Annotated in this window: 54 protein-coding genes and 1 pseudogene (2 of these 55 cut by a window edge); 21 read left to right on the top strand and 34 right to left on the bottom strand. The window is 73.2% G+C overall.

Annotated elements, in window-relative coordinates:
• A protein-coding gene (locus ACW62_RS00945) for an ABC transporter permease (RefSeq protein ID WP_053202207.1) crosses the window boundary here: on the top strand, window positions 1-1329 show its 3' portion. Its footprint begins 1227 nt before the window's first position; only the last 1329 of its 2556 coding nucleotides appear in the window; its start codon lies off the left edge, out of view; the stop codon is at window positions 1327-1329.
• A 515-nt stretch (window positions 1330-1844) separates the two neighbouring features.
• Here ACW62_RS00945 and ACW62_RS00950 read toward each other — a convergent pair.
• The 6 genes from ACW62_RS00950 to ACW62_RS00975 form a co-directional block, all read right to left on the bottom strand.
• Window positions 1845-2915 carry an ABC transporter ATP-binding protein gene (locus tag ACW62_RS00950; protein ID WP_053202208.1) on the bottom strand — a complete coding sequence of 357 codons (1071 nt, stop codon included), beginning with the start codon at window positions 2913-2915 and terminating at the stop codon, window positions 1845-1847.
• The gene (locus ACW62_RS00955) at window positions 2912-3910 is read right to left on the bottom strand and encodes an ABC transporter ATP-binding protein (RefSeq protein WP_420843535.1); all 999 of its coding nucleotides are present in this window, start codon (window positions 3908-3910) and stop codon (window positions 2912-2914) included. The genes ACW62_RS00950 and ACW62_RS00955 overlap by 4 nt, the downstream gene beginning before the upstream one ends.
• Before the next feature lie 2 nt (window positions 3911-3912).
• Entirely contained in the window at window positions 3913-4824 is a 912-nt protein-coding gene (locus tag ACW62_RS00960; RefSeq protein WP_083458992.1) for an ABC transporter permease, read from the bottom strand.
• Window positions 4825-4827: 3 nt separating this feature from the next.
• Window positions 4828-5832 carry an ABC transporter permease gene (locus tag ACW62_RS00965; protein ID WP_053202209.1) on the bottom strand — a complete coding sequence of 335 codons (1005 nt, stop codon included), beginning with the start codon at window positions 5830-5832 and terminating at the stop codon, window positions 4828-4830.
• 4 nt (window positions 5833-5836) lie between these two features.
• Window positions 5837-7495 carry an ABC transporter substrate-binding protein gene (locus ACW62_RS00970; protein WP_053202210.1) on the bottom strand — a complete coding sequence of 553 codons (1659 nt, stop codon included), beginning with the start codon at window positions 7493-7495 and terminating at the stop codon, window positions 5837-5839.
• A 168-nt stretch (window positions 7496-7663) separates the two neighbouring features.
• The gene (locus tag ACW62_RS00975) at window positions 7664-8341 is read right to left on the bottom strand and encodes an HAD family hydrolase (protein WP_205629062.1); all 678 of its coding nucleotides are present in this window, start codon (window positions 8339-8341) and stop codon (window positions 7664-7666) included.
• 435 nt (window positions 8342-8776) lie between these two features.
• On the opposite strand from ACW62_RS00975, the gene ACW62_RS00980 reads away from it, so the two are divergent.
• Window positions 8777-9085 carry a hypothetical protein gene (locus tag ACW62_RS00980; protein ID WP_053202563.1) on the top strand — a complete coding sequence of 103 codons (309 nt, stop codon included), beginning with the start codon at window positions 8777-8779 and terminating at the stop codon, window positions 9083-9085.
• 12 nt (window positions 9086-9097) lie between these two features.
• Here ACW62_RS00980 and metH read toward each other — a convergent pair whose 3' ends face one another.
• Window positions 9098-12574 (bottom strand): methionine synthase, encoded by a 3477-nt coding sequence (gene metH, locus ACW62_RS00985; RefSeq protein ID WP_053202212.1) that lies wholly within the window; start codon window positions 12572-12574, stop codon window positions 9098-9100.
• Between the two features lie 169 nt (window positions 12575-12743).
• Here metH and ACW62_RS00990 point away from each other — a divergent pair, with 169 nt between their 5' ends.
• Entirely contained in the window at window positions 12744-13583 is an 840-nt protein-coding gene (locus ACW62_RS00990) for a PAC2 family protein (RefSeq protein WP_053202213.1), read from the top strand.
• A 78-nt stretch (window positions 13584-13661) separates the two neighbouring features.
• Here ACW62_RS00990 and ACW62_RS00995 read toward each other — a convergent pair whose 3' ends face one another.
• From ACW62_RS00995 to ACW62_RS01015, 5 genes are read right to left on the bottom strand one after another with little or no spacing between them, the layout of a single operon-like run.
• Window positions 13662-14099, bottom strand: coding sequence for a GNAT family N-acetyltransferase (locus ACW62_RS00995; protein WP_053202214.1), 438 nt, complete (start codon window positions 14097-14099; stop codon window positions 13662-13664).
• A 4-nt stretch (window positions 14100-14103) separates the two neighbouring features.
• Window positions 14104-15306 carry a cysteine--1-D-myo-inosityl 2-amino-2-deoxy-alpha-D-glucopyranoside ligase gene (gene mshC, locus ACW62_RS01000; RefSeq protein WP_053202215.1) on the bottom strand — a complete coding sequence of 401 codons (1203 nt, stop codon included), beginning with the start codon at window positions 15304-15306 and terminating at the stop codon, window positions 14104-14106.
• A 20-nt stretch (window positions 15307-15326) separates the two neighbouring features.
• Entirely contained in the window at window positions 15327-16136 is an 810-nt protein-coding gene (locus ACW62_RS01005) for an SCO1664 family protein (protein ID WP_053202216.1), read from the bottom strand.
• A 4-nt stretch (window positions 16137-16140) separates the two neighbouring features.
• Window positions 16141-16701, bottom strand: coding sequence for a DUF3090 domain-containing protein (locus tag ACW62_RS01010; RefSeq protein WP_053202217.1), 561 nt, complete (start codon window positions 16699-16701; stop codon window positions 16141-16143).
• A 9-nt stretch (window positions 16702-16710) separates the two neighbouring features.
• Window positions 16711-17406, bottom strand: a complete 696-nt coding sequence (locus ACW62_RS01015) for a histidine phosphatase family protein (protein WP_053202218.1) — start codon at window positions 17404-17406, stop codon at window positions 16711-16713.
• 188 nt (window positions 17407-17594) lie between these two features.
• Between ACW62_RS01015 and ACW62_RS01020 the strand changes: the two genes are divergently transcribed.
• Entirely contained in the window at window positions 17595-18935 is a 1341-nt protein-coding gene (locus tag ACW62_RS01020) for a peptidoglycan DD-metalloendopeptidase family protein (protein WP_053202219.1), read from the top strand.
• 173 nt (window positions 18936-19108) lie between these two features.
• On the opposite strand, the gene ACW62_RS01025 is transcribed toward ACW62_RS01020, so the two are convergent.
• Together ACW62_RS01025 and ACW62_RS01030 are read right to left on the bottom strand one after the other, a co-directional pair.
• A complete protein-coding gene (locus ACW62_RS01025; RefSeq protein WP_053202220.1) occupies window positions 19109-19960 on the bottom strand; it encodes an undecaprenyl-diphosphate phosphatase in 852 nt (283 codons plus the stop codon).
• A gap of 25 nt (window positions 19961-19985) precedes the next feature.
• The gene (locus ACW62_RS01030; RefSeq protein ID WP_053202221.1) at window positions 19986-21035 is read right to left on the bottom strand and encodes an LLM class F420-dependent oxidoreductase; all 1050 of its coding nucleotides are present in this window, start codon (window positions 21033-21035) and stop codon (window positions 19986-19988) included.
• An 87-nt stretch (window positions 21036-21122) separates the two neighbouring features.
• Between ACW62_RS01030 and ACW62_RS01035 the strand changes: the two genes are divergently transcribed.
• Window positions 21123-22097, top strand: coding sequence for an aldo/keto reductase (locus ACW62_RS01035; RefSeq protein WP_053202222.1), 975 nt, complete (start codon window positions 21123-21125; stop codon window positions 22095-22097).
• Here the strand turns inward: ACW62_RS01035 and ACW62_RS01040 are convergent.
• The 3 genes from ACW62_RS01040 to ACW62_RS01045 form a co-directional block, all read right to left on the bottom strand.
• Window positions 22094-23557 (bottom strand): MFS transporter, encoded by a 1464-nt coding sequence (locus ACW62_RS01040; RefSeq protein ID WP_053202223.1) that lies wholly within the window; start codon window positions 23555-23557, stop codon window positions 22094-22096. The two genes, ACW62_RS01035 and ACW62_RS01040, sit on opposite strands and share 4 nt — an antisense overlap.
• 82 nt (window positions 23558-23639) lie before the next feature.
• Entirely contained in the window at window positions 23640-23819 is a 180-nt protein-coding gene (locus ACW62_RS33695; RefSeq protein WP_157574265.1) for a hypothetical protein, read from the bottom strand.
• A gap of 106 nt (window positions 23820-23925) precedes the next feature.
• The gene (locus ACW62_RS01045) at window positions 23926-24534 is read right to left on the bottom strand and encodes a hypothetical protein (protein ID WP_157574267.1); all 609 of its coding nucleotides are present in this window, start codon (window positions 24532-24534) and stop codon (window positions 23926-23928) included.
• Window positions 24535-24576: 42 nt separating this feature from the next.
• Between ACW62_RS01045 and ACW62_RS01050 the strand changes: the two genes are divergently transcribed.
• Window positions 24577-24804, top strand: a complete 228-nt coding sequence (locus tag ACW62_RS01050; protein WP_053202225.1) for a DUF5703 family protein — start codon at window positions 24577-24579, stop codon at window positions 24802-24804.
• A gap of 31 nt (window positions 24805-24835) precedes the next feature.
• Here ACW62_RS01050 and ACW62_RS36415 read toward each other — a convergent pair whose 3' ends face one another.
• Genes ACW62_RS36415 through ACW62_RS01070 form a run of 5 tightly spaced genes read right to left on the bottom strand, consistent with a single transcriptional unit; the run spans window position 24836 to window position 28696 of the window.
• Window positions 24836-24946, bottom strand: coding sequence for an LPXTG cell wall anchor domain-containing protein (locus ACW62_RS36415; RefSeq protein WP_083459097.1), 111 nt, complete (start codon window positions 24944-24946; stop codon window positions 24836-24838).
• Between the two features lies 1 nt (window position 24947).
• Window positions 24948-26276: a M20/M25/M40 family metallo-hydrolase gene (locus ACW62_RS01055; protein WP_053202226.1), complete on the bottom strand. Its 1329-nt coding sequence runs from the start codon at window positions 26274-26276 to the stop codon at window positions 24948-24950.
• Window positions 26273-26980, bottom strand: a complete 708-nt coding sequence (locus ACW62_RS01060) for a YqeB family protein (RefSeq protein WP_053202227.1) — start codon at window positions 26978-26980, stop codon at window positions 26273-26275. The genes ACW62_RS01055 and ACW62_RS01060 overlap by 4 nt, the downstream gene beginning before the upstream one ends.
• A gap of 19 nt (window positions 26981-26999) precedes the next feature.
• Entirely contained in the window at window positions 27000-27791 is a 792-nt protein-coding gene (locus tag ACW62_RS01065; RefSeq protein WP_053202228.1) for an ABC-2 transporter permease, read from the bottom strand.
• Window positions 27791-28696: an ABC transporter ATP-binding protein gene (locus ACW62_RS01070; RefSeq protein WP_053202229.1), complete on the bottom strand. Its 906-nt coding sequence runs from the start codon at window positions 28694-28696 to the stop codon at window positions 27791-27793. The genes ACW62_RS01065 and ACW62_RS01070 overlap by 1 nt, the downstream gene beginning before the upstream one ends.
• Before the next feature lie 132 nt (window positions 28697-28828).
• On the opposite strand from ACW62_RS01070, the gene ACW62_RS01075 reads away from it, so the two are divergent.
• The 3 genes from ACW62_RS01075 to ACW62_RS01085 all read left to right on the top strand — a co-directional run bounded on the left by ACW62_RS01075 (window position 28829) and on the right by ACW62_RS01085 (window position 31740).
• Complete coding sequence (locus tag ACW62_RS01075; protein ID WP_053202230.1) at window positions 28829-30097, top strand: sensor histidine kinase; 1269 nt, start codon at window positions 28829-28831, stop codon at window positions 30095-30097.
• On the top strand, window positions 30094-30768 hold the full coding sequence (locus tag ACW62_RS01080; protein WP_053202564.1) for a response regulator: 675 nt from the start codon (window positions 30094-30096) through the stop codon (window positions 30766-30768). Before ACW62_RS01075 ends, ACW62_RS01080 begins: the two co-directional genes overlap by 4 nt.
• Before the next feature lie 378 nt (window positions 30769-31146).
• Window positions 31147-31740, top strand: coding sequence for a dihydrofolate reductase family protein (locus ACW62_RS01085; RefSeq protein WP_053202231.1), 594 nt, complete (start codon window positions 31147-31149; stop codon window positions 31738-31740).
• Between the two features lie 192 nt (window positions 31741-31932).
• Here ACW62_RS01085 and ACW62_RS01090 read toward each other — a convergent pair whose 3' ends face one another.
• Window positions 31933-32496: a GNAT family N-acetyltransferase gene (locus ACW62_RS01090; RefSeq protein ID WP_169791960.1), complete on the bottom strand. Its 564-nt coding sequence runs from the start codon at window positions 32494-32496 to the stop codon at window positions 31933-31935.
• A 77-nt stretch (window positions 32497-32573) separates the two neighbouring features.
• Here ACW62_RS01090 and ACW62_RS01095 point away from each other — a divergent pair, with 77 nt between their 5' ends.
• Both ACW62_RS01095 and ACW62_RS01100 read left to right on the top strand, forming a co-directional pair.
• The gene (locus ACW62_RS01095; RefSeq protein WP_053202232.1) at window positions 32574-33074 is read left to right on the top strand and encodes a DUF1203 domain-containing protein; all 501 of its coding nucleotides are present in this window, start codon (window positions 32574-32576) and stop codon (window positions 33072-33074) included.
• Window positions 33075-33115: 41 nt separating this feature from the next.
• Window positions 33116-33439, top strand: coding sequence for a DUF2171 domain-containing protein (locus tag ACW62_RS01100; protein WP_053202233.1), 324 nt, complete (start codon window positions 33116-33118; stop codon window positions 33437-33439).
• Here ACW62_RS01100 and ACW62_RS01105 read toward each other — a convergent pair.
• The 3 genes from ACW62_RS01105 to ACW62_RS01115 are packed head-to-tail and all read right to left on the bottom strand — an operon-like array spanning window position 33421 to window position 37515.
• The gene (locus tag ACW62_RS01105; RefSeq protein ID WP_053202234.1) at window positions 33421-34203 is read right to left on the bottom strand and encodes a cytochrome d ubiquinol oxidase subunit II; all 783 of its coding nucleotides are present in this window, start codon (window positions 34201-34203) and stop codon (window positions 33421-33423) included. The two genes, ACW62_RS01100 and ACW62_RS01105, sit on opposite strands and share 19 nt — an antisense overlap.
• Window positions 34200-35366: a cytochrome ubiquinol oxidase subunit I gene (locus ACW62_RS01110; RefSeq protein WP_053202566.1), complete on the bottom strand. Its 1167-nt coding sequence runs from the start codon at window positions 35364-35366 to the stop codon at window positions 34200-34202. Before ACW62_RS01110 ends, ACW62_RS01105 begins: the two co-directional genes overlap by 4 nt.
• A 4-nt stretch (window positions 35367-35370) precedes the next feature.
• The gene (locus ACW62_RS01115) at window positions 35371-37515 is read right to left on the bottom strand and encodes an MMPL family transporter (protein WP_053202235.1); all 2145 of its coding nucleotides are present in this window, start codon (window positions 37513-37515) and stop codon (window positions 35371-35373) included.
• Between the two features lie 160 nt (window positions 37516-37675).
• Between ACW62_RS01115 and ACW62_RS33700 the strand changes: the two genes are divergently transcribed.
• Together ACW62_RS33700 and ACW62_RS01125 are read left to right on the top strand one after the other, a co-directional pair.
• Window positions 37676-38452, top strand: coding sequence for a hypothetical protein (locus tag ACW62_RS33700; RefSeq protein ID WP_157574271.1), 777 nt, complete (start codon window positions 37676-37678; stop codon window positions 38450-38452).
• Window positions 38452-39597: a hypothetical protein gene (locus tag ACW62_RS01125; RefSeq protein ID WP_053202237.1), complete on the top strand. Its 1146-nt coding sequence runs from the start codon at window positions 38452-38454 to the stop codon at window positions 39595-39597. Before ACW62_RS33700 ends, ACW62_RS01125 begins: the two co-directional genes overlap by 1 nt.
• Here the strand turns inward: ACW62_RS01125 and ACW62_RS01130 are convergent.
• Both ACW62_RS01130 and ACW62_RS01135 read right to left on the bottom strand, forming a co-directional pair.
• Window positions 39558-40223 carry a response regulator gene (locus tag ACW62_RS01130; RefSeq protein WP_053202238.1) on the bottom strand — a complete coding sequence of 222 codons (666 nt, stop codon included), beginning with the start codon at window positions 40221-40223 and terminating at the stop codon, window positions 39558-39560. The genes ACW62_RS01125 and ACW62_RS01130 overlap by 40 nt on opposite strands.
• On the bottom strand, window positions 40220-41338 hold the full coding sequence (locus tag ACW62_RS01135; protein ID WP_053202239.1) for a sensor histidine kinase: 1119 nt from the start codon (window positions 41336-41338) through the stop codon (window positions 40220-40222). Before ACW62_RS01135 ends, ACW62_RS01130 begins: the two co-directional genes overlap by 4 nt.
• A 60-nt stretch (window positions 41339-41398) precedes the next feature.
• On the opposite strand from ACW62_RS01135, the gene ACW62_RS01140 reads away from it, so the two are divergent.
• Window positions 41399-42808 (top strand): GH1 family beta-glucosidase, encoded by a 1410-nt coding sequence (locus ACW62_RS01140; RefSeq protein WP_053202240.1) that lies wholly within the window; start codon window positions 41399-41401, stop codon window positions 42806-42808.
• Here ACW62_RS01140 and ACW62_RS01145 read toward each other — a convergent pair.
• The 3 genes from ACW62_RS01145 to ACW62_RS01155 form a co-directional block, all read right to left on the bottom strand.
• Entirely contained in the window at window positions 42805-43407 is a 603-nt protein-coding gene (locus ACW62_RS01145; RefSeq protein WP_053202241.1) for a hypothetical protein, read from the bottom strand. The genes ACW62_RS01140 and ACW62_RS01145 overlap by 4 nt on opposite strands.
• A 68-nt stretch (window positions 43408-43475) precedes the next feature.
• The gene (locus ACW62_RS01150) at window positions 43476-45329 is read right to left on the bottom strand and encodes an alpha/beta hydrolase (RefSeq protein ID WP_157574273.1); all 1854 of its coding nucleotides are present in this window, start codon (window positions 45327-45329) and stop codon (window positions 43476-43478) included.
• 10 nt (window positions 45330-45339) lie between these two features.
• On the bottom strand, window positions 45340-46371 hold the full coding sequence (locus tag ACW62_RS01155) for an ArsR/SmtB family transcription factor (protein WP_053202243.1): 1032 nt from the start codon (window positions 46369-46371) through the stop codon (window positions 45340-45342).
• A 58-nt stretch (window positions 46372-46429) separates the two neighbouring features.
• Between ACW62_RS01155 and ACW62_RS01160 the strand changes: the two genes are divergently transcribed.
• On the top strand, window positions 46430-47095 hold the full coding sequence (locus ACW62_RS01160; RefSeq protein ID WP_205629063.1) for a twin-arginine translocation signal domain-containing protein: 666 nt from the start codon (window positions 46430-46432) through the stop codon (window positions 47093-47095).
• Between the two features lie 89 nt (window positions 47096-47184).
• The gene (locus ACW62_RS01165; protein ID WP_053202244.1) at window positions 47185-49668 is read left to right on the top strand and encodes an ATP-binding protein; all 2484 of its coding nucleotides are present in this window, start codon (window positions 47185-47187) and stop codon (window positions 49666-49668) included.
• Window positions 49669-49911: 243 nt separating this feature from the next.
• Here the strand turns inward: ACW62_RS01165 and ACW62_RS01170 are convergent, their stop codons facing one another.
• Both ACW62_RS01170 and ACW62_RS34980 read right to left on the bottom strand, forming a co-directional pair.
• Window positions 49912-51120, bottom strand: coding sequence for an endonuclease/exonuclease/phosphatase family protein (locus ACW62_RS01170; protein ID WP_053202245.1), 1209 nt, complete (start codon window positions 51118-51120; stop codon window positions 49912-49914).
• Between the two features lie 38 nt (window positions 51121-51158).
• Window positions 51159-51416 (bottom strand): sugar-binding transcriptional regulator, encoded by a 258-nt coding sequence (locus ACW62_RS34980; RefSeq protein ID WP_053202246.1) that lies wholly within the window; start codon window positions 51414-51416, stop codon window positions 51159-51161.
• Here ACW62_RS34980 and ACW62_RS34985 point away from each other — a divergent pair.
• From ACW62_RS34985 to ACW62_RS01195, 4 genes and pseudogenes are all read left to right on the top strand, one after another.
• Window positions 51346-51597 (top strand): annotated as a pseudogene (locus ACW62_RS34985) (carbohydrate ABC transporter permease); the annotation flags it as partial. The gene ACW62_RS34980 and the pseudogene ACW62_RS34985 overlap by 71 nt on opposite strands.
• Before the next feature lie 227 nt (window positions 51598-51824).
• Window positions 51825-52310 carry a cysteine dioxygenase gene (locus ACW62_RS01185; protein ID WP_053202248.1) on the top strand — a complete coding sequence of 162 codons (486 nt, stop codon included), beginning with the start codon at window positions 51825-51827 and terminating at the stop codon, window positions 52308-52310.
• Window positions 52307-52705, top strand: coding sequence for a rhodanese-like domain-containing protein (locus tag ACW62_RS01190; protein WP_083458996.1), 399 nt, complete (start codon window positions 52307-52309; stop codon window positions 52703-52705). The genes ACW62_RS01185 and ACW62_RS01190 overlap by 4 nt, the downstream gene beginning before the upstream one ends.
• A 9-nt stretch (window positions 52706-52714) precedes the next feature.
• Window positions 52715-54124, top strand: a complete 1410-nt coding sequence (locus ACW62_RS01195; RefSeq protein WP_053202250.1) for an HAD-IG family 5'-nucleotidase — start codon at window positions 52715-52717, stop codon at window positions 54122-54124.
• A gap of 150 nt (window positions 54125-54274) precedes the next feature.
• On the opposite strand, the gene ACW62_RS36095 is transcribed toward ACW62_RS01195, so the two are convergent.
• Complete coding sequence (locus ACW62_RS36095) at window positions 54275-54406, bottom strand: hypothetical protein (RefSeq protein ID WP_276202921.1); 132 nt, start codon at window positions 54404-54406, stop codon at window positions 54275-54277.
• Window positions 54407-54770: 364 nt separating this feature from the next.
• Between ACW62_RS36095 and ACW62_RS01200 the strand changes: the two genes are divergently transcribed.
• Window positions 54771-55731, top strand: the 5' portion of a protein-coding gene (locus tag ACW62_RS01200; protein WP_053202251.1) for a methionine--tRNA ligase. 515 nt of this gene lie beyond the right edge of the window; only the first 961 of its 1476 coding nucleotides appear in the window; it begins with the start codon at window positions 54771-54773; its stop codon lies off the right edge, out of view.

Raw genomic sequence — 55731 nt, forward strand, 5'->3', positions numbered from 1 at the left:
ACCGAGTCGTCGCGCCGGGTGCACCTGTGGGTCGGCGGCGGCCTGACGCTGCTCGGCGCGGCGGCCATGGCCACCGGCCTGTTCGCCGACGTGAACGACGCGGCGCTGATGGTGGGCGCCGGCATCTTCGCGGTGTTCATCGGCGTGGCGCTGCTGGCGCCGGTGCTGGCGACGCCGGTGCTGCGGGTCGTGGCCGGCTGGTACCCGAAGGCATTCGGCACCGTCGGCCGGCTGGCGCGTGAGAACGCCCTGCGCAACCCGCGCCGCACGGCGGCCACGGCGTCGGCGCTGATGATCGGCATGGCGCTGGTCACGGCCATCTCCATCGTCGGCGCGTCGGCCAACGCGACGGTCGACAAGGCCCTCGACGACGGCGTCCGCGCCCAGTTCGTCGTCTCCAACGCGGTCGGGCAGCCGTTCTCCCCCGGCATCGCCGAGCAGGTCGGCCAGGTCGACGGCGTCGACGAGGTGGTGTCGGTGCGGATGTCCGGCGGCCTCGTCGACGGCGACCAGACGTTCCTGCAGTCGTTCGACCCGGTCGCGTACAGCCGGGCGGCCGACCTCGAGCTGGTCGCGGGCACCGACGAGCTCGGCCCCGGCCAGTTCCTCATCGGCGAGGACCAGGCCGAGTCGAAGGGGCTGTCCGTCGGCGACACCGTCCGGCTGCAGCTGCCCGGCTCCGACGAGGACATCGAGCTGGCCGGCATCTACGCGCAGTCGCCGCTGCTGGCCGGCGGCGTGGTGGTCAGCCAGCAGACGCTGGCCGACGGCGCGGTGCCGTCGCTCGACTCCATGCTCTACGTCATCGCCGACGACGGCGCCGACCTCGCCACCGTCCAGGACGGCCTGAAGGCGGCCACCGCGGACGTCCCGACGGTCACCGTCCAGGACCAGGACGAGTACAAGCAGCAGTCCCGCGACCAGGTCAACCAGCTGCTGTTCCTGGTATACGCGCTGCTCGGGCTGGCGGTGCTGATCGCCGTGCTCGGCATCGTCAACACGCTGGCGCTGTCGGTCATGGAGCGCACCCGCGAGGTCGGGCTGCTGCGGGCGGTCGGCCTGAGCCGGCGCCAGCTGCGGCGCACCATCCGGCTCGAGTCCATCGCCATCGCCGTTCTCGGCGCCGTCCTCGGCGTCGCGCTCGGCCTGCTGTTCGGGGTATCGCTGCAACGCGCCATCGCCGACGACGGGCTCGAGGTGCTCTCGGTCCCGGGCGGTCAGCTGATCGTGTTCGTCGTGCTCGCCGCGGTGGTCGGCGTGCTGGCCGCCGTCTGGCCGGCCCGCCGCGCCGCCAAGCTCGACGTGCTGCGCGCCATCACGACGGAGTGACGCACCGGTGACGGGGGTTGCCACGGCCTCGGGTCGTGGCAACCCCCGCCAACCATGATCATCATCAACCGATGGCGACACCATGACGTCGCTGACCGTTGATGATCACGTCGCTGCCTGGCAACGCCACCGCCTGAAGTGACGCAGGTCGGGCGGTCCGTGGTGCCGAGTCTGCCGTGGCACCCCTCCGCCGAGTCGCCGGGGTAGGGCGGGCACTTCACGCGGGGCGGGTACACCTCACTCGCGTCAGCACCGCATGGCCGGCGATGACGAGGCCCATCCGGCGCCGTGGCGGGTGAAGTGCCCACCACGCGAGTGACGTCAACGATCTGGGCCGTCGAACGGCCACCGGACACCGGCCAAGGCCGGCCCGCCGCGCCGCCAAGCTCGACGTGCTGCGCGCCATCACGACGGAGTAGCGGGCCGGCCGTCGGCAAACGATCAGGTGACGTACCGCCCCGTTCCCGCGCGGCGACGTCACCTGATCGTTTGTAGCGGGTCGGCGGGCCTCGGCGTCAGGCCGCGGGGTCCGACGCGTGCTGCGGGTTCGGCGCGACGACGGCGGCGGCGTCGGGGCGGATGCGCCCGGCCTCGATCTCCTCGGCCCAGTGACAGGCCACCGTGTGCGCCTCCGGATGCCCGGGAACCGTCCGCAGCGCCGGCCGCTCGTCGGCGCAGCGGGTCGGCTGCCGGAACGGGCAGCGGGTGTGGAAGCGGCAGCCGGCCGGCGGGTCGGCCGGCGACGGCAGGTCGCCCTGCAGCAGGATCCGCTGCCGGGTGTCCTCGACCTCGGGGTCCGGGATCGGCACCGCCGACATCAGCGCCTTCGTGTACGGGTGCAGCGGCGTCGCGTACAGGTCGTCCGACGGCGCCTGCTCGACCAGCCCGCCCAGGTACATGACGGCGACGACGTCGGCGATGTGCCGGACGACGGCGAGGTCGTGCGCGATGACGAGGTAGGTCAGCCCGAGGCGGTCCTGCAGCTCCTCCAGCAGGTTCACCACCTGCGCCTGGATCGACACGTCCAGTGCGGACACCGGCTCGTCGGCGACGATCAGCTGCGGCTCCAGCGCGATGGCCCGGGCGATGCCGATGCGCTGGCGCTGGCCGCCGGAGAACTCGTGCGGGTACCGGTTCGCCGCCGACGCCGGGAGGCCGACGACGTCGAGCAGTTCGCGCACCCGGGCGGCGTGGTCGCCGCCGATGCCGTGGGCGCGCAGCGGCTCGCTCAGCACCGACTGGACGTTCTGCCGCGGGTTGAGGCTGGCCATGGGGTCCTGGAAGACCATCTGGAGCTGCCGGCGCATCCGGCGCAGGTCCTCGCCGGCCAGGTTGTGCAGGTCGGTGCCGTCGAAGGTGACGGTGCCGGCGGTCGGCTCGACCAGCCGCAGGATGGCCCGGCCGAGGGTGGACTTGCCGCAGCCGGACTCGCCCACCAGGCCGACGGTCGCGCCGCGCGGGATGTCGAGGTCGACGCCGTCGACGGCCTTCACCGAGCCGATCTGCCGTTCGATGAGGATGCCGGACCTGATCGGGAAGTGGACCTCGAGCCCGCGGACGGAGAGGAGGACGTCGTCGTCACTCATGCGGACACCTCCTCGGACTCGGTGAGCGGGTTCAGGCAGCGCAGCGACCGGCCGGCGTACGACTCCAGCGGCGGCGGCCCTTCGGTGCAGGCGTCGACCCGGTTCTGGCAGCGCGGCGCGAACGCGCAGCCGCGGTCCCAGCGCAGCACGTCCGTCGGCGAGCCCGGGATCGGGTGCAGCGGGGCGCCGCGCGGCGCGTCGAGCCGGGGCACCGACCCCAGCAGCCCGCCGGTGTACGGGTGCCGCGGCCGCGCGAACAGCTCGCGCCGGCCGGCCGACTCGACCACCCGGCCGGAGTACATGACGTGGACGGTGTCGCACAGCCCGGCGACGATGCCGAGATCGTGCGTGATCAGCACCAGCGCGGCGCCGGTGTCCTGCACCAGTTCCTTGAGCAGCTCGATGATCTGTGCCTGGATGGTGACGTCGAGCGCCGTCGTCGGCTCGTCGGCGATCAGCAGCCGCGGCTGGCAGGCCAGCGCCATCGCGATCAGCGCGCGCTGGCGCATGCCGCCGGAGAGCTGGTGCGGGTACTCCTTCAGCCGCCGGGTGGGGTCCGGGATGCCGACGCGGGCCAGCAGGTCCGCGGCCGCCGCCCGCGCCTTCTCGCCGTGCAGGTCCTGGTGCCGTTCCAGCACCTCGGTGACCTGCACGCCGATCGGCACCACCGGGTTGAGCGACGACATCGGGTCCTGGAACACCATGGCGATGTCGCGGCCGCGGATGTCGCGCAGGCGGTCGCGCGGCAGCGTCAGCAGGTCGTCGCCGTCGAACAGCACCTGGCCGCCGACCTGCACGCCGCGGCGCGGCAGCAGCCCCATGACCGCCAGCGACGTCACCGACTTGCCGCTGCCCGACTCGCCCACCAGGCTGACGGTCTCGCCCGGCCGGACGGTGAACGAGACGCCGTCGACGGCGCGCACCGTCGGCCCGCCCTTCCGGGTGAACGTGACGGACAGGTCGCGGACGTCGAGCAGGGGTTCGGTACTGGTCACGCTCACCGCCGGTACTTGGGGTCGATGGCCTCGCGAAGCCGCTCGCCGAGCATGGTGAAGCCCAGCGCGGCGATGACGATGGCGATGCCGGGGAAGAACGCCAGGTGTGGCGCGGAGGCCAGGTAGCGCTGGGTGTCGGCCAGCATGCGGCCCCACTCCGGGACGCGCGGGTCGGCGCTGCCCAGGCCCAGGAACGACAGCCCGGCCGCCTCGATGATCGCCGTCGCCAGTGTCAGCGTCGCCTGGACGATGACCGGCGAGATCGAGTTCGGCAGGATGTGCCCGAACACGATCGGCCGGCGCCGGACCCCGACCGACACCGCCGCCAGCACGTAGTCGGACCCGCGCTGGGACAGCATCTGCCCGCGCAGCAGCCGCGCGAAGACCGGGATGTTGATGATGGCGATGGCGATCATCACCGACCACAGGCTGGCGCCGAGCAGCGCGGCGATCGCGATCGCCATCAGCAGCCCGGGGATCGACAGCATGACGTCGACGATGCGCATGACGACGGCGTCGACCTTGCCGCCGAACGCGCCGGCGAGGACGCCGAGCAGCAGGCCGCCGGCCATGCCGACCAGCGTCGCCACGACGCCGACCAGCAGCGACTGCCGGGCGCCGTACACGACCCGGCTGAACTCGTCGCGACCGGACGCGTCCAACCCGAACCAGTGCTCCGCGGACGGGCCGGGGATGTTCGTCGGCGTGATGATGCCGCGGCCGGGCTGGGCGTCCGGCGCGTACGGCGCGATCAGCGGCGCGAAGACCGCGACCAGCACGAAGAACGCGATCAGGCCGAACCCGACCAGCGCGACCGGGTCGCGGCGCAGCCGCTTCCAGGCCTCCTTGCGCAGGTTGCCGGCCGGCTGTTCGACCTGCTCGGACTCGGTCGCCTCGATCTCGGACAGGCTCATGTGTCACCTCACCCGCACTCGTGGGTCGATCAACCCGTAGGAGACGTCGACCAGCAGGTTCACGATGACGTATATCGCGGCGATCACCAGGATGAACCCCTGCAGGACGGCGTAGTCGCGGTTGCTGATCGCCTCCGCGATGAACCGCCCGACGCCGTCGAAGGCGAACACCGTCTCGGTGAGGATGGCGCCGGAGAACAGCAGCCCGGCCTGCAGCCCGATGACGGTGACCACCGGCAGCAGCGCGTTGCGCAGCACGTGCCGGCGGGTGATGGTGCGCTCCCACAGCCCCTTGGCCTCGGCCGTGCGCACGTAGTCCTCGTGGACGACGTCGAGCACGCTGGCCCGGGTGATGCGGACGATGACGGCCAGCGGGATGGCGCCCAGCGCTATGGCCGGCAGCACCAGGTGCATGATCGCGTCCCAGCTGGCCTCCGGATTGCCCGTGATCAACCCGTCCAGCACGTACAACCCGGTCGGATGGTCCGCGTCCATGCGCGGGTCCTGCCGCCCCTGGGTCGGGAACCAGCCCAGCTGGACGCTGAACACGTACTTGAGGATGTAGGCCAGGAAGAAGACCGGCACCGCGACGCCCAGCAGCGAGCCGGACACCGAGAGGTTGTCCAGCCAGCTGCCGTACTTCCGCGCCGCGAAGTAGCCGAGCGGGATGCCGATGCCGATCGCGAAGATCAGCGCCGCGACCGCCAGCTCGAACGTGGCCGGGAAGGTCCGGGCCATCTCCTCGGCGACCGGCCGGTTGGTCCGGGCACTGTTGCCGAAGTCGAGCTGCACCGCGGCGCTGACGAACTTCCAGTACTGGACGTACCAGGCATCGTTGAGCCCGTAGAGCGACTCGATGCGGGCGACGGACTCGGCGGTCGCGCGCTCCCCCAGGAGGGCCTGGGCCGGCCCTCCCGGGAGCGCACGCAACCACACGAACAGCAGCACCGACAGCCCGAACAGGATCGGGACGAGCAGCAGCAACCGCCGTACGACGAACTTGAGCATCTGGTCAGTCGACCGTGATGGTCGCGAAGCTCTCGTTCGACAACGGGTCGGGCACGAAGCCGGTGACGCCCTCGCGGAAGGCGATGGCCGGCTCACTGTGGACGTACGGGATGCCCGGCAGGAAGTCCATGATCATCCGGTTGGCCTCCTGGTACAGCGCGGTGCGGGCGTCCTGGTCGGTCTCCGCCTCGGCCTCGTCGAGCTTGGCGAAGATCTCCGGGTTGTCGAAGCTGCCGAACTGCGGGTTGACGTCCTGGAAGAACGTGCCGACGAAGTTGTCCGGGTCACCGAAGTCGCCGTTCCAGCCGAGCAGGAACATCGGCGTCCCGCCGGTCTGGGTGGCGTCCAGGTAGTCCGGGTTCCACGGCGCGGTGTGCGGCTCGATGGTGAAGCCGACCGCCTCCAGGTCCGCCGCCATCAGCTCCCAGTTGGCCTGGGCGTTGGGCATGTACGGCCGCGAGACGTCGGTCGGGTACCAGAACGGCAGCGTCAGGTTGGTGACGCCGGACTGCGCGATCAGCTCGCGCGCCTTGTCCGGGTCGTACTCGTAGGTCGTGACGTCGTCGGCCCAGCCGAACAGCTCCGGCGGCACGAACTGGGTGGCGCGGACCGCACCCTCGGGGTAGTTGGTCTGGATGACGTTGTCGAAGTCGATCGCGTGCGCGATGGCCTGCCGGATCTGCAGGTTGTCGAACGGCGGGACGTTCTGCTGGAAGCCGAGGTAGGCGACGTTGAACGCCGGGCGGCGCAGGATCTGGAAGCCGCTGGACTCCAGCAGGTCGACGTCGGCCGGGTCGACCAGGTCGTAGCCGTCGACCTCGCCGCTCTCCAGCGCCTGCCGCCGGGCCGGGCCGTCCGGGATGACGGTGAAGATCAGCTCGTCGACCTTCGCCGGCTCCTCCCAGTAGTCGTCGTACTTGGTCAGCCGCACCTCGGAGCCGCGCTCCCAGGACTCGAACTGGAACGGGCCGGTGCCGACCGGGTGCTCGTAGCCGAACGTGCCGTCGAAGGACGGGGCCTCGCCGGTGCCGCTGACGGCGTCGGCCTCGAACTCCTGCAGCGCGGCCGGGCTGGCGATGGTGAACGCCGGCATGGCCAGGGCGGACAGGAACGCCGACGACGGCCGCGACAGCGTGATGACCGCGGTCTGTTCGTCCTGGGCAGTGCAGCCGGTGTAGAGGCTCTGGCCCATGGCCGGGTCCTCGTTGGCGGCGAACCCGCCCATCACGGTGCCCCAGTAGTAGGAGACCGCGGGGCTCTGCAGGACGCCGGCGAAGTTGTACCAGCGCTCGAAGTTGAAGCAGACGGCTTCGGCGTCCAGCGCCTCGCCGTCGTGGAAGGTCACGCCCTCACGCAGAGTGAAGGTCCAGGTCAGGCCGTCTTCGCTGGCTTCCCACGACTCGGCCAGGGCGGGCTCGATCTCGGTGCCGCCCTCCTCGCTGCGGACCAGGCCCTCGAAGATCTGGTTGATCACACGGGCGGACTCGCCGTCGCTGATCAGTGAGCCGTCCAGGATCACCGGATCGGCCGAACCGGCGAACACGAGTGTGCCGCCACTGTCACCCGAGGCGGAGCCCTCGTCGTCGTCTCCGCCACACGCCGTGAGCGCCAGGGCCAGTGCACCGGCCGCCGCTCCCGCGGCCAGCCTGTGGTTCAGGCTCATGCCACGCATGTCACACCTCACACAGTCGACTGCCGGGCGGTGTTTCCGACCGGTTGGCCTGTGACAGTACTTCGTGTGGGTGTGATGGACAGTCACCGAGTTGTCAGGAAGACATCGCGATTTCGCAACATTCCTTCGAAATAAACCATGCGAAATGACAGTGTGACATTACACCGGATCGAGCCTCGACTCCTCGAACAAGGCGAGCAGGTCAGCGGCCCGGACACCGTCGAGCGAGTCGATGACGACGAGGCCCGGCTCGGGCACCGCCGCGACGGCGTTCGGCACCGACAGCACCAGCGCCCCGGCGGCCAGTCCGGCGGCCGCGCCACGCGGCGAGTCCTCGACGACGACGCACCCGGCCGGGTCGACGCCGAGCTCGCGCGCCGCCGTCAGGTACGGCTCGGGGTGCGGCTTGCCGTTGGTGACCTCGTCGCCGGTGACGACGGAGCCGAACAGCCCGCCGGGCAACTGGGCGACGACGGCCTCGGTCAGGCTCCGGTACGACATGGTCACCAGCGCCTGCGGCACGCCGAGCGCCCGCAACTCGGTGAGCAGTTCGAACCCGCCCGGCCGCCAGGTGACGCCGTCGGCGATGCCGGCCAGCACCTCGCCCACCATGTGCTCGACGATCTGCGCCGGCGTCATCGGGATGTTGCCGGCCGCGCGGATGTAGGCGGCCGCCTCCAGCAGGTCGCTGCCGACCAGGGCCAGGCTGTCGGCGTGGGTCCAGGTGCCGCCGTGGCGCCGCACGAGCGCCTCCTCGGCGCCCATCCACAGCGGTTCGGTATCGACGATGGTGCCGTCCATGTCCCACAGGACGGCGGCAGGCAGAGGCGAAGTCACGTACTCCATGGTCCCATGCCGCCGCCGCGGCGCCCGAACGCCTTGGCCGGCAGCCGCTCTCGAGCAGCTCCACGCCGGCAGCCGCGGTCGTCCTCGATGGCCGGGGCCGTCTTCGACACCTGCAGACCACGGCTCCCGACATCGACGACCGCCACCATCGACGACGACCCGCACGCTCGACGCCACCCGGCTCCGGCGGCGATCCCACCCTCGAATTCCACGCGGCGCTTGACGGATGCTCGGTCAGCGGGAACCGTGGGTGGTGCGAGCGGCTCGTCAACCGGCGTGTGTCGGCCGGGAGAGGATCGATAACCCCGCCGTACGATCGCGGTCCGGCCAGCGGCCCGCCGTCTCCAGGCATCGGCGTCGATGCCGATCCCCATTTCACCGAAGAGCGGGTGCGCTGGTGCGCGCCCTGCGGAGGTGCGTTTCACCATGCTCACACTCACCCAGAACGCCGCTGCGGTCATCCGCAACATCGAGGCGCGTGACGACATGCCCACCGGCACCGGCATGCGCATCGCGGCCAATCCCGACGGCGGCCTCGACCTCGAGCTGCGGCCCGCGCCGGAGCTGGGCGACCAGGTCCTCGACGACGCCGGCGCGCGGCTGTTCCTCGACCAGGACGCGGCCGCCATCCTCGACGACAAGGCGCTCGACGCCTCGGTCGACCCGGAGGGCTCGGTGCGGTTCGCCGTCACCGAGCAGGCCGGCCGGCCCGAGGGCAACGGCATGCCGCACTGACGGCGTCCGCCGTCAGGTCGCGTTGAAGTACTTCGCCTCGGGGTGATGCACGACCAGCGCGTCGGTCGACTGCTCGGGGTGCAGCTGCAGTTCCTCGGAGAGGTTCACCCCGATCCGCTCGGGCCGCAGCAGCCGGACCAGCTTGACGCGGTCGGCGAGGTCCGGGCAGGCCGGGTAGCCGAAGGAGTAGCGCGAGCCGCGGTACTCCTGCTTGAGGATGCCGCCCAGCTCGTGGTCGTCCTCGGCGCCGAAGCCCAGCTCGCCCCGCACCCGCGCGTGCCAGTACTCCGCCAGCCCCTCGGTGAGCTGCACAGACAGCCCGTGCAGTTCCAGGTAGTCGCGGTAGGAGTTGGCGGCGAACAGCTTCGCCGTCGCCTCGGCCACGCCTGAGCCCATGGTCACCAGCTGGAACGCGACGACGTCGATGTCGCCGGACTCGCGCGGCCGGAAGAAGTCGGCCAGGCAGAGGCGGCGGTCGCGGCGCTGGCGCGGGAACGAGAACCGCTCCAGCTCCTTGCGGTGGTCCTCGGGGTCCAGGACGACGAGGTCGCGGCCCTCGGAGACGGCCGGGAAGTAGCCGTAGACGACGGCCGCCTCCAGGATGCTCTCGGTGTGCAGGCGGTCCAGCCACATGCGCAGCCGCGGCCGTCCCTCGGTCTCGACCAGCTCCTCGTAGGAGGCGCCGTCGCGGCTGCCCTTGAGCCCCCACTGGCCCATGAACGTCGCCCGCTCGTCCAGGTAGGCGGCGTAGTCGGCGAGGTGCAGGCCGCGCACCACCCGGGTGCCCCAGAACGGCGGCGCCGGCACGGCGTTGTCGGTGGCGACGTCGGAGCGGACGTCGTCGCCGTCGTCCTCCTCGCGGACGACGGTGGTGCGGGCGACGCGGCGCTTGCGCAGCGCGGGCAGCACGTCGGCCAGTTGCTTGTCCGGGTCGGTGCGGACGCTGGCGACCGCGTCCATCAGCCGCAGCCCTTCGAACGCGTCGCGGGCGTAACGGACCTCCCCCGCGTACAGCTCGGCGAGGTCGTCCTCGACGAAGGCCCGGGTCAGCGCCGCGCCGCCGAGGATGACCGGCCAGCGCGCCGACAGCCCGCGCTGGTTGATCTCCTCCAGGTTCTCCTTCATCACGACCGTGCTCTTCACCAGCAGGCCGGACATGCCGATGACGTCGGCGTCGTGCTCCTCGGCGGCGTCGATGATCGCGTTGATCGGCTGCTTGATGCCGAGGTTCACGACGCTGTAGCCGTTGTTGGACAGGATGATGTCGACGAGGTTCTTGCCGATGTCGTGGACGTCGCCCTTGACGGTGGCCAGCACGATGGTGCCCTTGCTGCCGTCGTCGCCCTCGACCCGCTCCATGTGCGGCTCGAGGTGTGCCACGGCGGCCTTCATGACCTCCGCGCTCTGCAGCACGAACGGCAGCTGCATCTGGCCGCTGCCGAACAGCTCGCCGACGGTGCGCATGCCGTTGAGTAGCGTGTCGTTGACGATCGCCAGCGCCGGCTTCTCGGTCAGCGCCTCGTCGAGGTCGCCCTCCAGGCCCTTGCGCTCGCCGTCGATGATGCGCTGCTCCAGCCGCTCGAACAGCGGCAGGCTCAGCAGCGCGGCCGCCCGGTCCTCCGTCGTGGACGTGACGCCCTCGAACAGCTCCAGGTAGCGGGTGAGCGGGTCGTACTCGGGGGTGCGCCGGTCGTACACGAGGTCGAGCGCGACCTGGTACTGCTCCTCCGGGATGCGCGACACCGGCAGGATGCGGGCGGAGTGGACGATCGCGGAATCCAGGCCGGCGGCGACGCACTCGGCGAGGAAGACGGAGTTCAGGACGGTGCGCGCGGCCGGGTTGAGGCCGAACGAGACGTTCGAGACGCCGAGCGTCGTCTGCACCGCCGGGTGCCGCCGCTTCAGCTCGCGGATCGCCTCGATGGTCTCGACGCCGTCGCGGCGGGTCTCCTCCTGGCCGGTGGCGATCGGGAAGGTCAGCGTGTCGACGATGATGTCCTCGACGCGCATGCCCCACTCGCCGGTGAGCTGGCCGATCAGCCGCTCGGCGACGCGGACCTTCCACTCCGCCGTCCGGGCCTGGCCCTCCTCGTCGATGGTCAGCGCGACGACGGCGGCGCCGTGCTCCTGGACGATCGGCATCAGCTTGCGCAGCCGCGACGTGGGGCCGTCGCCGTCCTCGTAGTTGACCGAGTTGACGACGCTGCGCCCGCCCAGGCACTCCAGGCCGGCCTCGATGACGGCCGGCTCGGTGGAGTCGAGCACCAGCGGCAGCGTGCTCGCCGTCGCCAGCCGGGCGGCCAGTGTGCGCATGTCGGCGGCGCCGTCGCGGCCCACGTAGTCGATGCAGAGGTCGAGCAGGTGCGAGCCGTCGCGGGTCTGCGCGCGGGCGATCTCGACGCAGTCGTCCAGGCGGCCCTCCAGCATCGCCTCACGGAACGCCTTGGAGCCGTTGGCGTTGGTGCGCTCGCCGATGGCGAGGTACGAGGTGTCCTGGCGGAACGGGACGTGCTGGTAGAGGCTGGCGGCGCCGGCCTCGTCGCTGGGCGTGCGCGGGGTGAGCTCGCGGCCGCCGACCCGCTCGACCACCTGGCGCAGGTGTTCCGGCGTCGTGCCGCAACAGCCGCCGACCAGCGACAGCCCGTACTCGGCGGTGAACAGGTCATGCGCGTCGGCCAGCTGCTGCGGCGTCAGCGGGTAGTGCGCGCCGTTCGCCGTCAGCTCCGGCAGGCCGGCGTTGGGCATGCAGGCCAGGCCGGTGTGCGAGTAGCGGGCGAGGTGGCGCAGGTGCTCGCTCATCTCGGCCGGGCCGGTGGCGCAGTTGAGGCCGATGTGGTCGACGCCGAGCGGGGCGAGCGCCGTCAGGGCGGCCCCGATCTCCGAGCCGAGCAGCATGGTGCCGGTGGTCTCGACGGTGACGTTCACCATCAGCGCGACGTGACCGGCGCCGGCCGCCGTCATGGCCCGGCGGGCGCCGATGATCGCGGCCTTCGCCTGCAGCAGGTCCTGCGCGGTCTCGACGAGAACCGCGTCGACGCCGCCGGCCAGCATGCCCTCGACCTGCGTGCGGTACGCGTCGCGGAGCGTGGCGAAGTCGACGTGCCCGAGCGACGGCAGCTTCGTGCCCGGGCCGACGCTGCCCAGCACCCAGCGCGGCCGGTCGGCGGTCGACCAGTCGTCGGCGACCTCGCGGGCGAGGCGGGCGCCGGCCTCGGCCAGCTCGTGGATCCGGTGGGAGATGTCGTACTCCCCCAGGTTCGCCCAGTTGGCGCCGAACGTGTTCGTCTCGACCGCGTCGACGCCGACCGCGAAGTAGGCGTCGTGGACGCTGCGGACGACGTCGGGCCGGGTGACGTTGAGGATCTCGTTGCAGCCCTCATGACCCTCGAAGTCGTCCAGCGTCAGCTCGGCCGCCTGCAACATGGTCCCCATGGCGCCGTCGGCCACCACGACGCGCCGGGACAAGGCTTCCCTCAGACTCCCCCGCATCTCGACAGAGTAGAGCCGTCCGGCCTGCTCACAAGGAATCGTCCGGCATGCGGACGATTCGTCTCTGATGCTGGGACGGGACTCCGCGCGCCTTTCCCGTCGGGGAGCCGTAGTGTTGGTCGGGAGGACGACGGGGGTTGTGACCCTTCCAGGCAGGGAGACGAGCGCGATGGAGAATGACGGAGCGCGGCAGTTGCGCAATCCTGTCCTGATCGCCGCATTCGAGGGGTGGAACGACGCCGGGGAGGCCGCGACGGCCGGGATCGAGCACCTGGAGAGTGTCTGGAACGCCGGCTCGGTGGCCTCGCTCGACCCCGACGAGTACTACGACTTCCAGGTCAACCGCCCGCTGGTCAGCGTCGACGACGACGGCAGGCGCAGCATCGAGTGGCCGACCACCCGGCTGTCGGTGGTGAGCATCGAGGAGCACGGCCGCGACATTGTGCTGCTGCGCGGCATCGAGCCGAACATGCGGTGGCGGGCGTTCTGCGCCGAACTGCTGTCCGTCGCCACCGACCTCGGCTGCGAGCAGGTCGTCACGCTCGGGGCGCTGCTGGCCGACGTCCCGCACACCCGGCCGGTGCCCGTCACCGTCTCGGCCAGCGACTCCGACCAGACCGAGTCGCTCGGGCTGGAGCAGTCCCGCTACGAGGGGCCCACCGGCATCGTCGGCGTGTTCCAGGACGCCGCCGCCCGGGCCGGGCTGAACGCCGTGTCGCTGTGGGCGGCGGTCCCCCACTACGTCGCCCAGTCGCCGTGCCCGAAGGCCACCATGGTGCTGCTGCAGCGCGTCGAGGACCTCCTCGGCCTGCCGGTCCCGATGGGCGACCTCGCCGAGCAGGCCGAAGCCTGGCAGCACGGCGTCGACGAACTGGCCGAGGAAGACTCCGACGTCGCCGAGTACGTCCGCCGGCTGGAAGAAGCCCGCGACACCGTCGACCTCCCCGAGGCGTCCGGCGAGCACATCGCCCGCGAGTTCGAGCGCTACCTCCGCCGCCGCGACAGCTGACGGTCTAGCCGGGGCCACCATGATCATCAACGTTTTGAGGTGCTATGACAGCGCAAAAGGTTGATGATCATGTACTCCTTAGGGCAGGTCACGGAGGAAGCGTGACGACGCGCCGGCCTGGTCGGCGTAGCCGCGGCCGCGGTAGAACGTGTGCGCCTCCGTGCGGCGGTCGGAGCTGGTGACCTCCATGCGGACGCAGCCGTGGTCCGCGGCGAACGACTCGGCCTCGGCCACCAGCCGCGCGCCCACGCCGCGGCCGCGGGCGTCGCCGTCCACGACCAGGGCCGTGATGCGGGCCCACGCGCCGTCGCGCTCGAAGAACGGGCAGACCTGCACCGCGACGACGCCGAGCACGTCGCCGCCGTCGTCGGCCACGTAGGCGGCGCTGGACGGGTCGCGCGACCACGACCGCAGCCGCTGCGCCGTCCCCGCGGTGCCGTCCTGCGGGTAGCCGAGCTGCTCCAGCAACTCCGCGACGGCCGCCGCGTCGGTGCCGCGGGCGGGACGGATCAGCACCGGCTCAGAGGGAGACGCCGAGGAGGGCGTCGATGGTGGCGGCGACGACGGCGGGAGCGGCCGGGTCGGTGCCGGGCGTCGTCGTCCAGTGGTCGATGGCGGCCAGCGCACCGGGCGCGTCGAGGTCGTCGGCGAGGCGGTCGCGGACGGCGGCCAGCACCGGTTCGGCGGGTGCGCCGCTGCCCGCGGCCACCGCCGTGCGCCAGCGGGCCAGCCGCTGCTGAGCGGCCGTCAGCACGGATGCCGACCACTCGCGGTCGGCGCGGTAGTGGCCGGACAGCAGCGCCAGCCGGACGGCGGCCGGCTCGACGCCGTCGGCGCGCAGGCCGGAGACGAAGACCAGGTTGCCCAGCGACTTCGACATCTTCTCGCCGTCGAGCCCGACCATGCCGGCGTGGGCGTACAGCGACGCGAACGCGCCGGCGACGACGTGGGAGTGCGACGCGGACATCTCGTGGTGCGGGAAGATCAGATCGCTGCCGCCGCCCTGGACGTCGAACGGCACGCCGAGGTATTCCATGGCGATGGCCGCGCACTCGACGTGCCAGCCGGGCCGGCCGGGGCCGAACGGGCTGTCCCACGACGGTTCCCCCGGCCGCGCCTTCAGCCACACCAGCGGGTCGAGCGGGTCCTTCTTGCCGGGACGGTCCGGGTCGCCGCCGCGCTCGGCGAACAGCGCGCGCATCTCCGCCTCCGGCAGCCGCGACACCGCGCCGAACGCGGGGTCGGCGCGCACGGAGAAGTAGAGGTCGCCGTCGAGCTCGTACACCGACGGCTCCATGCGCTTGATCAGCCGGATGATCAGCGGGATCGCTTCGACGGCGCCGACGTACGACGACGGCGGCAGCACCCGCAGCCAGGCCATGTCCTCGGTGAACAGCCGGGTCTCGGTGTCGGCCAGCTCGCGCCAGTCCTGCCCGGTCTCGGTCGCCCGGTCGAGCAGCGGGTCGTCGATGTCGGTGATGTTCTGGACGTAGCGGACGTCGTGCCCGCCATCGCGCCAGACCCGGTTGAGCAGGTCGAACGCCAGATACGTGGCGGCGTGCCCCAGGTGCGTGGCGTCGTACGGCGTGATGCCGCAGACGTACATGGTGGCCACCTGCTCCGGTTCGACCGGGCGGACGGACCCGGTCGCGGTGTCGTGCAGACGGACCGGCAGGCCGCGCCCGGGCAGGGCGGGCACGTGGGGGGCAGACCAGGCTCGCATGATCTGCTCAGCCTAGATGTTCAGAACACCGGCCACGGAACCGGCATCCGCCCCTCGGGACTGGGCATCGTCCCGCGGGCGAGCAGCGCGTCGATGCGGGCCGTCGTCGCCGCGACCTCCTCGTCGGTCAGCAGCTCGCTCAGCGTCGTGCCGAGCGCGCCGCCGGCCAGCGCCCGCAGCCGCTCCAGCTCGGACCGCTCGGCGCCGGTGAGCGCGGACCCGGCCCAGCCCCACAGGACGGTGCGCAGCTTCGGGTCGACGTTGAAGCAGACGCCATGGTCGACGCCGACGACTCCGGCGACGGACGGCGCGACGGACCGGTCGCCGGCCAGGACGTGCCCGCCCTTGCGGTCGGCGTTGTTGACGACGGCGTCGAAGACGGCCAGCCGGCGCAGCCCGGGATCGTCGGCGTGCACCAGCAGGACGGGCGAGCCGTCGCCGTCGACCGCCTCGAGGATGGGCAGCCAGCCGCCGGCCGGCGGCGCCGACGCGGGCACGACGTCGACGCGGCCGGCGCCGAGTTCCGCCTCGCCCTGGTCCATCCACGCCTGGCACATGCCGGCGCCGAACGGCCCGTCCGGGCGCAGCACCGTCGGCGGCACCACGTGCCAGCCGGCCGCCGCGGACACCTCGTACGCCGCCGCCTCACGCGCGGCCAGCGTGCCGTCGGGGAAGTCCCACAGCGGCTGCTCGCCGCTGACCGGCTTGTACACGCACCGCACAGACGCGTCGCCGTGCGTGATGCGCCCGAGCAGAGTGAGGTTGGACGCGACGACGAGCCTGCCCTCGACGGTCAGCTCGCCCTCGCGGAGCAGGCTCAGCAGGTCCACGGGGTCAGTCCCGCCGCCGGTAGCCGTTCTGCCGGGGGCAGACGTGCCCGGCCGGGTCGAGCGGCAGGCTGCACAGCGGGCACGGCGGGCGCCCGGCGGCGACGACGGCCTGGGCCCGCTTGACGAACGCCCGGGCGGCCGGGCCGGTCAGCCGCACGACCATGACGTCGCGGTCGGACTCGTCGGGGTCGTCCGGCGGCTCGGTGTCGTCGTCGACGGCGGCGTACGCGGCCATGACGATCTGCTCGTCGTCGGTGTCCCAGCGCAGCGTCATGGCGCCGACGCGGAACTCCTCGACGATCGGCTGCTCGAGCGGCTCGAGGTCGTCGAGGTCGGCCGGCGCGACGGCGGGGACGGTGGTCATCCCGCCGGCCCGGCGCAGGATCTCGTCGAGCATGTCGTCGACCCGCTCCGCGAGCACCGACACCTGCTCCTTCTCGAGCAGGACGCTGATCAGTTTCGTGGCGTCGCGGGCCTGGAGGAAGAACGAGCGCTCACCGGGTCGCCCGACGGTTCCGGCGATGAAACGTTGGGGCTGGTCGAATCTGTACACCTGCACGGCCACCGGGAAAGCCTATCTCGCGTCGCCCGCTCCCCCGCCGACGACGGCGTCGCCGCGGGTGGCGCGCCGGCGCCGCCGGGCCGGCGGCCGGAGGAAGCCGAGGTCGCCGCCGGTGTCGTTGACGCGCAGCACGAACGGCCGCTGCTCGGTGAACGTGACGACCGACACCGAGCACGGGTCGACGACCAGCCGCTGGAAGTGGTCGAGGTGCATGCCCAGCGCGTCGGCGAGCACCGCCTTGATGACGTCGGCGTGCGAGACGGCGAACCACACCGCCTCGAGCCCGTGCTCGGCGGCCAGCTCGGCGTCGCGGCCGCGGACGGCGTCGACGGCGCGGGACTGGACGGCGCGCAGCGACTCGCCGCCGGGGAACACCACGCCGGACGGGTGCTCCTGGACCACCTTCCACAGTTTCTCGCGACGCAACTCAGCCAGCGAGCGGCCGGTCCAGTCGCCGTAGTGGCATTCGGTCAGGCCGTCGTCGGTGACGACGTCGCGGCCGCCCGCGATGGCCGTCGCCGTCTGCACGCACCGCTCCAGCGGGCTGCTGACGACCGCCGCCGGGCGCACCGCCTCCAGCCGCCGCGCGAGCGCCACCGCGCCCTCGCCGCCGATGTCGTCGAGGCCCACGCCAGGCGTGCGCCCGGCCAGCACGCCCGCGACGTTGGCGGTGGTCCGGCCGTGGCGGATCAGGACGACTGTGGGCATGTGGGAAGCCTACGAGGAGTACCGATCGCATGAACATCTGCCCAGGGGGTCGCGCGCGTCACCGAAATGGGTTATCAAGTCTTCAGACAAACGTCTTCGTCGCGGGGACCGTTCGGCCCATCCGGGCCTCACGTGCCGTGGCACGGGGAGGGGACACGACGCGGATGCGGTTCCTCAGACGTCGCCACGTGGCGGCCATCGCGGCCACCGCGGGCCTCGCGCTCGCCGCCACCGCAGGGCCCGCCGTCGCGGCACCCGTCACCACGCCGCCGCCGACTCCCCCGGCCACCCAGCCGCCGGTCCATCCGCCCACCGACGACGCACCTGCCGACGTCCCGCCCGGCGAACTCCCGCCGGGCACCGTCGCGCCCCCGCCGGTCGAGGCGCCGCCCGCGCCGGGCGACCCCGAGTCCGCGTACTCGCAGGGGCTGGAGGGCGCCCAGACCGTCGCCGTCGCCGAGGCGCAGCGGCTGCTCGCGCAGGTGATGGCCGACCTCGGCTCGGCGCAGGAGGTGTTCACCACCGCCTCCGCGGCCGCCGACGACGCCCGCGCCAACGACGTCCACGCCCAGCAGCAGCTGAAGATCTCGACCGAGTCGGTGGCGCGCACGCAGCGCGAGATCGACGACCTCGACACCCGCGCCGCGGCCACCCGCAACACCATCGGCACCATCGCCCGCGAGGCGTACCAGGGCAACAACCTCGCCGCCATGGGCGTCGTCCTCGGCGCCGAGACGCCCGACGACCTCGCGTCGCGCTACATGGGCATGCGGACGCTGCTGCGCACCGCCGACGGCGCGCTCGGCGAGATGGCGAACACGCAGGCCGAGCTGGCCGACGCGCACGCCCAGCTGGAGGGCCAGCGGCTGCGGCTGGAGTCGGTGGCCGGGCAGGCCAGCCAGTCGCTCGCCGCGCTGGAGACGGCCGAGGCGGCGGCGCTCGCGGCCCGCCAGGTCGTCGACAACACACAGACGCTGGTCGAGGGCGCCGTGCAGGCGGCGGCCGACGCCCGGCTGGAGGACTACCAGCGCTACATGGAGCTGCTGCAGCAGTCCACCGAGGTCGGCGAGCTGCTGGCCACGGCGAACTACGGTCCGGGCTACGGCACCGGCACGTTCACCCGGCCGGCCACCGGCCCGACGACGTCGGAGTACGGCCAGCGGCTGCACCCGATCCTCGGCTACGTGAAGATGCACACCGGCCTCGACTTCGGCCGCGGCGACGGCCGCATCTACGCCGCCGACGCCGGCACCGTCATCGAGGCGCAGTGGAACAACGCCTACGGCAACATGGTGATCGTCGACCACGGCATCGTGAACGGCCAGCGGCTCACCACCATGTACGCCCACCAGTCCGACCTCATGGTGGCGCCCGGCCAGCGGGTCGAGAAGGGCCAGTACATCGGCAACATCGGCTCCACCGGCTACTCCACCGGGGCGCACCTGCACTTCGAGGTCCGCCTCGACGGCCAGCACACCGACCCGTGGCCGTGGGTGGCCAGCGCCCCGCTGCCCGGCGGCACGTCCTAGCGGCACGTCCTAACGGCGCGTCCCGGCGGGGCGGCGGCCGGAGGCTGACGGGAGCCGTTCAGGCGAGGTGACACCAGCGCCAACAGTTGGCGCTGTCGTCACCACGCCCCGCGACAACCCCGGCACCGCGGCGGGGCGCGGTCGGGCACGGGACGCGCACGACCAGGGTCGGCCTACGCGCTCCAGGTCCCGGTCGCCAGCATCGCGAAGGTGAACAGGCCGAGCCCGACGCGGTAGATGATGAACGGCGCGAACGACCGCTTCTCCAGCCAGGACATCAGCCACGCGATGACGGCGAAGCCGACGCCGAACGCGACGACGGTGGCGAGGATCGTCGGGCCGGCGCCGTAGGCCGACCCCTCGTCCATCGCGCCCGGCCACTCGAAGATGCCCGAGCCGAGCACCGCGGGGATGGCCAGCAGGAACGCGAACCGGGCCGCCGCCGCGCGGTCCAGGCCGAGGAACAGCCCCATGCTGATCGACGCGCCGGACCGGGACACGCCGGGGATCAGCGCCATCGCCTGGGCGAACCCGATGAGGATCGCGTCCTTGTAGGTGAGGTCGGCGACGGTGCGGTCCTTGCGGCCGACGCGGTCGGCGATGCCGAGGATCACGCCGAGCACGACCAGCGTCGTCGCGATGATCCAGAGCGAGCGGAAGTCGTCGCGGATGACGTCCTGCAGCACGTAGCCGAGCGCGCCGATCGGGACGGTCCCGATGATGACGAACCACCCCATGCGGGCGTCCTGCGGGTCGTACGACGCGCGCCGGCGGCGGCCGCGCGACGCCTCCCGGCCACCGGCGAGCGACCGGAACCAGGCGCTGACGATGCGGCCGATGTCGCGGGCGAAGTAGAGGATGACGGCGGTCTCGGTGCCGATCTGGGTGACGGCGGTGAACGCGGCGCCGGGGTCCTCCCAGCCGAACAGCTCCGGATAGATGCGCAGGTGCGCACTGGACGAGATGGGCAGGAACTCGGTCAGCCCCTGCAGCACGCCCAGCACGACGGCCTGGAACCACTCCATGTGATGCGTCGACTCCCTCTGGTGGTCAGGATGCCAGGCCGGCGGCGTCCAGCGCCTCGGCGACGGTGCGCAGCGCGGCCAGGCGCGCCTCCAGCGGACCGGCGTGCGCCGCGACGGACAGCGTGGTGACGCCCGACTCGGCGTAGGCGTGCAGGCGGTCGCGGATGCGCTCGGGCGGGCCGATCAGCGCCGTCCGGTCGACGAACTCCAGCGGGACGGCGGCCGCGGCCTCGCGGTGCTTGCGGTCCAGGAACAGGTCCTGGACGGTGCGCGCGGCGTCGCCGAAGCCCATGCGCACGGCCAGGGCGTTGTAGAAGTTCTGCGTGCGGCTGCCCATGCCGCCGAGGTACAGCGCGGAGTAGGCGCGCACCGGCTCGGCGCACGCCTCCAGGTCGGCGCCGACGGACACCGGGACGGTCGGCACGACGTCGAAGCCGTCCATGGTCTGCCCCGCCGCCGACCGCCCGGCCCGGATGAGGTCCAGCGACTCGGCGGCGTGCTCGGGCGCGTAGAAGACGCCCAGCCAGCCGTCGGCGATCTCGCCGGTCAGCTCCAGGTTCCGCGGCCCGATCGAGGCGAGGTACACCGGGATCTCCGGCCGGACCGGATGCACCGTCAGCTGCAGCGCCTTGCCCGGCCCGTCCGGGAGCGGCAGCCGCCAGTGCTCGCCGTCGTAGGCCAGCCGCTGCCGCGACAGCGCCAGCCGCACGATGTCGACGTACTCGCGGGTGCGGGCCAGCGGGTGGTCGAAGCGGACGCCGTGCCAGCCCTCGGAGACCTGCGGCCCGGACACGCCGAGGCCGAGCCGGAACCGGCCGCCGGACAGGCTGTCGAGCGTGGCCGCCGTCATCGCCGTCGTGGCCGGGGTACGGGCCGGGATCTGCATGACGGCGCTGCCGACGTCGATGCGCTCGGTCTGCGCGGCCACCCAGGCGAGCACCGTCGGCGCGTCGGACCCGTACGCCTCGGCCGCCCAGACCACGGCGTAGCCGAGCTCGTCGGCAGCCCTGGCCAGCGCCAGGTTCTGCGCGTTGTCGCCGCCGCCCCAGTAGCCCAGGTTCAGCCCGAGCCGCATCCGTCACCTCCCGCAAGACACTCCGGGCGACTCTACCCGTCGGTGCGGCGCGGCCCGAGCCCGCGCCGCACCCGGTAGCCTCACGGCGTGGAACAGCGACGACTCGGGGGAAGCGGGCTGTCCGTCTCGCGGCTGGGGCTCGGAACCATGACGTGGGGACGCGACACCGACCAGCACGACGCACGGGAGCAGCTGAAGGCGTTCGCCGACGCCGGCGGCACGCTGGTCGACACCGCGGCGGCGTACGGCAACGGCGAGAGCGAGAGGTTGATCGGCGCACTGCTCGACAGCGCGGTGTCGCGGGCGAACCTGCTGGTCGCGACGAAGGCCGGCGGCGGGCGGCCGGGTGGCCCGGGGCGCGTCGACGTGTCCCGGCGGGCGCTGCTGGACCAGCTGGACGACTCCCTCGACCGCCTCGACCTCGACTACGTCGACCTCTGGCAGGTGGCCGCGTGGAGCGACGCCGCGCCGATGGAGGAGACGCTGGGCGCACTGGAGCACGCCGTCGCGTCCGGACGGGCCCGCTACGCCGGCGTGTCCAACTACGCCGGCTGGCAGACCGCGGCCGCCGCCGTCCACCAGCGCGCCGTCGCCGGCACCCAGGCGCCGCTGGTGTCGACGCAGGTCGAGTACTCGCTGCTGGAGCGCGGCGTCGAGCGCGAGGTGCTGCCGGCGGCGGCGCGGCTCGGGCTCGGTGTGCTGGCATGGTCGCCGCTGGGACGCGGCGTGCTGACCGGCAAGTACCGCAGCGGCACCCCGGCCGACTCCCGCGCCGCCACCACGCACTTCGCGCCGTTCGTCGACAAGTACCTCGACGCCCGCTCGGCCAAGATCGTCGACGCCGTCTGCACCGCCGCCGACGGCCTGGACGCGCTGCCGCTGGAGGTCGCGCTGACATGGGTGCGCGACCGGCCCGGCGTCGCCGCCGCCGTCGTCGGGGCGCGCACGGCCGGCCAGCTGCGCGACGTCCTCGCCTCCGACGACCTCGAACTGCCGGCCGAGATCCGGGCCGCGCTGGACGAGGTGTCGGCGGTGGAGCTGGGCTACCCCGAGGCGCGCTAGGCGCGGTCGGCCTCGAGTTGCGGGCACGTCACCGAGGCGTGCCGGCGCGCGAGCGGGGTGACCGGCCGGGCCGCCTGACGGGGTAGCCCGAGCCAGCCGGTCACCCCGCCGGCCAGGAACAGGCCGGCGCAGATCAGCATGCCGGCGCCGTAGCCCTGGTCGAGCCCGTCCGGGTTCTCCGTGGCGTCCGCCGGCAGCCCGGCCAGCAGCGGCAGCGCCGCGACCACGAGCAGGCCGGCCACCCGGGCCACGCCGTTGTTGACGGCGCTGGCGACGCCGGCGCTGCGGTCCGGGACGGCGCTGAGCACGGCGGCGGTGACCGGCGGGGTGATCAGCGGCACCCCGATCCCGATGAGGACGACGACCGGCAGCACGTCGCCCAGGTAGTCCGCGCCGGCGCCGATCCGGGTCGACAGCACGAGCGCGGCGGCGCACACCAGCGAGCCGGCCAGCAGCGGCGTCCGAGCGCCCAGGCGGGTCGTCAGCTCGCCGCCGTACGGCGACAGCAGCAGCGTCAGCACCGGCAGCGGCAGCAGCGCCAGGCCCGCCGTCCACGCCGAGAACCCGGCCGTCACCTGCAGCTGGATCGGCAGCAGGAAGAACGCGCCCGCGAGCGCGCCGTACACCAGGAAGCTGGCCAGGTTCGCGGCGCTGAACTGGCGCGACGCGAACAGGCTCAGCGGCAGCATCGGCGCCGGGCTGCGCCGCTCGACCAGCAGGAACGCGGCGAAGACGGCCGACGAGGCCAGCCCGATCGCGAGCGCCGGCCAGCCCGCCGCCGTCTGCGTCAGCGCGAACGTCAGCCCGGCCAGCGCCGTCACCGCGAGCAGCCCGCCCACGACGTCGAAGCGCGGCGGCCGGCCCGGGACGCGGCTCTCCGGCACCCGGGTCACCAGCAGCACCGCGAGCACCGCCGCCAGCGGCACGTTGACGAAGAACACCCACCGCCAGCCGGCAGCGTCGACGAGGCCGCCGCCGACCAGCGGGCCGGCCGCGCCCGCCACGCCGCTCGTCCCGGCCCACCAGCCGATCGCCCGGTTGCGGTCGTCCGGATGGAAGGCGTTCTGGACCAGCGCCAGCGACCCGGGGACGATCAGCGCGCCGCCGATGCCCTGCAGCCCGCGCGCCACGATCAGCACGTCCGCCGTCGGCGCCAGCCCGCACAGCAGCGACGCGGCGCCGAACCAGGCCACGCCCACCAGGTAGAGGCGGCGCCGTCCGAACCGGTCGCCCAGGCTGCCGCCCACCAGGATGAGCGCCGACAGCGTCAGCGTGAACGCGTTGACCGTCCACTGCAGTTGCGCCATCGACGCGCCCAGGTCCGCGCCGATCGACGGCAGCGCGATCGTCACCACCGTCGCCTCGAGCAGCACCAGCCCGGAGCCGGCCGCGGTGACCAGCAGCACCCAGCGCCCGGCCGGCTCGGACAGCCGCACCGGGGCGTCGGACGGGTTCGTCATGGACAGCCCTCGCACCCGACGATCGACCGGGGCGCCGCGTCGAGCCGGGGGTGCTCGACGCGGCGCTCCGGACGACCGGCTATCAGTACTCCCGGTCCGCGATCGTGTACTCCCGGTCAGCGACGACCGAGAAGTCACGGTCGTCCGGGCCCGGTCCGTACTCCCGATCCGCCACGACGGCCGGTGCCGCCGAGCCCGCGGCCGCCAGGCCGGCCAGCATCGCCGTCGCGCCGGCCAGCCGCACTGTCCCGCTGAACCGCATGGTCGTCTCCTTCGCTCGGCAGCGGTGCACCTACCCCGCCATTGAGCGCCCCGGGCGACTTCAGATCGGCGTCACCCCTGCTTCATCGCAGGTAGGGGGTGTCTCCCTAGTCGTCGGTGTGGATGATCTCGTCGACCCGGTAGACGAGGAGGTCCTCGTCGGCGACGCCGAACGGGTCGCTGGTGAGGGTCTGCTCGTCCGCCTCGCCCAGCGCCTGCACCCACACCGTCCCGCCGCGCGGCAGCAGCCCGGCCTCCTCGGCCCGCTCGTCCAGGCCGTCGACGCCGTAGGCGTGCAGCATCTGGTACAGGGCGCGGCCCGGGTGCGACACGTCGGCGACCGCGGACTCGCGCGGGTCCTGCGGGTACAGCTCGCCGTACGCCTCACGCCCGGCGACGATCAGCCGGTCGCCGTCGTCGATCTCGTAGTCGCGGCGGACCAGCAGGCCGACCACGCCCGGCTCGGACTCGAGGTCCTCGAACTCGACGCTCGGCGGCTCTTCCGGGAACTCCCACGGCGTGACCTCCTCGGTGGCGTCGTAGAGGAGGTCGTCGTAGCGGTCGGCGGCGATCCGCAACTTGTTGTACGCGGCCTGGACCACCGGGTCCGCTTCACCGGTGCGGGCCAGGCAAGCGTTGAGGTGGGCTTCCAGGGCGTCGGTGAGGTCGTCGAGCGCGGCCTGCAGGCGCTCGGCGTCGTGCGGCGGCATGGTCACAGTCGACGACCGTACCCGGTCCGGCCGTGGCAAGATACGTAAATGGAACGGTCGGCGGCGAGAAGCCTCAATTCCCGAGTCCCGGCCGCCGAGTACGAGTTCCGGCACATCTCGCTCCCCCGCACCACCTCCCGCAACGCGGCCCGCCGGCTGCTCACCGAGCAGGCGGAACACGGCCACTGGGAACTCGCTCGGCTGCACCTCCACCCCGACGGAACGCGCAAGATCGTGCTACGCCGCAAGATCATGCGGGTCCGCGCGACGCTCTGACCGTCACGGCCCGAGCGTCGCGCGTCCACCGTCAGGCTCGCCGTGCCCGCAGCGTCACCGCGGCGCCCGCCACGAGCAGGCCCAGCGCGGCCAACGCGACGGTCGTGCTGCTCGTGCCGGTGTCCGGCAGAGCTGACTTGATGTCACGCGAGGTCGAGGAAACGGTCGATGACGCGGGCGCCGAAGCGCAGGCCGTCGACCGGGACGCGTTCGTCGACGCCGTGGAACATGCCGGCGAAGTCGAGGTCGGGCGGGAGCATGAGCGGTGAGAAGCCGAAGTTGCGGATGCCGAGCAGGCTGAACGACTTGGCGTCGGTGCCGCCGGACATGCAGTACGGCACCGTGCGGGCGCCGGGGTCCTCGGCCAGTAGCGCCGCGCTCATGGCGTCGACCAGGGGGCCGTCGAAGGTGGTCTCGACCGCGATGTCGCTGACCAGCGACTCGCGCTGGACATTCGGGCCGAGCAGCTCGTCGAGGGTGGCGGCGAACTCGGCCTCCTGGCCGGGGAGGAAGCGGCCGTCGATGTAGGCCTCGGCGCGGCCGGGGATGACGTTGTGTTTGTAGCCGGCCTTCAGCATGGTCGGGTTGGTGCTGTTGCGCAGCGTCGCGCCGATGATGCGGCCGAGGTTGCCCAGCTGGCCGAGCAGCCGCTCGGGGTCGTCGGGGTCGAACTCGAGGCCGAACGCGTCGCTGGCCTCCTCGAGGAACGAGCGCACGGTGGGCGTGAGGCGCACCGGCCACTGGTACCGGCCGACCCGCGCGACGGCCTCGGCCAGCTCGGTGACGGCGTTGTTCGTGCTGACCATGGAGCCGTGGCCGGCCCGCCCGGCGACGGTCAGCTTCATCCAGTCGATGCCCTTCTCGGCGGTCTCGACCAGGTAGAGGCGGACATCGTCGTTGACGTGGAGGCTGAACCCGCCGACCTCGCTGATGGCCTCGGTGGCGCCCTCGAACAGCTCGGGCTTGTGGTCGACGGCCCAGTGGGCGCCGAGCCCGCCGCCGGCCTCTTCGTCGGCGAGGAAGGCGAGGATGAGCGGCCGGGCCGGGCGGCGGCCGGTGCGCAGGCGGTCGCGCACGACCGCCAGGATCATGGCGTCCATGTCCTTCATGTCGACGGCGCCGCGGCCCCACAGGCAGCCGTCGGCGATCTCGCCGGAGAACGGGTCGTACGTCCAGTCGGCGGCGTCGGCCGGGACGACGTCGAGGTGGCCGTGCAGGAGCAGCGCGTCGGACCGGGCCGGGTCGGCGCCCTCGACCCGGGCGACGACGGTGGTGCGGCCGGGCTCGGACTCGAACACGATGGGGTCGAGCCCGGCCTCGGCGAGCTTCTCGGCCACGTACTCGGCGGCCTTCCGCTCGCCGGGGCCGCTGCCGTCGCCGAAGTTCGTGGTGTCGATGCGCAGCAGGTCGCGGCAGAGGTCGACGACCTCGGCGTCGGCGGTGCTCTGCGGCTCGGCGAGGTTCGGCGTCATCCGCCTATCCTGGCACGCCGCCAGTACTGCCGCTTGTCCTGGTCGCGCACCACGATGCCGAGCTTGCCGAGCTCGTCGCGCAGTTCGGCGAGGTCGTCCTGCTCGCCCTTTTCCAGCGCGGTGGCCCGGGCCCGGAGGACGGCATTCGCACCGGCCGGCAGCTCCGGCTCGTCGGGCACCCAGCGGCGGTACTGGTCGCGGTGCGGGTCGCCCTCGGGCCGCCACGGATAGCCCTGCCCGGTGAACGCGGCGGCCAGCCGGTCGGCCCCGAGGTCGGACTTCTCCCGGGCCAGTTCCAGCCCGCTGCGCGAGACCAGCACCAGCTCCTTGCGGTCGGTGAAGACGGCGCTGACGTCGGCCCGGGCGATGGTGCGGGTCTTGCCGTCGCGGGTCAGCGTGACGCCGGACGGCCCGACGCCGACGCGCAGCACCTCACCCTCGGCCGTCAGCGCCAGCAGGACGCCGAGCACCGTGCCGGCGGCGACCGTCGCGATGGTGCCGCCGGGCTGCGGCAGCTCGGCGATGAACCTGATGGGCCCGAAGTCGGGGATCCACGACGTGTCGACGGCCCAGTCGGCCAGCGGCCCGACGCCGAGCCCCACCAGCGCGCCCAGCACCGGGAACCCGACCCAGACCAGCACCGCTTCCCAGCCCGGGCGGCCGACCACCGTCTCGCCGCCCGGGCCGTTCGTCGTCGCGTTCATGAGGCGCTCCTCCGGCTGCCTACTTGATCTCCGACCGCAGCACCCGCCACAGGCCGAAGCCCAGCGGGACCACCAGCCACAGTGCCAGGGACGTGCCCAGCTGGCCCCACGCCTCGCCACTGAGGCCGCCGTCGATCAGCGGCAGGGTGGTGTTGCTGAGGTCGAGCCACTCGGCCGGGGTCTCGAGCGCGGAGATGGTGCTGCCGAGGATGGTCCACGCGGTGGGCAGGACGAAGTACAGGACGATGGCCAGCGGCGTGCTCAGCAGCGCCAGGCCGAACGCGGTGCCGACCAGGACGTTGATGACCTGGAACAGGACGACGCGGCCGAAGCCCTCGGCGCCGAAGCTCCAGCTGCCGTCGGCGTCGGTGACCAGCGGGGCGATGACGTTCGCCAGCGCGGCCCAGGCCAGGCTCGCGACGACGGCGCCGATGGCCATGAGGACGGCGGCGGCCAGCTTGGACGCGATGACCCGCTCGCGCCGTGGCTCCAGCGCGAACGTGCTGAGCGTGGTGCGCTGCGACCACTCGCCGGTGACGGCCAGGATGCCGACGACCGGGAGCAGGATGCCCAGCGGCAGCTGGGCGCCGCCGAAGAAGTCGGCGAACGTGCGGTCCTCGGCGCTGCCGGTGAACATCTGGATGAGCACCATGCCCAGCGCGACCAGCGCGATGATCGCGAGCAGCCAGAAGCCGGCCCGGGTGTCGGTGGCCTTGCGCAGTTCGACGGCCGTGAGCCGGGCGAGCGACGGACGCGAGGTGCGGGCCGGCCGGTGCGTGCCGGCGGCGGGGGTGGTGGTCAGCGCGGACATCAGGCGGCATCCTTCGTCGAGTCGGCGTCGTGGTGCGAGGTGAGGCGGAGGAACATCTCCTCCAGGCCGCCGGAGTCGGCGGGGCGCAGCTCCAGCAGGACGACGCCGGCGTCGAGCGCGGCCCGCCCGACGGCCTCGGCGTCGGCGGCGACGCTGAACCCGCCGTCGCGGGTCGGCTGCACGGACAGGCCGGCCGTGGTGAGCGCCTTCTCCAGCGGCTCGGGGTCGAGCCCGCGGACGTAGAGGCCGCCGGCGTGCAGCAGGTCGTCCTTGGCGCCGTCGGCGACGATCTTGCCGTTGCCGATGACCACCAGGTGGTCGGCGACCGCCTCGACCTCGCGCAGCAGGTGGGACGAGAGCAGGACGGTGCCGCCGCGGTCGGCGAAGTCGCGCAGCACGCCGCGCATCCAGAAGATGCCCTCGGGGTCGAGGCCGTTGGCCGGCTCGTCGAGCATGAGCACCGTCGGGTCGCCGAGCAGGGCGTGCGCGAGGCCGAGCCGCTGCCGCATGCCGAGCGAGTAGTTGCCGACGCGGCGCTTCTCGGCCGTGCCGGCGAGCCCGACCAGCTCGAGCATGGCATCGACCCGCTTCTGCCCGACGCCGAGCAACTGGGCGGACAGCGACAGGATCTCGCGGCCGGTGCGGCCGGCGTGCTGGGCGGAAGCGTCGAGCAGGACGCCGATGTGGCGGCCCGGGTTGGGGAGGTCGCGGAACGCGACGCCGTTGACGGTGGCGGTGCCGGACGACGGCGGGGTGAGGCCGGCGATCATCCGCATGGTGGTGGACTTCCCGGCGCCGTTCGGGCCCAGGAAGCCGGTGACGGTGCCGGGCGCGCAGGTGAACGACACGTCGTTCACGGCGGTGAAGGCGCCGTACCGCTTCGTCAGATGCTCGACAGTGATCATGGCATCCACTCTGGCCGCGCCACCCGGCCACGCGCGTCGGCCCGAAGGCTGCCGCCGTCCTACCAAGGTCTAGGCCACGATCGACCTTCGTCGCTACCCGGTGGGGCCACTCGGCTCGTAGCGTGGTGTCTCATGACGACCCATGCGCCCGGTTCGGCCGCCAGCAGCCCCGAGCTGCCGGCGCTGCTGCCGGGCGTGCTGCGGGTCGACCCCGACACCGCCGACCCGGCCCGGCGCGGCCGGGTGCGCCGGTCGGTGCGCGACTGGATCATCGACACCCTGTGCTTCGTCATCGCGGCCCTCGTGGGGCTGTCCGCCTACGACACCGCGATGCAGACCGACCCACCCGAGCTGGTCCAGCTGCTCGACCTCGTCCTCGGCACGGCCGCCTGCCTGTCGCTGTGGTGGCGGCGGCGCTGGCCCGTGCAGCTGGCCGTCGCCACGGCGCTGCTGACCGTCGGCGTCGCGTCAGCCGCGGGCGCAGGCATCATCATGGTGTTCACGGTGGCCGTGCACCGCCGCTGGGCGGTCGCCGCGGCCCTGGCGGGGCTGCACGTCTGCTCCGGGTTCCTCTTCAACCGGATCTATCCCGACCCCGAGCTCGACTACCAGTGGGTGGCGCTGCTCACCATCTTCGGCGTCATCGCCATCACACTGTGGGGCATGCTGGTGCGCGCGCGCCGGCAGCTGGTGCTGTCGCTGCGCGAGCGCGCGCACCAGGCCGAGGCCGAGTCGGCGCTGCGGGTCGAGCGGGCCCAGCACCTCGAGCGCGAGCGCATCGCCCGCGAGATGCACGACGTGCTCGCGCACCGCATCTCGCTGCTCAGCGTGCATGCCGGCGCGCTGGAGTACCGCCCCGACGCGCCGCGCGAGGACATCGCGAGGGCGGCGGGCGTCATCCGGGCCAGTGCGCACCAGGCGCTACAGGACCTCCGCGAGATCATCGGCGTGCTCCGTGCGCCGTCGTCCGACGACGACCCCGACCGGCCGCAGCCCACGCTCGCCCAGTTGCCGGCGCTGATCGACGAGTCGCGGCAGGCCGGCATGCGGGTCACCGTCGTCGACCAGGTCGCGGGCGACGGCGCCGAGCCGCCGGCGGTCGTGGCCCGCTGCGCCTACCGCGTCGTGCAGGAGGCGCTGACGAACGTGCGCAAGCACGCCCGCGGCACCGGCGTCTACGTCACGCTGACCGGCGGCCCGGGCGGCGGGCTGGCGGTCGAGGTGCGCAACCGCATGCCGGTCGGGTCCGGCGGGCCGGGACCGGCGGCCGAGATCCCCGGCACCGGCACCGGGCTGATCGGGCTGACCGAACGGGTAGAGCTGGCCGGCGGCTCGCTGGAGCACGGAATCACGCGTGGCGGCGACTTCCGGGTGCACGCCTGGCTACCGTGGCCCGCATGACGTCCGAGGCCGCCACCGCCGTCACCCGCATCCTCATCGTCGACGACGACGCCCTCGTGCGGGCGGGGCTGTCGATGATGCTGGCCGGGGTGCCCGACCTCGAGATCGTCGGCGAGGCGTCCGACGGCGCCGACGTGCCGGCCATGGTCGAGGCGGCCCGCCCCGACGTCGTGCTGATGGACATCCGCATGCCGCGGGTCGACGGGCTGGCCGCCACCGAGACGCTGCGCCGGCGCGCCGACCCGCCGGAGATCGTCATCCTCACCACCTTCGACACCGACGACCACGTGCTGCGCGCGCTGCGGGCCGGCGCCACCGGGTTCCTGCTGAAGGACACGCCGCCGGGCGACATCGTCGCGGCGGTCCGGCGGGCCGCGGCCGGCGAGCCGATCCTGTCGCCGTCGGTCACCCGGCAGCTCATCGCGCACGTGTCCGACGGCGACGGCGGCGGCCGGACGCAGCGCGCCGAGACCCAGCTGGCCGAGCTGTCCGAGCGGGAGCTGGAGGTCGCGGTCGCCATCGCGCACGGCCGGTCCAACGCCGAGATCAGCGCGGAGCTGTTCATGAGCGTCGCGACGGTGAAGGCGCACGTGTCGCGGGTGCTGACGAAGCTCGGCCTCAACAACCGCGTGCAGATCGCGCTACTCGTGCACGACGCCGGGCTGGTCTAGAGGTGTCCCGGGGCTACGGCCGTAACGTTGGCCGTTGTCCGCACGTGGGCCGTCCCCCTGCTGCCCATTTCTCAGCCGCGGCACCGCGCCTCAAGCGGACTTGTGGGGCGCTTCGCGCGGGCGAAGGTCCGCTTGACCCGCACGCACGCGGTCTAAGTGCGGGCAGAGCCCGCCCGGGTGCACCGTTCGCCGTTGTCTGGTGGCCGTTTGGTCGTCCTCGATTCCCGGAGCCAGAGCGTCGACGTCACTCGCGTGGTGGGCGCCGCCGCGGGTGAAGTGGGGCGTGCCCAGACTGCCCCCGTCCCCTGGAACGATGAGTTCCGCGGCCCGGCGCGGTCTGATCTGCAACGGGCACGTGGACACGGCCAGGAGGCTCCGATGGGTGTCGTCTTCTCCAGCTTCACCATGTCGCTCGACGGCTTCGTCGCGTATCCCGACGACTCCGTCGGCGCGCTGTTCGACTGGTACACCAGCGGCGACGTCGAGGTGCGGCCGGCCGGCTACCCGATCACGTTCAAGATGTCCGCCGCCAGCGCCGCCTACTGGCACCAGAACGAGACCGAGGGCGTCTTCATCGCCGGGCGGCGGATCTTCGACCACGCCAACGGCTGGGGCGGCAAACCACCGAACGACTCGCCCACGTTCGTGGTGACCCACCGGCCGCCACCGGAGAACTGGCCGCCCATCCCGGACGCCCCGTTCACCTTCGTCGGCAGCGTCGAGGAAGCCCTGGAGCGGGCCCGGACCATCGCCGGCGACAAGGACATCGGCGTCGCCGGCCCGAACATCGTCCAGCAATGCATCAACCTCGGCGCGCTCGACGAACTCCGCGTCGACCTCGTCCCCATCCTCATGCACGACGGCGTGCGCTACCTCGACCACCTGCACGACCAGCAGACGACACTCGAGCTACTACAAGTGGTCGAAGGCCAGCAGGTCACCCACCTGCGCTACGCCGTCACCTACGGCTGACCGCGGCGAGATGAGCTCCCCAGACACACCTAGGGTGTGTCTCCCAAGTCCATGGCCTACTGCGCGACGCCCAGGCGGCGCCTCGCTGCGTTCTCGTCAGTCGCCATAGAACCCCGCTATGACTCCCTCCTCGGCCTTGCGAGGCATCCACCTGAACGCCGCTGGCTACGGCCGAGACTTGGGAGACACACCCTAGACCGGCCGCTCCGCCCACTCGCGGGCCAGGATGGCGTAGTCGTACTCGCTCCGCCACGCGCCCTTGACCTGCTCGTTCTCGATGAGGTGGGCCTCGCGGCGCATGCCGAGCCGCTCCATCAGGCCGGCGGACGCGGCGTTGTCGGCGTCGCAGCGGCCGATGACGCGGCGGAAGCCGAGGGTGTCGAAGGCCAGGCCCAGCATCGCCGTGGCGGCCTCCCGGGCGTAGCCGTTGCCGTGGTGCTCGGGGTGGAACGCGAAGCCGACCTCGGCGCACCCGCGCTGCCGGCTGACGACGTGCAGGTGCACCTCGCCCACGTAGGTGTCGTCGGCGGTGCGCAGGACCGCGAGGTCGAGCGCGTCGTCGTCGTTCGCGGGCGCGGACTGCTGCAGGCGCCGGCCCAGCCGCTCGATGGCGTAGCCGCGCGGCCACGGCTCCCAGAGCATGTACCGGGCGACGTCGGGGTGGGCGTGCAGGCGATGCAACTCGTCGAGGTCGGTCTCGACGTGGCGGCGCAGGGTCAGGCGTTCGGTGGTCAGCGGGAGCGAGAGTTCAGCCACCGCGCCATCGTAGACACGGCCCACGCCGCGTCCGATTCCCGCCAGCACGTCCGGCCCGCGGCGGCGACGCTGGGGTCATGGACACGTACGAGTACCGCGCGATCCCGGCCGAGGTCACCGCCCAGTTGCGCGAACGCGACGACGCCTGGGTGACCCGCGAGCCGTTCATCGACGACGAGGGTGGCGCGCCGCTGCGCTGCTGCCTGACCCGCAGCGTCCCCGGCGACAACCTGGTGCTGGTGACGTACGCGCCGCTGCGCCGGTGGGCCGAGGAGCACGGCGCCGAGCCGGGCGCCTACGACGAGACCGGCCCGGTGTTCCTGCACGCGCGGGAGTGCGCCGGCCCGCGGCACGACGGCTTCCCGGCCGGCGTCGCGTCGTCGCGGCGGGTGTTCCGCGGCTACGACAAGCGCGGCCACATCGTCGGCGGCCGGCTGGTCTCCCCCGCGAACGGGCACGCGGAGGAGGTCGCGGCGGCCGCGCTGGACGACCTGTTCGCCGACCCGGCGGTCGAGGTCGTGCACGTCCGCGCCGTCGAGTTCGGCTGCTTCCACGCCGAGGTCCGGCGTCCGGCCTGACCACGCCGCGTGTCCGCGCCGCGATCGGGTACGGGCCGGGCATGACGGATGAGAACGGCGCCGCCGACCGGCTCGGCGAGGTGCGCGAAGGGATGACGGTGGTGGACGCTCTCGGCGAGGAGCTGGGCACCGTCGCGGAGGTCCGGCTGGGCGACCCCGGAGCGGTCACCGACGCCGGTCAGCGACCGGATGCGGGCGGCGGCGACCTGCCGGACGAGGAGGCCGCCCGGCTGCGCCGCACCGGCTACCTGCGGGTCGACCGGATCCTCGCCAAGGACCTCTACGCCGCGGCCGGCGACGTCCACCGGGTCGACGGCGAGATGGTGCGGCTGCGCGTCCCCGCCGATCAGCTCTCGCCCGGCTGACCCGGTGCCACCGCGGCGACGCGGTGGCGGAACACCCGCCAGGTGACGACCTGGCCGGCCAGCAGCAGCGGCAGCACGGCGTAGAGCGCCGGGACCAGCAGCCGCAGCGTCGCGTCGTCGGCGGCCGACCCGGACAGCCCGATCCGGGCGCCGGCCGCCACGACCAGCACGGCCAGCATGGCCGCCGTCACCGCGAAGGTCGCCCGGTCCCCCGCCCCGCCCGTGACGGCGCGGGCCCGCTCCAGCGGCCGGCCGGTCAGCCGCAGCCGCGCGAACGCGAGCCCGTGCACGGCGAACAGCCCGACGACGACGGCGGCGATCAGCGCGACCCCGGCGCCGCCCGCGACCGAGTCCGTCACGCCGGTCAGCAGCCCGGCCAGGATCCAGCCCCAGGCGCCGGCCACCGTCCACGACCCGGCCGTCACCGCGACGTCGCAGGCGACGTGCGCCACCTGGGTCCGCGCCCACAGCCCGACGTCGCGGACGATCCAGCCGGCGACGAGCGCGACGATCAGCGGGAACAGCCCCGGGAACAGCCGCGCCTCCAGCCCGGGGAACGCGCCGATCAGCAGCCCGGCCGTCGCGACCAGCCACACCTCGTGGGCCAGGAAGAACGGCACGATCGCGGCGACGACCCGCCGCCGCTCCCGCTCGTCCCGGCCGAGGAACGGCAGCAGCATGCCGGCGCCGATGTCGGCCCCGCCGAGCACGAGGTAGCCGGTGGCGAAGAACCCGAGCAGCACCGCGGCCAGCGTCTCCGTCATACGAGCACCTCCAGCGGCGCCGCCACCGGGTCCGGGCCGCGCCGCGCCTGCCGCGCCAGCAGCCACCCGTTGACGGCGATGAGCACCGCGAACACCCCGACGAAGGTGACGAACGAGAACCGGATCGCCGCCGGCGACACGTCGGACAGCGCGTCGCGCGTGGTCAGCAGCCCGTCGACGACCCACGGCTGGCGGCCCACCTCGCGGAACACCCAGCCGGAGATCATCGCGATGTACGGCAACGGGATCGCCGCGATCAGCGCGACGTGCCACAGCCGGGCCGTGACGATCACCCGCCGAGACAGCGCCAGCGCCACGTTGAGGAACGAGAAGAAGAACATCGCCGCGAACGCCGTCAGCATGAGCAGGGCGCCCACCCGGGCCAGCCCGGCGCCGCCGGAGAACGCCTCCCACTTGTGCGGCTGGATCTCCTCGATCAGCTGCAACTGCCGGCCACCGGTCGCCGCGGACAGGAACAGCGCCGGCGCCGCGACGAACACCCCGATGCGCAGCGACCGGCCGAAGAACTCCTGCTCCGGGGTGCGCCGCAGCAGGTGCCACGCGCTCACTCCGGCGAGGAGGAACCCGGCCGTGACGAGCGCGCCGGCCAGCACGTGCCAGAACGCCTGCAGCGTGCTCGGGTTCGTCAACACGGCCGCGGCGTCGGTGAGCCGCAGCCCGTCCGGGCCCGGCGCCGCCCCGACCGGGTGCTGCATGAATCCGTTCGCGACCAGCACCCAGTAGGCCGACGCGTACGCCGTCAGCGTCACGATCCAGATCGCGGCGAGGTGCGCCCAGCGGTTCAGCTTGTCCCGGCCGAAGATCCACAGCCCGAGGAAGGTCGACTCGACGAAGAACGCGACCAGCGTCTCCATCGCCAGCGACGCGCCCACGACGTTGCCGGCGAAGTGCGTCAGCCCGCTCCAGTTCAGGCCGAGTTGGAACTCCATGACCAGCCCGGTGAGGATGCCCATCGCGTAGTTCGTCACGTAGAGCCGGCCCCAGAACCGGGTCATCCGGCCATGGATCTCGCTGCGCCCGACGGTGGCCCGGGTCTGCAGGACGGCGACGACGGTGGCGAGGCCGAGCGTCAGCGCGACGAAGAGGAAGTGGGCGCCCGCGGTCAGCGCGAACTGCAGGCGCGCCAGTTCCAGCACGTCCATCCGGCTACCCGGCTCGCCCGGCGGTGACGGCGTCGGCGTCACCCCGCGCCGGCGGCTCGGGCCGCTCCAGCGCGATGTGCGGGAGGATCCGGTCCAGCCAGCGCGGCAACCACCAGGCCCGCTCCCCCAGCAGGCTCATGACGGCCGGGACGATCAGGCAGCGGATGACGACGGCGTCGAGGAACACCGCGACCGCGAGGCCGAGGCCGAACTGCTGCAGCATGCGGTCCGGGCTGAGCAGGAACGCCCCGAACACGACGACCATGATCGCCGCCGCGGCCGTGATCACCCCGCCGGTCGCGGCCAGCCCTTCGCGGACGGCGCGGACGGCGTTGCCGGAGCGGCGCCACTCCTCGTGCATGCGCGACACCAGGAAGACCTCGTAGTCCATCGATAGGCCGAACACGATCGCGAAGATCATCACTGGGACGAACGCCTCGACCGGGCCGGCCGGCACACCGAACAGCCCTTCGCCGAAGACCAGCGTCACGACGCCCAGCGACGCGCCGATGCTCAGCAGGTTCAGGATCGCCGCCTTCACCGGCACCCAGATCGACCGGAACACCGCCATCAGCAGCAGCGCGGACAGCCCGACGACGACGGCGACGAACAGCGGCAGCCGGTCGCTGACGGCGGCGGCGAAGTCCTCCGCGGCCGCGGTCGAGCCGCCGACCAGGTACGTCGCGCCGGTGTCGGACTCCAGCGGCGGCAGCACGTCGTCGCGCAGCCGGTGCACGAGGTCCGCGGTCCCGGCGTCCTGCGGCGCGGTCTCGGGGAACGCGACGACCAGCGCGAGGTCGGTGTCCGGCAGCGGCTGCGGCGGCACGACGCCCGCGACGCCGTCGGCCTCCTCCAGGGCGGACGCCAGCGCGGCGCCGCCGTCGGACGCACCCTCGGCCAGCACGATCAGCGGCCCGTTGAAGCCCGGGCCGAAGCCCTCGGCGAGCAGGTCGTAGGCCTGCCGGCTGGTCGCCGACGCGTCCTCGTTGCCGGCGTCGGCGAACCCGAGCCGCATCCCCAGCGCGGGCGCGGACAGCGCCAGCAGGACGGCGACCGCGGCGACCAGCGGGGGCAGCGGCCGCCGCCGGACCGCGTCGGCCAGCCGCCGCCACCGGGCGCCGGGCTGGTGCTTGGACCGCTGGGCGTGCGCGAGGATGCGCTTCTCGATCCGCCGGCCGAACACGGTCAGCAGCGACGGCAGCAGCGTCAGCGAGGCGAGCATGGTGACGAGGACGGTGAGCGCGACGGCCAGCGCCACGCCCTGCAGCGACCCGAGGCCGAGCGCGAACAGGCCGAGCAGCGCGATGATCACGGTGCAGCCGGCGAAGATGACCGAGCGGCCGGCGGTGTCCAGCGCGGTGCGGGCGGCCCGTTGGCGGTCGGCCCCGGCCAGCAGCTCGGAGCGGTACCGGGCGAACACCAGCAGCGCGTAGTCGATGCCGACGCCGATCCCGACCAGCATCATCAGCGGCGCGGTGTACGTCGCGATCGTGACGACGTTGGACAGCAGCACGATGACGCCCAGCGTCGAACCCACCGCGAACACCGCGGTGATCAGCGGCAGCGTCGCGGCCAGGAACGAGCCGAACATGAACACGAGGATCACCAGCGCGGCCAGCATCCCGGCGCCCTCGGCGGCCCCGCCGGCGGACTCCTCGGCGCCGCGGACGGCGTCGCCGCCCAGCTCCACCCGCAGGCCGTCGCCGTCCGCCGCCTGCGCGGTCTCGATGATGTCCCGGACGGCGTCGGCGGGCACGTCCGTGGCGGAGCCGTCCAGCGTCACCGTCGCGTACGCGATGGTCCCGTCCGCCGAGATCGCCCCCGGCGCGTCGAACGGCCCGGCGACATCGACGACGTGCGGCAGCGCGCTGAGATCGCCGAGCATCGCGTCGACCCGGTCGCGCTGCGCCTCGACGCCGTCGCCGTCCTGCAGCACGACCTGGACGGAGTCGCCGGCCTGCGCGGGCGCGGCGTCCTCCAGCGCGTCGGACAGCTGCTGCGACTCGGTGCCCGGCAGGCCGTGGTCGTCGTGGTAGTCGTCGCCGACGGCCTGTGACAGCACCGTGACGCCGGCCAGCACGACCAGCCACAGCCCGATGGCCAGCCAGTGGTGCCGCTGTGACCAGGCGGCGAGCCGTTCCAGCCTCATGTTCGTTCCTTCCACGTCCGTGCGGGGTGCTCCGACATTGACGAGGATCGGGTGACGGCACGGCCCGGCGCGTCCGGCTGGAGCGGACACCCGACCTACATCCCGGGTTGTGGTCTAGGGGTGATCACGTACGCCGGAAGTTGTCTAGGATGACTGCCCCGTGGGTACCCCCGACATTCCCCCACCCCCTCGTCCCGGGCCGCTCGCCCGGGTGCGGCACTGGCACCGCACCCTGGGCACCGGCAACCGGCTGGCGTTGTACGCGCTCGTCCTGACGGCCGGCGGCCTGGTGGTCCCGCTGGTGGCGGCCGGGTGGACGGCGCTGACCGGACCCGGCGTCGGGGTGCTCGTCGACCAGTCCGACAGCGCGTGCGAGTCGGTGTGGACGGTGCCGCCGGGCAACGAGGAGCTGGCCGCCGAGGTCGGCGCGAACACCGACGCCCGCCAGCTCACCCGCTGGGCCCGCGACGGGCGGCTCGTGCACCGCGACGACCTGCGCGCGGCGGTGAGCCTGCGCAGCCGCGACTCCCCGATCGAGATCCGCGACCTCTCCATCACGGTGCTGAGCCGGACCGACCCGGCCGCCGGCGGCGCGGTGGGGCCTGGCGGCTGCGGTGGCGGCGAACCCGACGACGAACCCGACTTCGTCGTCGTCGACCTCGACACCCTCCCGGTCGGCGCCGAGGTGCCGGTCAGCTACCTGCAGACCAGCGACCAGCAGGCGGAGGCGCGCGCCCTGGCCGACGAGCTGGGCGAGCAGATCACGCTGCCGCGCACCCTGCCCGCGCAGGACTTCTACTCGTTCACGCTGGTCGGCCGCACCGCCGCGTACGACACCGAGTGGCAGGCCACCATCACCTGGTGGGACGGCGAGGAGGTCCACACCGACGTCCTCGACGACGACGGCCGGCCGTTCCGCGTGACGGCGCCGAACTGATGCGCCGCCACCCGATCGGCGCCGCGCTGGCCGCGATGCTGCCGCTGCTGGTCGTCGCGGCGCTGCCGGCGCAGGTCGGCTGGGCCGAACGGCTCGGCGCGCCGGAGCGGTTCGGCGACCGGCTGCGCTTCCTCACCGTCTCGCCGACGCTGCTGTTCGGTGAGCGGTCCGGCCCGCCCGCGTACCTGCTCGAGCTGCTGTGGGCGGCGCTGTTCCTGACGCTGCTGCTGGCGGCGGCGTGGCGACTGGCCACGGCGGTGGCCGACGACTGGACCCGGCCGTTCGTGCTGCTCCCGGCGCTGACGGTGCTCGCGCCGGTGGCCAACCTGGCCGCGCTGCTGGTCGTGCACGCGGGCGGGCTGACGACGGACGCGACGGGCCGCGGCGCGGCGCTGGCCCGGCTGCTGACCGACGCGCAGAACGCGTCGGCGCACGTCATGCTGGTGGGCCTGGCCGGCGGGCTGGCCGTGCTGCTGACGCACGCGGAGCGGCTGTGGCCGCGCGGCGACGACGGCACGCCGCTGGTGAACCGCGAGACGGCCCTGACCGTGCTGCGCGGGCCGCTGCCGACGCTGTGGCGGCGCATCGGCGTGGCGCTGCTGGCCGCCGCGCTCGCCGTCCCGGCGATGAGTGTCGCCGGTGACGTGGTCGCCGCGGTGGCCGAGCCGGTCGCGCGGCTGTGGTGCGCGGGCAGCCCGCCCGGCAATGCCTGCGTGCCGGCGCTCACGGGGCTGGCCGGCGCCGAGCCGGTGCAGCTGTCGCACCTGCTGCTGGACCCGGGCCGCGAGCGGCTGCTGCGGATCTACACCGTCCAGGTGTTCCTGCTGGTCTTCGCGGTGGCGTACTTCCAGCTGCACGCCCAGCCGCTGCGGCACCGGCCGGCGACGACGCTGCTGGTGGTCTGGTTCGCGTACACCGCCGCGGTGGTGGCGCGCGAGGGCGTCGTCGACGCGAGCCTGGACATCGCGGACGAGCCGGGGCTGCCGGGCCTGCTCGGGCTGCTACTGCCGCCGGGCGGGCTGGCGTCGACGCTGCTCGCCGCGCCCGCCGTCGCCGTGACGTTCGCCGCCGGGCACGCGCTGGTGACGCGGCTGCGGCGAGGCCGTCAGCCCAGCCAGCCGGGCGTGACCAGCCCGGCCTCGTAGGCGAGCACGACCAGCTGGGCGCGGTCGCGGCTGTCGAGTTTGGTGAGGATGCGGCTGACGTGCGTCTTCGCGGTGGCCGGGCTGAGCACCAGGCGGTCGGCGATCTCGTCGTTGGAGAGCCCGGCCGCGACCAGTTCGAGCACCTCGCGCTCCCGCTCGGTCAGCGCGTTCAGCCGGCTGTTCGGCATCGGTTTGGCGGCCCGGCCGGCGATCTCGGAGATCAGCCGCCGGGTGACGGATGGCGCGATCAGGGCGTCGCCGCGGGCCACCACGCGGACGGCATGGATCAGCTCCATCGGCTCGGTGTCCTTGACGAGGAAGCCGCTGGCCCCGGCCCGCAGTGCGCCGTACACGTAGTCGTCGAGGTCGAACGTGGTGAGGATGACGACGCGCACGCCGGCCAGCGCCGGGTCGGCGACGATCTGGCGGGTCGCCTCCAGGCCGTCCAGTTCGGGCATCCGCACGTCCATCAGCACGACGTCCGGGCGCAGCTCGCGCACCAGCGTCAGCGCTTCGGCGCCGTCGGCGGCCTCGCCGAGGACGTCGAGGTCGGGCTCGCCGTCGAGGATGGACCGGAACCCGGCCCGGACCAGCCGCTGGTCGTCGGCCAGCAGCACGGTCGTCATGCCGGCCCACCGTACGGCAGCCGCGCGGTGACCCGGAAGCCGCCCTCGGGCCGGTCGGCCGCGTCGAGGGTGCCGCCCAGCGCCTCGGCCCGCGACCGCATGCCGTCGATGCCGCTGCCGTCGCCGGCCCGGGCACCGGCGCCGCGCCCGTCGTCGCTCACGTCCACCGTCACATCCTGGCGCCCGTAGCCGATGCGGACCGCCACCCGCCCCGCACCGGCGTGCCGGGTCGCGTTGGTGAGCGCCTCCTGGACGATCCGGTACGCCGCGAGGTCGACGGCCGGCGTCAGCCCGACCGGTTCGCCGTCGGTGCTGACGTCGACGGCCAGCCCGGCGGATCGGCTGCGCTCGGCCAGCTCCGGCAGCCGGCGCAGGCCGGGCGTGGGCGCCGTCGGTGCCTGCTCGTCGACCTGGCGCAGCACGCCGAGGGTGCCGCGCAGCTCGCGCAGCGCCTCGCGACTGGTCTCCTTGATCGCGGCCAGCGCCGCGGCGGCCGGGCCGTCGTCGCCGTCGCGGGACAGGGCGTGCAGCGCGGCGCCGGCCTGGACGTTGATCAGCGAGATGTTGTGCCCGAGGACGTCGTGCAGCTCGCGGGCGATGCGCAGCCGCTCCTCCGTCGCCCGGCGGCGCAGCGCCTCCTCCCGCTCGCGCCGGGTGCTGTGCAGGAGCGCCCCGATGGCGACAGCCGCGACCAACCAGCTGACCAGCAGGAACATCCCGGCGTCGCCGAGCGGGGACTCGTCGGTGCCGTACTCGCCGAACGCCGAGCCGGCGATGGCCAGCCCGCCGATAGCCGCCGCCGCGACCGTCCGGCCCGCCGACGCCAGCGAGTAGAGGGCGATGATCAGCGTGATCAGCAGCGCGCCGTCGGGGTTGACGGCCGGGTAGTAGATCATCGACGCGACCAGCGTGACGACCGCGACCCCGACCGGGAACCGGCTCCGGAACACCAGCGCGCCACAGCCGGCCACCATCAGCAGCCAGCCCAGCGCCGGCACCGGCCGCAACCCGTCGGCGCCGGTCACGGTCGTGAGCACCACGAACACGCCGACGGCGGCCGCCAGCAGGACGTCGGCGCGGGCGCCGTGCCGCCACGATTCCCGGGAGCCGTTCATGCCCGCAGCTTAGATAGGGTCGGGGCTGTTCCGGCCACGTCACCCGAGGAGTCGCCACCCATGAGCACCGGCACCGGCCGTCGCTTCCCCGACGGCTTCCTCTGGGGGTCGGCGACGGCCTCGTACCAGATCGAGGGCGCGGTCAAGGAGGGCGGCCGCGGGCCGTCCAGCTGGGACACGTTCTCGCACACGCCCGGCAAGACGCTGAACGGCGACACCGGCGACATCGCCGTCGACCACTATCACCGCTGGCAGGAGGACCTCGGGCACATCGCCGACCTGGGCCTGCGCGCGTACCGGTTCTCGACGGCGTGGCCGCGGGTGCAGCCCGGCGGGCGCGGCCCGGCCAACCGCGAAGGCCTCGACTTCTACTCCCGCCTCGTCGACGGACTGCTGGAGCGCGGCGTCAAGCCGGTGCTGACGCTGTACCACTGGGACCTCCCGCAGGACCTCGAGGACGCCGGCGGCTGGACCGCCCGCGACACCGCCTACCGGTTCGCCGACTACGCCGAGCTCATGGCCCGCGAGCTGGGCGACCGCGTCGACCTGTGGACGACGTTGAACGAGCCGTGGTGCAGCGCCTACCTCGGCTACGGGTCCGGCGTGCACGCCCCCGGCCGGGCCGACGGCGCCGCCGCGCTGGCCGCCGTCCACCACCTCAACCTCGCGCACGGCCTGGGTCTCCAGGCGGTCCGCTCGGTGCTGCCGTCGGCGCGTGCCTCGGTGACGCTGAACCTGCACGTCATCCGCCCGGCCGACCCGTCGTCCGACGACGACCGCGACGCCGCCCGCCGGGTCGACGCGCTGGCCAACCGCGCGTTCACCGGCCCCATGCTGTCCGGCACCTACCCCGATGACCTGCTGGCCGACACCGCGCACGTCACCGACTGGGCGTTCGTGCGGGCCGGCGACGCCGAGATCGCGCACCAGCCGCTCGACGTCCTCGGCGTCAACTACTACTCGACCGGCCTGGTCCGCCGCTGGGACGGCGTCGGCCCGCGCTCCGAGGACGACGGCCACGGCGACGCCGCCGGCACGCCCTGGGTGGGCGCCGACGACGTCGAGTTCGTCCGCCCCGACGGCCCGTACACCGCCATGGGCTGGAACATCGACCCCGGCGGCCTCACCGACCTGCTGCTGCGGATGCACCGCGAGCACCCCGGCCTGCCGATGATGATCACCGAGAACGGCGCCGCGTTCGCCGACACCGTCTCCCCCGGCGGCGCCGTCCACGACCCCCTGCGCGTCGACTACCTCGCCCGCCACCTCGAGGCCACCGGCCAGGCCATCGACCAGGGCGCCGACGTGCGCGGCTACTTCGCGTGGTCGCTGCTGGACAACTTCGAGTGGTCCTTCGGCTACGACCGCCGGTTCGGCCTCATCCGCGTCGACTACGAGACGCTGGAGCGCACCTGGAAGGACTCCGCGCACTGGTACCGCGACGTCGTCGCCCGCAACGGCCTGGACTAGTAGCCGAGGCCGACGATCAGCTCCTCGGCGAGCGGGCGCAGCTGGTCGAGCGTGGCCCGCCCGGTGGTGTTCACGCTCAACAGCAGCCGCTCGTCGCCGGCGCGGAGCACCACGTCGAGGTTCCCGGTGGCGACGTCGGCCGTGGCGAGCATCGGGTTGGCGCCGAACCCGGCGATGACGCCGAGGCCGGGGACCTCCTCGTAGTCGCCGACGGTCTCGGCCACGATGTCGGTGAAGGCCCGGTCCAGGACGTCGGCGTCGGTGTCGTCCTCGTCCCACTCGGTGGCCAGGCGGGTGTTGAGCGCGGGCAGGCCGGAGCTGTAGTCGCACTCGCGCGACAGGAAGTACGGCGTGCGCATGACCGGCGCCCGCCCCCGCTCGGTGCCCTCGCTGCCCTCGACGACGACGCCGAGCGCCTGCTCGATCGAGTCGGCGGACAGCAGGGCGCAGAAGTCGTCGGCGGTGAGGTCTTCGAGGACGGACGCGGCTTCCTCGTCGCCGGCGGTGCTGGCGTCGGAGCTGGGATCGGGGTCGGACGAACAGGCGGCAGACGCCAGCGTGACGACGGCGAGCAGGGTGGCCGAGACGGCAGACCTCATCGGTGCAACGTTCCCTCGTGATCGGTGTGCGCCCGGAGGTAGCACCCTATCTGCCGGGCCCGGCCGGATCAGCTCGGCAGCAGCACGATCACGACGAACCAGGCGGCGAACGCGAGCCAGAGCAGCCCGGCGGCCGCCAGCAGCACCCGGCCGCGGGCCGAGGCCCGGCGCAGGCCGAACGCGACGCCCGCCGGGCCGGCGAGCAGCAGCAGGCCCAGCCACGGGAGCGCGGGCGGCACCCCCACCATCAACTGGGTGGGCAGCGTGCTCGCGGCCGACCAGAGCAGCCCGCCCGTGGCCAGCAGGAACACCGTCCCGGCCAGCGGCGCGACGCCGACCAGCAGCGCACCACGCCCGCGGCCGCGGCCGGCGACGACCGGGGCCAGCCAGGCGGCCAGCCAGGTCAGGCAGAGCAGCGCGAACGCCGCCGGGAGCGCCAGGGCGAACCAGTCGCCGTCGCCGGCGGCCAGCCCGGCCTGCGCGACGCGCGTCGTCGGGTGCAGGTCACCGGCGCCGACGACGGCGTACGCGGGCGTCGAGCGGTCGCACAGCTCCGTGACGTCGCTGCCGGGGTCGGCCAGCCAGACGACGATGGTCTCGCGGCCGCACGCGCTGTTCAGCAGTACGGCGTGCCCGACGCCGGGGAACTCGAGGAACTGCCGGTCCGCCAGCCCGGCCGACCCCTCGTCGGCGGCGGGCGCGGGCGTCACCGGGTCCTCGCCGCCGGTCAGCACCAGCGCCGGCTGGGTGAACGCCACCGGCGCGGGCGGCAGCGGCGGCGACGCCAGCCCCAGCTCGGCGCAGACCACCTCGTCGGCGACCAGCCACTCGATCAGCGGCGACGCCCGTCCCGCGCCCGCGCGGCGGTACGCGACCTCGTCCTGGCACTGCATCGTCCAGTACTGCCCGAGCGTGTGGCCGGTCAGCTCCTCGATGCCGACGTCGACCAGCGTGCTCAGCGCGCCGGTGTGGCCGTCGGCGAGGCGGTCCAGCAGGTACGGGACCACCGGCAGCAGCTCGACGTCGTACAGGGCGGCGTGTACGAACGTGACGAGGTCGTCGCCGGTCAGCCGGAACGTCCGCGGCTGCCCGGTGACCGGGTTGTGCCCCTCCACCTCGACCGGGTCGGCGTCCAGCCGGTCGGCCGCGGCGAGCAGGTCGGCGTACGGGTCCGGGAAGTCGCCGCCGGAGCGCTCGCCGAGCCGGTCCAGGGACAACTCCAGGCCCTCGTACGCGGTGGCGGCGAAGTCGCGGTCGGGCGCGCTGAACGAGTCGAGCACAACCGCGTCGACGCCGCCCGGGTCGACGCGGGCCAGCTCGGCCATCACCTGCGTCGACCACGACAATCCGTAGGCGACCCAGCTGTCGTAGCCGAGCGCCAGCCGCAGGTCGTGCAGGTCCTGGGCGGTCTCGGCGACGGTGTAGCCGCGCGGGTCGCCGCCATCGGCCTCGAAGTCGTCCAGGCAGTCGCGCATCGCGATCGCGGCCGGCTCGAACTCGACATAGGGGTCGTCGGTGCTGGTGAACGCGTCGGCCATGGCGGCGGCCGCGCCCGGGCAGTGCAGCGACGGCGTGGCGCGGGCGCCGCCGCGCTGCTCCAGCACGACGACGTCGCGGGTCTCGCGCAGCCCCAGCCCGTGGGAGAAGTACCCGGCCAGCTGCACCGACCCGGATCCGGGCCCGCCGTTCATGAACACCAGCGGCGGCTCGGTGGGATGCTCGGAGCGGACCCGCACGTACGGCAGCTCGATGGTCCGGCCACCCGGTTCGGCCCGGTACTCCGGGACGGTCAGCACGCCGCACTCGCCGCCGTCGGGCACCGCGACGACGCAGTCCGCCGGGCCCACCTGCGCCGCGGCGGCCGGCGCGCCGACGGCGAGCAGCGCGGCCGCCGCCAGCACCGTCACCGTCCGCCGCAGCACGCGCGCCAAACTACCCCAGCAACGCCGCCGCGAGCTCGGTGCGCGCGTAGACGACGCGCCGCCCGGTGCGACGGCGCGCGACCAGGCCGGTGCGGTGCAGGATGCCCAGGTGGTATGACACCGTCGGGGCCGACAGTGCCTCGCGGCGGCCCAGCTCGGCGGTGGTCCGCGGGACGTCCAGCGCGGCCAGCAGCGTCGCCCGGGTGTGCCCGATCAGCTCGCCGAGGTCGCCCGGCGACGTGGCCGGCGCCGGCCACAGCGCGTGCAGGCCGCGGGCCGGGTACAGGATCGACGGCGCCGTCGGGCGCTCGGCGTTGAGCAGCACGCCGTCGCTGAGCCCGGTGCTCGGGACCAGCAGCAGGCCGTCGTGCGGCCAGTCGACCACCAGCTCGAACGGCTTGCGCACGACGATCGCGCCGTCGTCCCAGCGCACCGACGGGTGGAAGTCGTCGAGCAGGGTCAGCGCGCCGTGCTGGGCCATCCGGTCGCCGCGGTACGCGACGTCGGCGGTGAGCACGTCCAGCACCCGCGGCCAGTCCGGCGCCAGCACCCGCTCGAAGTACGTGCGCATGGCGCCGGCCAGCCGGGCCGTGAACGCCGCCGCTCCCCCGGCCAGCGCCTCGGCGACGACGGCCGGCATCGGCTGGCGCAGCTCCTCCAGCCGGGCCGGCCCGCCGACGCTGGCGGCCACCTCCGCCGGGACGGCGCGGCCGCGGAAGGCGATGTCCAGCTGGTACTCGGTCAGCTCCGGCGGCGTCGCCGCGATGGCCGCCGCCTCGTCGTCGATGCTCGCCACCGCGGCGTCCGGCGGCGGCGTGAGCAGGTCGAGGACGTAGACGGTGCTGCCGGTCAGCGCGGCGAGCAGGCTCAGCGGCGCGGCCGGGACGGCGTCGAGGGCGCGGGCCCGCCAGCGCAGGAGGTGTGGCGAGCCGGGCGACGGACGGTGCAGCGCGCGCAGGCTGCCGACCACCTCGGCGCACGGCGAGATGCCGAACCGGGACCGGCCCAGCGCCTCGGCCGTCATCGGGATCCGGACCGCCACGATTCGAACCTACTCGAATTCATGGCGGCGCCACAGGCCGCCCGGGTCGGCTGGGCCCATGACGCGACCCCAGTTGTCCCGCCGCCGCGCTCTCCAGGCCGGCGCCGCCACCGCCGCCGGGCTGGCCGCCGGCCTCGCCCTCCCCTCGATCGCCGATGCCGCCGACGACCCCGGCACCGACCCAGCCCGCCGCAAGGTCGTCCTCGTCGGCGCCAACCCCGGCATCCAGCTGTTCGACGGCGACACCGTCACCGCCTACGCCTCGGTGTGGACGGTGGACTGGTCCACGCACGGCGCCGGCGCGGCGATCGTGCTCTGGCACGACGGCCGGGTGCGGGTGCTCACCGACCATCCGGCGCTCGGCTCCTGGCTGGAGCGCACGTTCACCCGGTTCTTCCCCGAGGCCGACGGGCTGCCGTGGCCGGAGCCGCGGATCGAGCGGCGCGCCGTGCACGTCGCCAACGACCTCGCCCGCGGCACCCACGCGCGGGCCGGCGACGTCACCGTCCGCATCTCCGAGGTCCTGGACCGGCGGGCGTTCGCGACCGACGATTTCGACCTCGGCGGCCGGGTGCACAGCCTCAGCCTGGTGACCGGTCCGAGCGCCGCGGGGGCCATCGAGGTGCGCGGCCGGAGCCTTCCCGGCGAGGTGGTCCGGTCCGGCCCCCCGGAGCGCCCATCGTCCAGTGCGTTCGTCGCCGTCGCGGAGGTCTGGAGGCTCTGAGCACAATCACTTGCCCGGCAGGGTCCGACACCCCAAGATCACCCGGTACGCTTTCACCGCTACCGGGTCATCTCGGAGGTAAACAAGGCGTGTCGGCCAGCAACGAGATCGACGACTTCGCGAGTCTGCTCCGGCGGCATCGGCTGGCGGCCGGGCTGTCGCAGGAGGAGCTTGCGGAGAAGGCCGGTCTCAGTTCCGACGCCGTCGCCGCGCTGGAGCGCGGCCGCCGACGCGCGCCCCGGCCGCTGACGGTGCGGCTGCTGGCCACCGCGCTGAACCTGTCCGAGGCCGACTTCGCCGAGTTCACCGAGTCGCTGCGCCGGTCGCCGGTGGTCCACGCGCCGCAGGTCCAGGGCCCGCCGCTGCCGCCCGACGTCCTCATCGGCCGGGCCACCGAGCTGGCCGAGCTGACGTCGCTGCTGGGCCACGGCGGCGTCCGGCTGGTCACGCTGACCGGGCTCGGCGGCGTCGGCAAGACCCGGCTCGCGGTCGCCGTCGCCAACGAGGTGCGCCACCGGTTCGAGGGCGGCGTGTGCTGGGTGCCGCTGGCGGCGCGTCCGGACGGGCCGGAGGTCATCGACGCCGTCGCGGCCGCCGTCGGGCTGCGGCCGGCCTCCGACGCCGCCGAGGTCGACGCGCTGGCCGAGCACATCGGCTCGCGGCAGCTGCTGGTCGTCCTGGACAACTGCGAGCACGTCGTCGAGACCTGCGCCTGGCTGTGCACCGTCCTGCTGCAGCGCTGCCCGCGGCTGGCGTTCCTCGCGACCAGCCGCGAGTTGCTGCGCGCGCCCGGCGAGGTGGTGCGGCAGGTGCAGCCGCTGGCGGTGCCGCCGTCGCGGGCCGAGATCGAGGAGATCCGCGAGGCCGACGCCGTCCGGATGTTCCTCGCCCGCGCCGCCGCGCACGGCGTCCACCCGCGCGACGACCGGCTGCGCCAGGTCAGCCGGGTGTGCCGGAGCCTCCAGGGCATCCCGCTGGCGATCGAGCTGGCGGCCGCACGGGTGAACGTCCTGACCATCGAGCAGATCGCGGACGAGCTCGACTCCTCCTCGCGCATCCTGTCCGGTGGCAGCCGTACGGCCCCGCTGCGCCAGCAGACCATCGACGCCGCGCTGGACTGGAGCTACCAGCTGCTCAGCGCCGAGGAACGGGAGTTCTTCGAGGCGGTGTCGACGTTCTCCGGCGGCTGGACGATGCCGGCCGCGGTCGCGGTGTTCTGCGCCGAGCGGACCGACGCCTGTCACGAACGGGTGCTCGACCTCACCGGGCGGCTGATCGACAAGTCGCTGCTCCTCGTCGACCGCGACGCGGCCGAAGCGCGCTACTCGATGTTCTCCGTCATCCGCCAGTACGCCGACCGGCGGCTCGACGACGGCGGCCGGCGTACCGTCATCGAGCAGCGGCACCTGCGTCACTTCGTCGAGCTGGCCGAGCGGGCCGAACGGACCCTCGGCACCGACCAGCAGGCCGCCACGCTGGACCACCTCGACGTCGAGCTGGACAACCTGCGGGTGGCGCTCGGCCGGGCGATCAGCCGGGAGCTGGGCGGCGAGTCGATGCGGCTGGCGGCCGCGCTGTGGCGGTACTACTACCTGCGCGGCCACTACTCCGAGGGCCGCGACTGGCTGGAGTCGGCGCTGCGCATCGCCCGCGTCGCCGCCCCCGCCGACGGCGTCGCGCCGGCCGCGCTGGCCGGGGCCGCCCGCGGCGCCGGGTACCTGGCGTTCCTGCAGTGCGAGTACGACGTCGCCGCCGAACGGCTGCAGGAGGCGCTGGACCGCTACCGCCGTCTCGACGACTCCGCCGGCGCGGCGCTCACGCTGCGGCACCTGGGCAGCATCGCCCGCGAGCGCGCCGACTACGACGTCGCGCTCGAACTGCACCTGGAGAGCCTGCACCTCTACCAGCAGCTGGGCGACAAGGCCGGCATCGCGTGGGCCCGGCACTACCTCGGGTTCGTGTCGTGGCTGCGCATGGACCTCGACGGCGCCCGCGACTACTCGGCGGCGGCACTCGGTTACTTCCAGCAGGCCGGCGACGGCGAGGGCATCACGTGGTCGCAGCTCAACCTCGGCGTCGTCGCGCTCTACGACGGCGACCTCGACGGCGCCGAGCGGCTGCTGCACCAGAGCCTCGGCCGGGCGCAACGGCTGGGCTACCGCGAAGGCGTGGGCTGGTCGCTCAACCAGCTGGGGGTGGTGGCCCGCCGTCAGGGGCGGCTCGAACGGGCCATCCATCTGCTCGACGAGAGCCTGGCCGAACACCAGGAGCTCGGCGACAAGTGGCGCGCGGCGAGCGTCCTGGAGGCGCTCGCGTCGGTGGCGCAGGAGCACCGGAACACCGGGTACGCCGCGTTCCTGCTCGGCGCCGCGTCGGCGGTCCGCGACACCATCGGGGCGCCGGTGCCGTTGTGCGAGCGTTCCGACACCGAGGTCACCACGGCGGCGGTCCGCGACGCGCTCGGCGAGCGCGCGTTCGCCCACGCCTGGGGCGCGGGTCAGGCCACGCCCCTGCACGCCGTGGCCGACGGCTACCCGCCGGAGGCGCTCAGCACGCTCGACACGCCCTGGTGAGTCCTGCGGTCGCCGGGGAAGGTGCCCGGCCGGCAGCGGTCTTGCCCCCCGCTAGACGCGCTGCCGGCCAAGCTGTGCGGCGCCGGCGCCTGGCTATGTCCACCCACATCTGCTACGGGATCCGGCACTCCTCCCCCCGCAGGAACAACAATGTCGTGCCAGTGAGATCCGCAACAGCTACAGCACCCTGACAACTCCCTGACAATGTGGATCCGGCCGTACTCCTTGTGGTAAAACGCCGGCTCAGCGGCCGCCGCCCGGCACCCGGACGTCGGCCCAGACGAGGCGGTGGTCGCTGGTCGGGAACGGAAACTCCCCGGTCAGCCGGGACAGCGGGTCGGCGCGGACCGGCCAGAACACGCCGGCGCCCACCGGGCGCAGCTGCCGCGACGGCAGGACGTAGTCGGCGCGCAGGTTGCCCGGCGCGCTGTCGGCGAAGTCGGCGGTGTCGTAGCGCGGGTCGCCCCCGTGCGACGCGTTCGCGCCGCCCTGCAGGACGGCCGCCTCGGAGGCGCCGGCGGACGTGGGCAGCGGGTCGACGACGCGGGGGTGCTCCAGCAGCTGCTGGATCGCGCCGGGCACGGAGTCACCGTCGACGGGGTCGCTGTTCTGGTCGCCGAGGATGACGAACGCCGAGCCCGGCTTCAGCCCACCTCGCCCGCCCTCGTCGTCGTAGATCCAGCTCGCCCGGCCCGGGCCGACGTACTCGGCCCAGAAACGGATCTCGTCGTGGTTGCGCCGGCCGTTGCGGTCCTCGGGGCCGTCGAACGTCGGCGGCGTCGGGTGCGAGACCAGCACATGCACCGTCCGGTGGCCCACCTGCACGGGGACGTCCCAGTGCGACTTGCTGGACAGCCGGAGGATGTCCTGCTCCTCGGGCGAGTAGAACGCCGTCGGCAGCAGCGCGCCCGGCAGGTCCTTCCAGCGGAAGTTCTGGAACGTGCGGACGTCGTCCTCGACGATCGGGTACGTCGAGAGCACCGCCATGCCGTACTGGCCGGGGAACAGCCCGAACCCGAACGCGTCGTCGCCGCCGCCGACCGTGCCGTCGTTGTTGAGGTCGAAGCCGCTCGGGATGCCGGTGTTGGACGGCGCGACGTACGCGTACGGGTACTCGATCGGGTCGGCGCCGCCCTGGCCGACCTCCAGGTAGTTGGCGCGGAACAGGTCGGCCGCGACGCCGTCCTCGACGTAGTCGAACTCGTTCAGCAGGATGATGTCGGGCCGGGTCCGCTGGATGACCTCGGCGACGGCCCGCGCCTGGGGGTCGGCGCCGGTGGACAGGTCATCCACCAGCTCGCCCTCGGCGGCGCGGTTCAGGCTCAGGTTGTAGGTGGCGACGCGGAGCTCGGCGGCGCCGGGCCGGTCGGCGTTCGCCGGAGCCGCGGCCAGCACCGCCGCGGCTGTGGTCAGGGCCGCCGTCACCGCGACGGCGCGGAGCGAGGTATGCATGGCGCCACACCCTAGACCTCCGGGGCGAACACCAGGCGTCACGACGATGACAGGGCGGCGAGCTCGAGCAGCCGCCGGGCCAGCGCGGCGTCGGTGACGAGCGCGGTGGCGATGACGGCCGGGGTGTCGCGCAGCGCCTGCAGCGGCACGCCGACGATCCGCTCGTCGAAGCCGCCGGTGACGTCGCGCCCGGCGGCGTCGAACAGCCGCGCACCGGACTCGCCGACGCCCGGCCTGGCGGCGACGGCGCTGATCTGCGTGATCTTCTCCTGGAACGAGTTCTTCTTCTCCGTCAACCTCACCGCGTCGCAGGCCGCGACGGTGCCGCTGTTCCTCGTCGGCTTCATGACCAGCGAGGGCCTGTACTGGGCCCAACTGGCCGCCGCGGCGACGCTGGCCTCGCTGCCGGTGGTGCTGGCCGGCTGGGTGGCGCAGAAGCAACTCGTCCGCGGCCTGTCGATGGGCGCGATCAAGTAGGTCTCGCGTCGCCACATCGGCAGGTCCGGGTCCCGTTCTGGCGTGTTGACACCAGCGCCAACAGTTGGCGTCTGCGTCAACACGCCGGAACGACCGCCCTTCTCCCGCCCGTCCAGCATGTGGATGGTCCTTGATTCCTAGCGAGTCACTGGGAATTATCGTCCGCATGCGCTGCTGTTGCTGACCTCCGGCCCCTCACCCTCTTCCGCACGTCCACCGGAGCTCAGATGACCATCGCACCCACCCCCGTCGCGCTGCGCGACCTCGTCGACCTGACCCGTACCGTCGCCGCCGAGGTGCGGGCCGGCCGGCACCCCGTCCGCTTCGACGCCGACGACCGGTGGTCGGTCCGACTGTCCAGCGACCCGTACACCGACGTCTGGCTGATCAGCTGGACACAGGAGCAGTCCACCGAGCTGCACGACCACGCCGGGTCGCTCGGCGCACTGACGGTCGTGTCCGGCGTCGTCACCGAGCGGTTCTGGACCGGGTCGGCGTCCCGGCTGCGGGAGCGGCGGCTGCGCGGCGGCCGCGGCATCGGGTTCCCGGTCGGCCACGTGCACGACGTCGTCAACACCGAGCCGTCGCCGGCGGTCACCGTGCACGCGTACTCGCCGCCGCTCACGGCGATGGGCTACTACGAGGTCGACGGCGCCGGCGCGCTGCGGCGGGTGCGGACCGTCCTCACCGACGAGCCGGAGCCGGCCCGGTGAGCCCGCGGGTGGAGGCGCTGCTGGACGCGGCCCGCGCTCGCATCGTCCGGCTCACCCCGGAGCAGGCCGCCCACGCCGTCACCTACGAGCGGGCGCTGCTGGTCGACACCCGGCCGGCCGCGGACCGGGAGCGGTTCGGCGCCATCCCGGGCGCGCTGCTGGTCGAGCGGAACGTGCTGGAGTGGCGGCTCGACCCCACCAGCCCGCACCGGCTCGCGCAGGCCGACGACCCGCAGCGCACCGTCATCGTGTTCTGCAACGAGGGGTACGCGTCCAGCCTCGCCGCCGCGTCGCTGCGCGACCTCGGCCTGGTCAACGCGACGGACCTGGCCGGCGGCTTCCACGCGTGGGCCGCGGCCGGCCTTCCGGTCACGGGACGGCCCGCTGCCCCCTAGGCTCGGGGGATGACGCCTCCGGACGGGCTGGAACGCGGTGTCTACGCCAACCGCACGCTGAACCTGCGCTCGGTGCAGGCCATCGGCTACGACATGGACTACACGCTCATCCACTACCGCACCGACGCGTGGGAGCGGACGGCGTTCGAGCACGCCACCCGGGTGCTCGCGGCCGGCGACTATCCCGTCGCCGGCCTCGTGTTCGAGCCGGACCGGTACCTGCAGGGGCTGGTCATCGACCTCGACCTCGGCAATCTCGTCAAGGCGACCCGGTTCGGCTACGTCATCCAGGCCCAGCACGGCACCCGGCTGCTGTCCTTCGACGAGCTGCGCACCACCTACAACGGCGTCACCGTCGACCTCAACAACCCGCGCTTCCGGTTCATGAACACGCTGTTCACGATCTCCGAGTCGGCGCTCTACGCCCAGTTCGTCGACCGCCTCGACGACGGCACCATCCCCGGCCCGCTCGGTTACGACGAGCTGTACCGCATCGTGTCGGCGGCGCTCGACGAGTCGCACATGACCGGCGCGCTGAAGGCGGAGATCGTCGCCGACCCGGACCGGTTCTGCGACGTCGACCCGTCCACCGCGCAGACGCTGATCGACCAGCGGCTGGCCGGGAAGCGGCTGCTGCTCATCACGAACAGCGAGTGGGCCTACACGAAGGCGATGATGAGCTACGCCTTCGACCGGCACGTGCCGTCCGGGTCGTGGCGCGACCTGTTCGACATCGTCGTCGTGGCCGCCGCGAAGCCCCGCTTCTTCTCCGAGGTCGAGCCGGTGTTCCGGGTCGTCGACGCCGAGCGCGGCCTGCTGCAGCCGCACTGGGGGCCGCTGAAGACCGGCGACGTCTACCACGGCGGCTGCGCCCGGCAGGTCGAGCAGAGCCTCGGCCTCACCGGCGCCGAGATCCTCTACGTCGGCGACCACCTCTTCGGCGACGTCCACGTCACCAAGTCCGCGCTGCGCTGGCGGACCGCGCTGATCATGCGTGAGCTGGAGGCCGAGATCGCGGCCGCGATGGCGTTCGCCTCCGACGAGGCCGAGCTGCGGCGGCTGATGACCGAGAAGTCGGCGCTGGAGGACGGGCTCGCGCAGGCCCGCATGGCGCTGCTGCGCCCCGGCGACGACGGCACCCGTGATGCCGTCGAGGCGCTCCGGGCCGCTCTGCGCACGCTGGACGAGCGCATCGCGCCGCTCGCCCGCGCCGCCGGCGAGCTCGGCAACCCCACCTGGGGCCCGATGATGCGGGCCGGCAATGACAAGAGCCTGTTCGCCCGCCAGGTCGAGAAGTACGCCGACATCTACACGTCGCGGGTGACCAACCTCGGCCTGCGCACACCGTTCGCGTTCCTCCGCGCGGCGCGGACGTCACTGCCGCACGACCTCATGCCGCGCGAGATCGCGCCGGAGTAGGCCGGTCTAATTCGGACATCCTGCCCGGGGACAATTCACCCACAAAAAGACCGTCCGCGTATGCTCTGGAGAATTCCAGAAGCATACGCGGACGGTTGGTGGGGAGCCGCCAAGCGCCCACCAGATGGAGAAGGGCTTACGTGCCGATTCTCAGCCGAGCAGGCCGGTCACGGTCCCCAGAAGCTGGTTGACCAGCGCGACGATGCTGTCGACGAGGCCGGAGAGTGCGTCCATGATCGTGCTCCTTTGGATGAGACCTTCGGTGGCGAACCGCGGAGCCAAGCTCTTGTCCGGACGACCCCGTGTTCTTGACTGTGAGTCTAGGCAGCGATTGTGGTTTCGCAAGGAGAAACAACAAATCTTTGCTTGCGTGTCGCACCAATAGGCAATTCAACACGCACAGAATGCCGCTCAAAGACGGACATACCTGTCTTGACACGCACCATCACCTTTCTGTCAACGCTAGTCGTGAGGCTCGGCCGCAGGTCACGCGTACCATTGGCGGCATGAACCAGTGCACGCTGCCGACCATGCGCCCCTCCGCGGGGCTCATCGGCGTGCGCTGACACCACACCACGAAGCCCCTGCTCAGCGGGGGCTTCGGCACGTCAGCACTCCCCCGCCGCGCAGGGCGGAGGAGATCGCCATGACCACCAGCCGCTACTACGTCACCACGTCCATCCCGTACGTCAACGGCGCGCCGCACCTCGGCCACGCGCTCGAACTGGTCCAGGCCGACGTGCTCGCCCGGCACCGGCGACGACGCGGGCAGCAGGTCCGGTTCCTCACCGGCACCGACGACAATGCGCTGAAGAACGTCACCGCCGCGCGCGCGGCGCGCGTGCCGACCAGGAGTTTCGTCGACGCCAACGCGGCCGGCTTCGTCGCGCTGCACGAGCCGCTGGCGCTGTCGGTCGACGACGTGATCCGGACCAGCACCGACCCGCGGCATGCGCCGGGCGTGCGCCGCTTCTGGGAGCGCTGCGCCGCCCGCGGCGACTTCTACCGGCGCGCCTACACCGGCCTCTACTGCGCGGGCTGCGAGCAGTTCTACGCCGCCGCCGAGCTGGCCGGCGGCCGCTGCCCCGAGCACGGCGTCGCGCCCGAGGAGGTCAGCGAGGAGAACTGGTTCTTCCGGCTGTCCCGCTACCAGGACGAACTGCTGCGCGTCCTGGAGTCCGGCGCCGTCCGCGTCGAGCCGGCCGCCAAGCGCGCCGAGGTGCTCGCGTTCGTCCGGGCCGGCCTGCGCGACGTCAGCGTGTCCCGCCCGGCCGAGCGCGCGGACGGCTGGGGCATCCCGGTTCCCGGCGACCCGGGCCAGGTCGTCTACGTCTGGTGGGACGCGCTGGCCAACTACGTGACGTCGCTCGGCTACGGCGGTGCGGGCGACGACGCCGCGTACCGCGACTGGTGGGCGGGGTCGGCCGATCGCGTGCACGTCATCGGTAAGGGCATCGTCCGTTTCCACGCGGTCTACTGGCTGGCCCAGCTGCTCTCGGCGGGGCTGCCGCTGCCGACCGCGATCCTCGTGCACGACTACCTGACGGCGGACGGCGCGAAGCTGGCCAAGAGCGGCGGCCCCACCGCCGACCCGTCCGCCCTGGTGC

This window comes from Jiangella muralis (assembly GCF_001270745.1).
Classification (GTDB): domain Bacteria; phylum Actinomycetota; class Actinomycetes; order Jiangellales; family Jiangellaceae; genus Jiangella; species Jiangella muralis.

Coding starts and splice junctions, on each gene's coding strand:
- ACW62_RS01135 (WP_053202239.1), bottom strand. CDS start 41,338: ATGAACGGCTCCCGGGAATCGTGGCGGCACGGCGCCCGCGCCGACGTC.
- ACW62_RS01085 (WP_053202231.1), top strand. CDS start 31,147: ATGGGTGTCGTCTTCTCCAGCTTCACCATGTCGCTCGACGGCTTCGTC.
- ACW62_RS00980 (WP_053202563.1), top strand. CDS start 8,777: ATGCTCACACTCACCCAGAACGCCGCTGCGGTCATCCGCAACATCGAG.
- ACW62_RS01170 (WP_053202245.1), bottom strand. CDS start 51,120: ATGCATACCTCGCTCCGCGCCGTCGCGGTGACGGCGGCCCTGACCACA.
- ACW62_RS01130 (WP_053202238.1), bottom strand. CDS start 40,223: ATGACGACCGTGCTGCTGGCCGACGACCAGCGGCTGGTCCGGGCCGGG.
- ACW62_RS01140 (WP_053202240.1), top strand. CDS start 41,399: ATGAGCACCGGCACCGGCCGTCGCTTCCCCGACGGCTTCCTCTGGGGG.
- ACW62_RS00960 (WP_083458992.1), bottom strand. CDS start 4,824: ATGAGCCTGTCCGAGATCGAGGCGACCGAGTCCGAGCAGGTCGAACAG.
- ACW62_RS01065 (WP_053202228.1), bottom strand. CDS start 27,791: ATGTCCGCGCTGACCACCACCCCCGCCGCCGGCACGCACCGGCCGGCC.
- ACW62_RS00965 (WP_053202209.1), bottom strand. CDS start 5,832: ATGCTCAAGTTCGTCGTACGGCGGTTGCTGCTGCTCGTCCCGATCCTG.
- ACW62_RS01030 (WP_053202221.1), bottom strand. CDS start 21,035: ATGCGGCTCGGGCTGAACCTGGGCTACTGGGGCGGCGGCGACAACGCG.
- ACW62_RS01040 (WP_053202223.1), bottom strand. CDS start 23,557: ATGACGAACCCGTCCGACGCCCCGGTGCGGCTGTCCGAGCCGGCCGGG.
- ACW62_RS00950 (WP_053202208.1), bottom strand. CDS start 2,915: ATGAGTGACGACGACGTCCTCCTCTCCGTCCGCGGGCTCGAGGTCCAC.
- ACW62_RS01195 (WP_053202250.1), top strand. CDS start 52,715: ATGACGCCTCCGGACGGGCTGGAACGCGGTGTCTACGCCAACCGCACG.
- ACW62_RS01080 (WP_053202564.1), top strand. CDS start 30,094: ATGACGTCCGAGGCCGCCACCGCCGTCACCCGCATCCTCATCGTCGAC.
- ACW62_RS01050 (WP_053202225.1), top strand. CDS start 24,577: ATGGAACGGTCGGCGGCGAGAAGCCTCAATTCCCGAGTCCCGGCCGCC.
- ACW62_RS01015 (WP_053202218.1), bottom strand. CDS start 17,406: ATGCCCACAGTCGTCCTGATCCGCCACGGCCGGACCACCGCCAACGTC.
- ACW62_RS01125 (WP_053202237.1), top strand. CDS start 38,452: ATGCGCCGCCACCCGATCGGCGCCGCGCTGGCCGCGATGCTGCCGCTG.
- ACW62_RS00990 (WP_053202213.1), top strand. CDS start 12,744: ATGGAGAATGACGGAGCGCGGCAGTTGCGCAATCCTGTCCTGATCGCC.
- ACW62_RS01145 (WP_053202241.1), bottom strand. CDS start 43,407: ATGAGGTCTGCCGTCTCGGCCACCCTGCTCGCCGTCGTCACGCTGGCG.
- ACW62_RS01160 (WP_205629063.1), top strand. CDS start 46,430: ATGACGCGACCCCAGTTGTCCCGCCGCCGCGCTCTCCAGGCCGGCGCC.
- ACW62_RS01070 (WP_053202229.1), bottom strand. CDS start 28,696: ATGATCACTGTCGAGCATCTGACGAAGCGGTACGGCGCCTTCACCGCC.
- mshC (WP_053202215.1), bottom strand. CDS start 15,306: ATGCGAGCCTGGTCTGCCCCCCACGTGCCCGCCCTGCCCGGGCGCGGC.
- ACW62_RS01110 (WP_053202566.1), bottom strand. CDS start 35,366: ATGGACGTGCTGGAACTGGCGCGCCTGCAGTTCGCGCTGACCGCGGGC.
- ACW62_RS01095 (WP_053202232.1), top strand. CDS start 32,574: ATGGACACGTACGAGTACCGCGCGATCCCGGCCGAGGTCACCGCCCAG.
- ACW62_RS01185 (WP_053202248.1), top strand. CDS start 51,825: ATGACCATCGCACCCACCCCCGTCGCGCTGCGCGACCTCGTCGACCTG.
- ACW62_RS33695 (WP_157574265.1), bottom strand. CDS start 23,819: ATGCGGTTCAGCGGGACAGTGCGGCTGGCCGGCGCGACGGCGATGCTG.
- ACW62_RS01105 (WP_053202234.1), bottom strand. CDS start 34,203: ATGACGGAGACGCTGGCCGCGGTGCTGCTCGGGTTCTTCGCCACCGGC.
- ACW62_RS00970 (WP_053202210.1), bottom strand. CDS start 7,495: ATGAGCCTGAACCACAGGCTGGCCGCGGGAGCGGCGGCCGGTGCACTG.
- ACW62_RS01115 (WP_053202235.1), bottom strand. CDS start 37,515: ATGAGGCTGGAACGGCTCGCCGCCTGGTCACAGCGGCACCACTGGCTG.
- ACW62_RS01100 (WP_053202233.1), top strand. CDS start 33,116: ATGACGGATGAGAACGGCGCCGCCGACCGGCTCGGCGAGGTGCGCGAA.
- ACW62_RS01025 (WP_053202220.1), bottom strand. CDS start 19,960: ATGGAGTGGTTCCAGGCCGTCGTGCTGGGCGTGCTGCAGGGGCTGACC.
- metH (WP_053202212.1), bottom strand. CDS start 12,574: ATGCGGGGGAGTCTGAGGGAAGCCTTGTCCCGGCGCGTCGTGGTGGCC.
- ACW62_RS01075 (WP_053202230.1), top strand. CDS start 28,829: ATGACGACCCATGCGCCCGGTTCGGCCGCCAGCAGCCCCGAGCTGCCG.
- ACW62_RS01060 (WP_053202227.1), bottom strand. CDS start 26,980: ATGAACGCGACGACGAACGGCCCGGGCGGCGAGACGGTGGTCGGCCGC.
- ACW62_RS01055 (WP_053202226.1), bottom strand. CDS start 26,276: ATGACGCCGAACCTCGCCGAGCCGCAGAGCACCGCCGACGCCGAGGTC.